This window comes from Alkalihalophilus lindianensis (assembly GCF_032843265.1).
GTDB lineage: Bacteria > Bacillota > Bacilli > Bacillales > Bacillaceae_D > Alkalihalophilus > Alkalihalophilus lindianensis.
In genome coordinates, this window is record NZ_JAWJBA010000002.1 from 288,358 (window position 1) to 346,028 (window position 57,671).

Sequence of the window (57,671 nt, forward strand, 5' to 3'; positions counted from 1 at the left end):
GTTCTACTTGGATGAAACACGGTATCTAAGTAAAGGCTCATTCGACCAATGAACTCTTCGCGGAAATGGTCATTTTCCAATAATGAGCGTAGCTCTAAAGTGGACCAGTCTGGATTAGGCATTGAATCTTGACCAGCTTCCGTTGCCATCGCTAGAGAGTGATGACGGTAAGCATGAGGTCCCCCGAACCGTCCAAATCCAAAGTCTAGATCGTAAATAACCCAACGCCATAACCCGTCCCCACCGCGATCTCTATAAAAAGAGCGGTTGTTACCAGGCCAGTCGGTGTTACGAACAAAAATTTCAATCAGGTTATAATCGATGAAATTATCGATATCAATCCATTTAGAAATCTGTTCATAATGCTCGTCCTCTGACAAGTCATTGTTTCGAATATAATCTTGAACCTCAAGATACTGAGCATTACGCCCTTCATTCACTACCTGACCATTGTTATCAAGAAAATCTAAGTTTCCAGGGTCAATCCCTTTTACATCTTCAAAATAATCAGCATCGTAACGTTCACGTATATTATAGATCCCCCAGTACTCTCCATTAACATAAAGAACAGCTGGTTCATAATTTTGTGTTTCGATATCAATTTGACCCTTTACTAATGTTTGTAAATAGCCATCTCTAAATAATGTGTGGTTGTAGTCATTACCAGAGTTCCGTAGAAGCAAGCGTTTATATTGCGGATGGTCCTCTTCTCCAAAGAATGGATAATTAAAAGTAGATTTTCCATAATCGCTTCTGGCATATAGTCTAAACGATTTTCGATCATAACCTCTCGAGGCCCCACCATGAATTCTTATCCCTGCCTGTTGAGAGAGAGTTAACTCTCCACTTTCATCAAAGTATTCAAGTTTGATGGGTCTCTCCCACTCACGACCCGTCATCGCATAATTCCCAGTACTTGCGGGGTCCCCACTGCGCGGGTTCATGTTTACCCCAGGTACATAAATGCCTATTTCTTCATCAAACAGATTTCTTGGATCTGTGCTCACAGACACAACAGGTAATTGTGACATTGTATTGAACAGATAGGTTTCACGAATTTCATCCCCTTCTACACCTGTCGAGGATATCGCTTTAGCGGTTAGAACAGTGGAATCTTCAATAACAATCGGTTCTTGGTAAATAGAAGAGTTCTCATCAGGTGTTGATCCATCTAATGTATAGTAAATGGCAGCGTCCGACTCAGTTGGTATCGACAATTCTACCGACACCTCCTGCTCTTTCTTTCCTCCTCTAACAGAAGGAACTACTTGATGGGACAAGTCCTCCCAATCACGATTGGCTATTTCTAAATAAAAGCCCTCTAATGAATCTAACGAAACAAAAGGGTTTCCTTCTATATATAGTTCCTCTCTAAGGCTTGCGATTTGTTGTAACGGACTAAAGTCTTGAATGAAATTGTAGCTAGCATCGAGCGCAACCAAATTATCGAGAGTGCTCAATGGACTAATGTCTGTCACATTATTTCCATTGATATTTAACGTTTCTAAAGCAAGAAGTGACGAAATTGGGTCGATATAAGAGATTTGGTTATCAGCTAGATCTAAAGTCAATAATCGTGACAAACGTTTTAATGATTGAGTATCACTCACCCTGTTCTCGGCAGCTGATAAGCTCTCTAGGGCGCCTAATTGTTCAATGCCGTCAATCGACTTCACTTCATTATTAGTAATGTTTAAGTGAACCAACCGTCTCAATCTTAATAAAGGTTCTATATTCTCAATGTGATTATTTGAAACATCGAGCGTGTTTACATAAGCAAATTTCTCAATACCTCTTAGAGATTTAATAGTTGAGTTACTCAAGTCTAGAGAAGTTATTTGTCTTAAATCCTCATCTGTTAGTTCGTTAAGTGAGTCGACCTGAAGTTGATTCATAAGAGCGGTTTCTAAGGCGGGATCATCAATCTGAATCTCTGATGCACGGCTTTCATTCAACATATAAAAGCTTACGATCCAAATTAACACTAAGCTCATAAGCATTAACATGATTTTTGTTTTCATCTTGCATAAACCTCCACATTTCTTTCGTATATGTAAAATTACCTTCAATTCATTCCAATATTTCCATTCAATAATTGTCATTAAAATTTGCCATATTATAAGCATTAAAGCTCAATGACAGGTCTAGACATCAATGTTATACTGTATCATGTTAACATATTGTAAAGTTTATTTGATCAATTTTATTTTTTTGTAAATTTCATGTTAAACTATTCTCTTGGAAAAGGGGGGAAATCCATGGCGTTGGAAATCTTTAGTAGATACGAATTAAAATACTTGATTCCCTATCATGTTTATCAACAAATAGTACCTCATTTACTTGAGCGTATGAGATATGACAAATTTGGCGATCAAGGTCGATATAATATTATCAGTTTATACTTCGATTCTAAAGATAAGAAAATCTATTATGAAACTCGGAACAAATTACGCTTCAGGCAAAAATTACGTTTACGTATTTATGATGACGCAGGCTTAGAAGATGCTGCTTTCCTCGAAGTGAAACAAAAGTACAATAACGTGGTAAACAAAAGACGCACAAAAATTAAGCTGAAAGATGCTTACCACTTCTTAGATACACAATCACTTCAACATAAACACCAATACGATGTATCTAACCCACAAATTTTAAATGAGGTTCATGCATTCCGTAACTTATACGAGCTTGATCCTAAAATCATCGTTAGCTATGACCGCCAAGCATTTCACGGCTTATACGAAGATGATTTGCGCGTTACATTTGACTATAATCTGATGTGCCGAGATGATAACTTAGCCGTCGAGACAGGACCATTGGGTCGAAATTTTGTGGCAAATGATCTTGTTATTATGGAAGTAAAGGTAACACATAGCGTTCCGCTCTGGTTAACTCGCCTTCTTAGTGAATTAGAATGTGAGAAGAAAAGTGTCTCCAAATTTTGTACAAGTATTGATTTAGCAGAAAACAAAAGAAAAGAACCCTTCCATTTAAAAGAAAAAGTATTTATATAACGTTTAGTAGGAGTAGACTATGAATCAATTTATTAATGAATTACAGTATTTTTCAGATTTCACCACTCGCTCAGCAATCATTGAGTCTTTTGCAGCTATTTTACTTAGTTTTGTATTAAGTCTCTTAATCACTTGGGTATATCGCAGAACTTATACTGGCGGACAATATTCCCAATCATTTGTACACACTATCATTATTATGTCCGTTGTTGTTTCCGTTATTATGATTGTAATCGGCAATAACATCGCTGTTGCCTTTGGACTTGTTGGTGCCTTTTCTATTATTCGTTTCCGTAGTGCAATGAGTGATCCAAAAGATATCGCATTTATCTTCTTCGGAATGGCAGCCGGTATTGCTTGTGGCCTCGGTTTCTACACGTTAGCTATTCTATTTGCTATCACGTTATCGCTATTAATCTTCATCTTGCACGGGGTTGATTATGGTAAAAAAGATAGCTTTAAAAAGACGTTAAAAGTAACGATTCCAGAAAACATGCATTACGAGAAATTATTCGATGAGCTTTTTACTCGCTTATTAGATGAATATACTCTTTTGCAAGTTGAAACAACGAACCTAGGAACCATGTATCAACTTACATACACGATTGTTCCTAAAGAAGGTGTCACAGACAAACAAATCATGGACGAGATTCGTGAACACAACGCTAACTTAAAAATCTCCATTGTTATGCCATCTCGTACATTTTAATAAAAAAGTTCGAAGCTCAATTTTCTCTGAGTTTCGAACTTTTTTATTTTTTTTTATAATTTTAGTCAATTACCCTTAATTTTCTAGTAAACTATCCATGGGACTAAATAGATTCGAAGGAGAGAACAATGAAAAAGTTGCATGGAAAGTCTTTATTTTTATTTCTTGGAGTTGTGATGCTCTACATTTTGTTTCTTCCTCAAAATGCTTCTGCATCAATTGTAAATCCTCATCAAGAGTATACATACGCACAAATGGAACGTGATATCCAACGTCTTGCACAAACTTATCCTGATTTAATTCAGTACGAAGTCATTGGAAAGAGCGAATATGGACGTAATATTTATGCTGTCGCTCTAGGTAATGGTCACTCGACGGTTTTTATTAACGGATCGCACCATGCTAGAGAATGGCTATCAACTAACCTTAATATGCATATGATTGAACAATACGCCCAAGGATATCGAAGCAATAGAAGCTACGATAACGGCCGCTATCCTATCCGCTCTATCTTAGACAACACAACCATTTGGTTCGTCCCAATGGTCAATCCTGATGGTGTAGAACTTCAGCAAAAAGGTCTTTCAGCCTTTCCTAGTAGTTCTCATTCAGGTTTAATTACTATGAATAACGGAAGTCTTAATTTCAAAAGATGGAAGGCCAATGCAAAAGGAGTCGATCTCAACCGTCAATATGATGCACATTGGAATAACATTCGAAACGACCCTGGCAGACCTCATTTTGAAAATTATAAAGGAACAGCCCCTCATTCAGCTAGCGAAGCAAAAGCAATGGTTGATTTCACAAGAAGAATCGACCCTGAAATAGCTGTGAACTATCACTCTAGTGGCGAGATTCTTTTCTGGAATTTCCTTCAGACTGGGGCTAGATATGAGCGAGATTTACGTATTGCAAGACAGATTAGCTCTTTAACAAGCTATCCTCTTATCTTTGCAGGATCTAACCCTTCTGGGGGCGGCATGACTGATTGGTTTATTAATGACTTTCACCGCCCGGCCTTTACACCAGAGCTAGGTCGGTATGCCGGACCGACAAATCTACCAATCTCTGAATTTAACAGAATATGGGTTCAAAATCGTTATGTTGGCCTTTATGTTGCACAAGAGTCTCATAAACTCTATCAAGGTCGAGCAAGGGAAGTAGCAGAAAGAGAAGTAAGAAGTGCAGAACAGGAAGCAAATAAACTAGTCGATTATTATGTATTCTCTTCTCCTGATGATGTTGCGCTTACACCTGCTTTCCAAGCTCAATATGACAAGGCAAATGACCAGATTAATCATGCTGTACAGATTGTCAGATCGTTAAATGCCTCTGAGTTAAAACGCAATTTACAAGATCGACTTAATCGAGCAGTAGAGCTCAGAAGACGCGCAACGGTGACCATTCGAGTGATTAACCGTGGTGAACTATTGGATAGACGAGCTGAATTACTTGAAGAAGAATTCGCAAGAGGTACCGTATCAGACCGTGTCCGCATTCGTCGGGACAATGTTCTTATTGAGAGAGATCGAACAGAAGAATCAATCGAACGTGTTATAGGAGTTGGAAACCGTCGACTCTTTACGAATGCTTATGTTACATCGGTTAATGATTTATTACGCGTATCAGAAAATGCTTTTGTCAAAGATACTATTTTACTTCAAATAGAAGAGGAACTTGCAAAAGGAAATCAGGCAAAAGTAGAAGAGTTGCTTAGAAAGCTAGAGGAGCTAACCATCCCGAACGATCCAAGGATTGCTCCATTCGTTGAATCTCTAAATGCTAAAGAAGCTGAATTACGAGCAACAGTGAGTACAACTGAGGCATCTGAAGCTACTGAGGAGGAAGGTTCTGAGGAAGTGACTGAATCTGATGACGCAGAAGAAGTTCAAGAGATTGAGGAAACGGATGAAAAAGAAGATGTAGTTGAAATAGTTGAAGAGGAAACAGATGAAATAGAAGAAGATTTTACACCTGAAGAACTTGAAGAAGAGATGATCGATGAAGATCTAGTTGAAGATGAGAATAACCCTGAATTAGTAGCTACATTCAGTAACGATGTAGAAGAGGAAGATCTTCACTTTGTACTCTCTTTAAATGGTTACAATAAACTCAAGCTTATTGATATTACAATTAACGATATTACAATAGAAGACATCGAAATCTCTGATGAAGATGGCTCCTACTCTTTCTCCTATGAACTAACAGATGAGGAAAGAGAACAACTAGAAAATGGGGAGTTAATGGCTGTTATCACTCTTCAAATTGAAGATAATGAAGACATACACTTCCTTGAGCTTGAAGTTATAGCAGATGTGTCAACGGAATAACTTGAGATTAGGATACGAGCATAATCGCTCGTATCCTTTTTTAATTCTGAAAAATTATCAAACTTTATCTATTAATCTAAAAAATAAATATACATTGTCTAAATGTTCTACTATACTTAATTTGTACTCGCTTTCACACGAATGATAGCGAAAAAAATGTTACTAGGAGGAAAATATGAATCAATTCGTCGTTAAAAGTAAAATTCAAGCGATCTTTCTTACTTTATTAGTTGTCCTTTTTTCAAGTGCTGGACTCTCACTTCAAGGAACAGTCTTAGCTAACGAATCCGACACTGCCACTTTAAACATTGTACATACAAATGATATACACGCAAAAATCAACAATTTTGGTAAGATCGGTGCTTACATTGAAGCACAACGCGAAAACTCCTCTAACTTCTTATATTTAGATGCTGGTGATATCTTTAGTGGTAACCCTGTGGTTGACCTTAAGGATGGGGAACCGATCATTGAATTATTAAATGCTATGCAACTTGATGCATTGACCATTGGTAATCATGAATTTGATTACGGACAAGAAGCATTCGCAGCACGTGTCTTAGATTCTTCATTTTCTTGGCTAAGTGCCAATACAGAAGTAGTAGATGAAACCATCGCGATCGAACAACCAGATCCGTATGAAATTTTTGAGTTTGAAGAAGGACTTACAGTCGGTGTACTTGGTTTAACTCAAGCACCTCCAGCAACAGCTCCTGCAGGAATTGTTGGACTTCAGTTCCATGACCCTGTCGCTACAGCTCTTGAATTCGAATACTTAGCTGATGAGGTTGATATTCTTGTCGCTCTTACTCACATTGGTTACAGTGAAGACCGTAGATTAGCTGAAACCGTTGACTTTATTGATGTTATTATTGGTGGCCACTCTCATACAACTCTTAGTGAGCCACAATTTGTTAATGGCACAGCGATCGCTCAAACAGGTGGAGATGCTAATAACATCGGTAACCTTGAATTAGAGCTTGATTTAGAAACGGGTGAAGTTGAAGTAAAAGGCTTCCTTCAACAAGTATCCCAATTAGAAGCTACAAATGATGACATTCAAGCAATGGTAGATTCATACAACGCAGAAGCTGAAGAATTACTGAATACTGTAATCGGCTACACAAACACTGGGTTGACTCGTGATGGCCGTAATGTTGGAGATGTTCCTCTAGGTAACTTCTGGATGGATGCTGTTCGTGATTCTCTTGATGCTGACATTTCTCTTACAAATGGCGGTGGTATTCGCGCAAGTATTGCCCCTGGTGACATTACAGCAGGTGATATCTTTACCGTCGAACCTTTTGGAAATATTATCACAGAGAAAGAAATGACTGGAGCTGCGCTGAAAGATGTTATTGAGTATTCTTACTCATGGCGCAACCAAATCGACCTACAAACATCAGGTTTACACTACACGATTTACACGGATCAAGAAGGAAATTATGTTGATGCAGACTTATATGTAGATGGTCAGCCAATTGACATGGATCAAACATATACAGTAGCACTAAACAACTTCATCGCTACAGGTGGAGATGGGTATAACTTTGTCGGTGAAACTATCCAAGAAGATGCTGGTTTAGTGACAAATGCTATGATCAATTATGCTGGACTTCTTATGGAAGAAAAGGGTGCGATTGACTATGAAGTTGAAGGTCGCATTCAAGTAAAAGTGGTTGAAGAAGAGGTTGAATCACCTTTCACAGATGTTCGTACGAATCACTGGGCTTTTGACTATATCTATGTCCTAACTCAAGATGGTGTCATTAATGGCTATGAAGATGGAACATTCAAGCCTAGTAACAACATTAGCCGTGCTCATTTCGCTGCGCTTCTTACACGCACACTTGATTTAGAGCCAACAGGCAATACATCTAATCCATTTAAAGATGTGTCTGGTGAGCATACAAATGCGATCATTGCTGCATATGAAGCAGGGATTGTTCAAGGTAAACCAGACGGAACATTCGCTCCAAGAGATAATGTTTCACGCGAACAAATGGTACTTATGTTAATGCGTGCTTACGAATATGAAACTGGCGTAAAGATTGATGTTGAGCCTGCATTAAGCTTTGAAGATAACCATTCTATCAGCGATTATGCAATGGGCCCAATTCAATACTTGATGGACCTTGGAATTATTCAAGGAAAAGAAAATGGAAGAATCTTCGACCCACGTGGAGGCGCAACACGCGCTCAAGCTGCTAAAGTTTTATATTATTTTGGCAAGCTAGATTATTAATAAACAAGTAACACCCCCACACTTATAGCTGTGGGGGTGTTACTATTTAATAGAATTCCGTGAAATAATTAATAATAATGGTCAAAATTCCACTAATTCTCAATCCTACCCTTCCCCTTCCCTATCAGTTTCATTATAATAATAGATAGCATTCATAATTTATAAGGGGGGTTCTAATTATCTTGAAAAAAATCATATTACTGTGCGCCATTATCTTTTCATCTCTTTTCGTTCTTGCCTTTAGTCACCTCACTTATCAAGACAAACTACAAACAATTGCTACAGAAGCGAACCAAGGCAATTCAGGCGAAATTACAAGTAACACAACCGCTCAGAATAATGATAACGGACCTTCAGTTGTATCTACCACTCCTGATAGTTTAATTGATTCATGGAGCGATCAAAAAGAGGAAGACCCTGTTTTAATCACCTTTTTCGGCTCCGAATCTTTAACATATGAGTTAAATACTGAAGCCTCGTGGCCAAATATCGTTACGGAAAACCTGCAACAATATCTCTCTCCCGCTCTATTAGAGACAACGATTATTGACGCTGGAGCAGATTCTTCTTTGGAAGTATTAGAGAGTGATGTTCTAGACGATGTAATAGCTAGCCAACCCGACATTTTAGTATTTGAACCCTTTATGCTTAATAACAATGGGGAACTTCTAATTAACGATTCACTCGAAAGCTTAGAGAATATGCTTTCAATAATAGAAAGTGAATTAGAGAATACCGATATTATTATTATTCCACCTAATCCATTGTACAAAGCTGTTAACTATCCTACGCAGGTTGAAGAGCTCCAACAATATGTCGAGGAGAATGGTTATACATATGTGAACCATTGGGTAGCATGGCCTGAATCAGAGGATGAGGTGCTTCAAGAGTATCTAGAAGATGGTCTCCCTAATGAAGAGGGGCATCAATTATGGGCAACGTATATGACTGATTTTCTTACTAGTGAGCAAGAATAGAATACAGCCTCCTTTTTATGCTTCAGCATGAAAGGGAGGCTGTATTTGGTTATATGAACATATACTTGCCGAGAATTTGAACCCAGCCTACGATTGATAGCCAGAGAGGAATACTACATAAAGTTCCCCAAAACAAGCCTACAAAGAATGTCCCTTCCTTTTCCATATACAACCTCCACCATATAGTAACTATAGCTTATACATATATTTAAAGGTTTAAACAAAGGGAAGAGAATGAAAAAAAGCCCGAGAGCGGCGGTGACCGTCCTCAGGCTTTTTTGGTTACTTAAACTTAAAGCTCATCAAGGAACTCTAAGAAATTATGAAGCATTTTAGACATTTGAGCACGCGTTACAGGTTGACGTGCATTAAAGTTCTGCTCATCATTACCTGTGATAACATTCGCACGTAACACCATTTCTACGTCTTCTAATACTTCCTTATCAAGCTTTTTATAATCTTTGAAGTGATCTAACGTAAGGTCATTTAGCTTGCTTTCATCAAAGCTTTCATGTTGCATTGTGCGGTGAATCATTGAAGCAGCTTGTACACGAGTTACTGGCTCATTTGGAGCAAATGTACCGTCCGGTTTTCCTTTGATAATACCAGCTTCAATAGCAGCAGCTAATGCACCGTTCTCATTAAACCATTCTGTTCCTCTTACATCTTTGAATCTGCCATCGTATTCAACATCAGAAGTAATATCTAATGAACGACTTAACAACATAACGAATTGAGCACGAGTTAAGTGTTGGCTTGGAGCGAATGTTCCATCTTCTTTACCTGTAAAAATTCTTTTAGCAGATAAAACATCAATGTATTCTTTCGCCCAGAAACCATCGCGAACATCCGGGAATACAATTGGATCTGGTTGTGGCTCTACTTCAGGTTCATTTAAATCCATTGCAAACTTTGCAAATCCATTTCCTCCATCACCTACATACTTAATGTGAGAAGTTTGTTCTGCAAATGACTTTGCATCCTGTGAAGAAAGAAATGTTGCTGTAATGTCAGCGTTAATAGGTGCTAGTGACCAGTTATTGTCTGCAGATGGGTTAATCTCTTCTAACTCTTGAATGTACATAATTAAAGCTTGACGGTTCTCATCTGGAGATTGATAAATAACATTATCACCTGCAGCTGACAAGCCTGGGAAGCTTCCGCCACCAAATGCACGGTAATTATTCGTTACTACTACAAATTCTTGGCTTGGGTCAATCGGCTCACCGTTATACGTAAGATTCTTGATACGGCTTGAATCAGCATTTCTTAACGTACCATTTGGAGCGTATTTAGGTAGCTTTGTTACATCAATTTGATATTCAACTCCGTCAATTACATCGAAGTTATATGATCTAAATTCTTCATTAACAAGTGGTTGTTCTTCTGACTTATTAGGGTTGATGGTATTAAATTGACCAGCAGACATTTCTAACCATTCTTTCACTTCTGCTCCAGTTAATTTAACAGCTTTCACCGTGTTGTCATAAAGGTATAGATCACCAACGTTACGGATAGCAATATCACCAGCAGGGATATTCGTGTAATACTCTGCTCCGTTACGTCCACCAGCTTTAAATGGTGCAGCTGCAGATAGAATTGGAAGATCCGCATACTCTGTATCTTTTAACTTATCTTCTACATACCAAACTTGTGCTGCGTTAACAATTTGTACAGATGGGTCATCTTGCACTAAAGCAAAGAAGCTATTAATCGGTGCAGTTGTTGTTCCAACTGGACTACGAACATAATCAAGTGTACCTTCATGCCATTCTTTTACTAGTTCAACCATTTCTTCATCAGGTTGGGACTGTTCAGCAGAAACAATACTAGATTGTGAATCTACTACTTTCCACTCTCCCTCAACTTGTTGAAGTTCTAAGTCAATCATACCAAGATGGCTGCCCCAGTTGTTTGGCATAACTACAGGAACTCCATTAACTAATCCTTTTTCATTATCAATCGTTGCGATGTTATTAAAACGGCTATCTCCAGGGAACATGCCATGTTGATGTCCTGTAACAACTGCATCAATACCGTCTACTTTAGTCAAATCATAGACAGCATTTTCAGCACCAGGAGCTTGTTCAGTTGTTTCAATCCCTGAGTGAGAAATCGCAACAATTAGCTCTGCACCTTCTGCTTGCATTTGTGGAATGATTGTTTTCGCTGTTTCCGTGATGTCTTTAGTCACCACTTTACCAGTTAAATGTCCAGCATCCCAAGTCATGATTTGTGGAGTAACAAAGCCTGTTAATCCAACTTTAATGGTTTGAGTGTTGCCATTCTCGTCTACAAACTCTCTATCAACTACTACATATTGATCGAAATACGGCTCCTCATTTGTTCCCCCATTATCTTTAAATACATTAGCAGTTACAATAGGGAACTCTGCTCCTGCAAGTGTTTGATCTAAGAAATCTAATCCATAGTTAAACTCATGATTCCCTACAGTACCAGCATCATAATCTAATAAATTAAGCGCTGCCATAATAGGTGAAACTTCATTTTCTTTTAAGTTTCTATAAACATATTCTCCGAAAGGATTCCCTTGAATAACGTCTCCATTGTCAACCAAGATCGTATTATGATCCTCACGTAATTCTTTTAATAACGTTGAAATTTTAACTAATCCAAAAGCATTAGTCTCACGATCTGCATAATAATCATAGTTCATAATATGTGCATGAATATCAGTCGTTCCAAGTACACGTACCTTTAACGTGTCGTCATCAGCTGCTTGAACAGATGCTGATAATGGAAACAGTCCAAAAATAAGTGTGAAAATTAAAGCATAACTAATAATCTTGTTAAAAGATTTAGACATGTTTTTCCCCCTATTGGATAAAAGATTTAGTAGACTTTTATAGTCCATCACCATTTTACCAATTAACCCATCAAAAATCAGTAAAAATATGAAATAATATGTCATATTTCGAGTTTATTTTCTATTATTAAGTACAATTTCTATATTAACCACCATTTAGGATACTCTAATAAAAAAACTTGCTCACTTTAATAGTGAACAAGTTTTAGACATTTATTAATTTACGCGTTTAGCTCCAAGGTAACGTGGTGCCCAGTAAGTGTTGCTCATGCTTGAAACTGTTACACCAGTTGAAGATCCACTGTGGATGAACTGGTTGTTCCCAATGTAGATTCCGTTATGAGATGGGCCAGCCTTATAAGTTTCAAAGAATACAAGGTCCCCTACTTGTGGATTAGACACAGTTGTACCTGCACTCCATTGTTGCGCTGCAGTACGAGGAACAGAAACACCTTGATTTCTGAATACGTATTGAATGAAGCCACTGCAGTCAAAGCCTGATGTAGTTGTACCACCAAAGCGATACGGTGTACCTGTTAATGATCTAGCAAATGATACTAGGCTTGATGCATTAACGCTTGAGCTAGAGCTTGCAGATGATGATGAGCTGCTTGAGCTAGTTGATGCTGATGCAACAACTCCACTGCTTAATGCGTTAAATGTTTGTGGACCTGCGATTCCGTCAACTGAAAGTCCCATTGCTGATTGGAAGCTACGTACGCCACGTTGAGTAAGTGGTCCGTATACGCCGTCAATTGAAGAGCTGAAGTGACCTTTGTCACGTAATTGTTGTTGTAATGAAGTTACTGCACTTCCTCTAGAACCTACACGTAGCACTCCAGATGAAGATGCTGTTGATGTATTTGAGCTAGTAGATGCTGGTGCTTGTCCACCTGATGCGCCAAGTGCACGGAATGTTTGTGGGCCAGCAATACCATCTACTGATAAGTTGTTAGAAGCTTGGAATTGACGAACTGCATCACGAGTAATTGTTCCATAATAACCAGTTGCACGATCGAATTTGAAATATCCTTTTGATTTAAGTGCTTGTTGTAATTCAGTTACGTCCCCGTGAGACATCCCCATGCGTAATGTCTGGTCACCTAATGCTGCATCTGAAACACTTGGGTTTGCTAATAATAATCCTGCCGCTACCAATGAAGTTAGTAATACTTTTTTCATAATTAATACTTCCTCCTATTTAATGTCTCTTACTCTTCTATTTGAGTATGTATGTCGTTGCTATTTATGGGCTACGTCTTTAGTTTCATGATCTTTCATAGAATAAAAGATTTTTTGTTTGTTTTTCACTTTCTACATACTAGCAAATTTTATTTTGATTCGACGAATTATTACATAGATGTAATATAAAATAGGTCAAATATCCCAGTTTATTTTCAATGAAATCGGATAGAGATATTAGTTCGCCTATATTAATTAGGTCATTAGACATATTATAAGACTACCCAAGTAAAATTATTACACGTTTAATACAATTAAAAATTTAATCATTTTACCTTTTTATCCACTACAATGGGATGATTAAAATACAATAAAAAAGAAGAGTTATTTTAGTTACTCATTTTGTTACAATTAAGAGGTTAGTTATTAGAGAAAGGATAATTTTTGTGAGGTTCCTAAAAGTAATTTTGATTTCTGTGTTTTTTTCAATTGTTTTTTCTATCTTTTATTCGATAATAGTTTACACTTCTTTGTCCGAAAGAGAACGAAATACGCTTTATTTCTCGTTTGGAGAAGGTGTTTTTTGGGGATTGTATTTCATCACACCATTCTTTTTAGCTTTAGGCACAATTTCTTTTATAATTTATATGTTGCTAGAGAAAATTAAACGCTTTTCTAATATTACTAGATTAGGCTTAAGCATATTAGCAGCAGCAACTATTACAATTCTCGCAATCTATATATTTTTTTAGTATTACAAGCTCCGAAACGAACCAAATTTATTTAATACCTCAAGGATATGAAGGCGATGTTTATGCAATCTATAATATCTCAGGGGCACCAAGAGTTGAAACAGAAGAAGGTTATACTGTTCATGAGATAAATGATGAAGGGTATTTTCTCACTTCCACACCCGATATGGATTATGGAACTATTACGGATAAGTATTATTATGTAGATAAAGAAGGTATTCGAACTCCAATAAGTGAAACGTGTGTTAGTGATATTAGTACAGGTGGATTTGAATTATTTGTTGAAGATAATAAAAATATTAATTTTAACTATACAGGATTTAAATTAACTCAGAATTATTGCAGTGAAGATTTTATGTCGGAAGTGCACGGTAAAGATAGAGGTAATTATCATAAGATAATCGGGAAAATATTAAAGGAGTATTACGGAGTCGATAGTCCTTACTAGAAGGGATTTGTTTTTCCGTAACATTTTTACTATTCCTTAATTTGTACTAACTAGGTGCATCAGTAAGAAGAGGCTAGTAAATATACACCAAAAAACGCTCAGGAATCTGAGCGTTTTTATTTACTATTTATATTGTTAATTTAGTGTTGAAATAAATGCCGATTAGTATGATATTTACACTGTTAATAGCGATTTATTCCCCGTTAACCGAACCCGTTACTAATTGTAGTCCTTCTTGACCCATATACCTAATTATCTATAACGATCTAACTCAGACATGAAGCGATCTTCTAATGTAATAATGATTGTAGGTGACTTCTTTGGATCAATCCATTTTAATAATTCTACTAAATTTGTCTCTGAAACGGCAACGCAGCCTGCTGTCGGACTAGTTGAACCTCTCCACTTATGCAAAAAGATCGCACTACCATGGCCTGGTACAATTGGCTTCGTGTTATATTCAATAACCATTCCGTACTTATACAAGTCAATGTTCATACGCTCAAAGCTATTCCATTTACTACTCGGATTGCCAGTGTACCTTTTCCATTGATTGTAGTCAGGTGAATTCACGTCATCAATCCAATAGTCATCACTTGTCATACGTTGATAGGTTGATCTTGTACCTCTTGGAGGAGCGGCTGTACCAAATGCCATACCCATATCATAGGTACCCATCGGGGTCTGACCATCACCCTCTCTTTTATTTTGACCAATTCCATTATAGCCAACGACCGCCCCCATTGGAGCAAACTTCCGTTCTAACTTTCCATTTACACGTTCATAGGTTCTAAGAGTTGCTCGCTGAGCCGATAGATTGCTAGTAGATACGACAATAATTTGATCAACCGTATCTTCTTGAATCTCAGGTTTGAATGTATCATCTAGCACTCTAGCAAGAAATACTGAGAATTGCGCCCTTGTAGATGAAGCATTTGGCCTAAACGATTGATCTTCTTCATAGCCAGTAGTGATGCGATTATATGCTAAATTTTGAATCGATGTATAGAAAGTAAAATCCCTTCCAATATCAGTGAATTGCTTTTCTTCTTGATAGCGAGGTAGCTTAAAAGCACGATCAATAATCGCTGCCATTTGCCCTCTTGTTAAAGCTTCATTTGGCCTGAAATTACCATTACTTCCATTCATGATCCCTTCATCGGAAACGGCTGCTACATATTCATAAGCATGAAAATCATCTTTAATATCATTAAATTGAACAGCAGGACGATTTTCTGTACTAATGCCTAATGAATTGACAAGCATAATGGCCGCTTGAGTTCTCGTCACAGTGTTATTCGGCTTAAAACTTCCATCGTCATACCCTCTTATAATCGACTGATTAGCCAAGTATGTAATCTCATCCTTTGCCCAAAAGCTATTGTTCACATCATTAAACTGAGTCGCTGCACTTGTTACAGGACCAGAACTAAGCATGAGTAATGCAAAGAATAACAATATAAACGGGTTGTTCAGTTTTCTCATCAAATGCCTCCTCATTGTAAATGCACAAAAATTCATTATTTTTCCTTTTTATTGTACATGAGGGAAAACACTAGAACAATCATCGTTTATAAGATTAAACTGATATAAGATGTCCACTCCGTTTGCATTTCACTAAAAAGTGATAAAAGAAAACCCATCTTTCAAATTAAAAAGATAGGCTTCAGTTACTGCTATGATGTTCACTCTTAATTCTTTTTAATTCTGTTAATATAAAATATGCAATAAGAATACTTTTTACATTCCCCACTTTAAAGATTCGTCTTCAGGCGTTTGACGGAAAAATAGATCTGCTCCATATTCAACAACTAATAACTCATAATCCTTAAGAGCTTTAAATGTATAACTTCTGCTAGCTGACTCTCCAGGAAATAAACGATTGAAGAAGCCGTATTGCGGTTCAGATTTACCATTTGTATAATATATTTTAAAACTTCCTTGATCAATTACTTGATCACTTGTATTATTAGTTTCTTCATACGTAATAGTATATTCATAGAAACTACCATTATCTACAACCGTAAAATCTTGCATTGTAACGGTCATGTTATTATCCTTTGATACATACGGAATATTTAATTTTAACGGTTGGTTATTTTCTACTGGTGTCTCTTCAATTGGTTCTTCTACCACTGGCTCTTCTTCTACCGGAACTTCTTCTATAGGTGTCTCTTCAATCGGTTCTTCTTCTACTGGCTCTTCCTCCACTGGGGTCTCTTCATTGAAGTTATGCAATACCCGATAAAGAAATGCTGAAAATTGGGCTCTAGTAGTAGCATTACCAGATCTAAAAGTATTATCTTCTTGGTAACCTGTAGTAATACCATTAGCAGCTAATGCTTGAATTTCTTTATAGAAAGCATGATTTTTACTAATATCATTAAACTCATTGTTAGAGTGGCCTTTTAGATCAAATGCTCTTTGAAGGATTGCGGCCATTTGTCCTCGTGTTAATGGAGCATTAGGCATAAACCTACCATCCCGACCAGTAATAATGCCTTCATAGGCTACTGCAGCCACCACTTTATATGCATGAAAATCACTTCTAATATCTGAAAAAGATGGTGCAGGTCTATTTTCCAAATCTAATTCGAGTGCTCCAGCAATCATAATAGCAGCCTGAGCCCTTGTTACCGTATTACTCGGTCTGAAAGTATTATCTTCATACCCTTTAATTATTTCTTGTTGATATAGATAAGTTATTTCTTGATGTGCCCAAAAACTTTCTTTTACATCAGAAAAATGAGCACTGGCACTAACAGAGCTTGCGAACATCCCTAAAGTTAACATTGCGATGAAAAATAATTTGATCAACTTCAAACTAAAACCCCCATTTTTTACAATTTTTACACAAGATGATTATACCATCAAATTTACTACTACAATAGACTTATTTAATGTTGGTATGAACCTTTAGAGAAGCTAATCTCTATACTATTTCATTTCACCAATGCTCCATCAAAAAAGCCCTCTGACCAAAACGATCAAAGAGCCTCATCTAAATGATTTACATATCCATATGATACCCATCCATCTTATCTACTATTTCCTGAGATGGTTTTTTACTAAAAGCAGAGACAACATACATCGATACTAAAGACATCGGCAAAGCAATCAAGATCTCCGAATTATACGGCATCGTGAAAAAGAGGAAGCAGATTAAGAAGCTAATTGAGCCTACCAGTAATCCAACAATAGCCCCTACACGAGTCGACCGCTTCCACCAAATCCCCAGCACCATTGGGCTAAATAGACTCGATACCATAAAGCCAACTGCTGCTGTGTAGAGCACGATCAGAAAGGCTGGTGGATTTAACGATAGCACCATCACAACTAAACCTACCACCCACGTAAATCCCATCGACACTTTTACAATTCGTTCCCGACTCGCATTCGGGTTGATCACCCCTTTATATAAATCATAGGAGAAAGCACTACTAACCGCTAAAAGTAACGCATCCGTTGAGGACATGACGGCTGCCATAATTCCTGCTGTAATAATCCCGAGCAGAACGGGACCGAAGAATTGATCAGCAATTAATAGTAGCCACATATCAGGTGCATAGTTTGCTAGCATCACCGCATCCATCGTTGGGATATATGGCACAACCACAAGCCCTACCCCGATCATTAAGATTCCAAAAAGAAGCATACTGATGTTCAGTGATAATTTAGCAGACCGAGCATTGGTAGCTGTGAAGATCCTCATGACAAGATGTGGCGTCACACAAACGGCCGTTGCCCATGTGACAAAGGCACCGATATAGGCTGCTACTGGAAGGGTTGCTCCAACGACACCCAGTGCCGGATTTTCGTTCGTAGCATTCATAAAAAAGCTCGCCCAATCAATTGGTAGATTAACAATACCTGCAATCACGACTGACGAGATTAAAAACACCATCATCGCTCCTTGGAGAATATTTGTCCACGTCACAGCTAACATGCCACCAAGTGATACATAGAAAATAAACACGAGCACGATGATGACAAGTCCCCACTCATACGATAAGCCCGTCACATAAGAGGCGATCAATCCGCCTGCTGTCATTTGCGACATTAAGTACATCGCTGACCCTATGATAATGACCACGGGTACAGCTATTTTGAAAAACAATCCTCCATATCGATCATTGAGAAACTCTGAGACAGTGAATTTCTGTGAGTTTCGAAGTGGCTTTGCAACTAAGACACTGGCTACCGTAAACCCCACAATCGATCCCGCGCACATCCATGCTAAAAATGGAAAACCTAAATTCCAGATCGTCCCGGCCCCTGCCATGAACGACCCTCCACTCCCCAATGCAGCTAACATCGCCAGAGAGTTGACCCCTGTACCAATCTTACGTCCCGCAACATAGTAATCTTCTATCCCCGTTTGAGATTGGGAGATTCGCCGCTGACTATAGATGCCAATGACAACTAGAAAGAGTAAATACACAACCATGATCGAAAGCTCAACCGTCTTCAATACAACTCCCCCTTGGATTCCTTACGTATCTAATGACTGTTTCGTATCAGCAGTTACCTTTGTCTCTTTGCTTCGCATAATTAAAAAAATCGCGATAACCGGTGCAAGTATATGCAAGCCATATGCACCCCACGCTTGTAACGTAATGTTCATGATCATCACGTCGTAGCTCCATGGTAAAAAGAAGATCACTGCATAAATGATAATCGTGACAAGAAAGATGCCCTCACTTTTCGGTAGACGGTACCAGTTTCCCATTACGCCTCACTACCTTCCTTAAGTAAACGTCTTAGTACTTTTCCTGAGCTCGTTGCAGGTAATTGACTACGAAATTCAACAAAACGAGGGTATTTGTAAGCGGCCATTTTCTCTTTTGACCATTTAATAATCGCGTCCTCTGTCACCTCACTCGCTTGTGCTGCTTGGGGAACGACAAAGGCTTTGACACTCTCGCCACGCACTTCATCCGGTACGCCGACTACAGCCACTTGGGCAATCGCTGGATGTTCCATCAACATCGCTTCGACATCTTCAGGAAAGACGCTATACCCCGAGCTTTTAATCATTTCTTTCACTCGGCCACTAAAGAATAAGTAGCCATCTTCACTAAAGTAGCCAATATCTCCTGTATGAACCCAGCCATCTCGTAATGTCTCTCTTGTCGCATCCGGACGATTCCAATATCCTTTGAACACTCCCGGACTTTTGATCACGATCTCACCAGCCTCGCCAACAGGCTGATCCTCTCCGGTTTCCATATTGACTATACGTATATCCGTTTCAAATACAGGAATCCCGCAACTACCAAATTTGACTTTATCAGCCGGCATAAATGTATCGCATGTATGAGTCTCACTCAGTCCATATGCGGCTTCATACATCTCACATCCACCGGTTACTTCCCTCCATTTTTCGGCAAGCTCTTCGGTCACAGGTATGCCAAAGCTAGTAGCTAAATTCCGTCTCAGTGAACCTAACCTTCTCTCTTTCAACCCTGGATACTGCAAAAGGCCAGCATTCATCGGGGCGACACTATACCATAAACTGACCTGATATTTCTCGATTGCCGTTAACACAGCCTCTGGCTCAAATTTTGTTAGCAACACACAGGTTGTGCCTGAATAGACCGGGATATTGACGCCCATAACCATTCCGGCAATATGGCATAACGGCATTACCGCAAGCCAAACATCATCAGGCCTTGCACCATTCGTCTCAATAGCCGCTGCTGTTTTAAATAAAGCGTTTTCATAAGTGAGCATAGCTCCTTTCGGTCGCCCAGTCGTCCCTGAGGTGAACACCAATAACGACACATCTTCACTTACGTCAAACGAACGATTTAAAGCAGTCGTTGGATAATCCTTTAAAATATCGTCTAAATCATAGGTCTCACTGAACACACGCTTGTCAAACAGGAAATCATTCGGAAAGGCGTATGGCCTCTTGCTTGGTAAATAGTCTCCGTAATTCGTGCTCACAACAACTTCAAGAGAAGGTGTATGCCCTCGTATTGCTTCCACTCGGTCATACAATTCATCGGCACTGACGACGACTCGCATACCGGATTCATTGATTAAATACTCGAGCTCGGTTTCTTTGTACATTGGGTTTAGCGGACAGACGATTGCCCCGAGTTTCTGCGCTCCGTAATGCGCGATGATATACTGCGGACAATTTTGCATGAACAACCCAATACGATCGCCACGTTCTAAGCCCTTTTCAACGAGAAAATTGGCAAATTGATTACTTGAATCGTTGAGTTCCTGCCAAGTAATCTCGCAACCATAGTAGAGGTAAGCAATCTGATCAGGTCTATTTTTCGCATGATCTTCTAAGTAATGATGAAGTGGCTTCTTCCCTAAACGATACGTTAACTCTTTTGGTACATCCTCCGGCCAATTTTGCATCCATACATTTTCCATGCTTCGCATCCTCCTCGTTTATTAAAAGCTGGTCGGCCAATTAGCTAATAAGCGTTTGCTTTTTGAACCATTATTGACACAGGCATATTCGAGCATCTGGCATAAGTACTTTCTTGTATCACGCGGGTCGATCACATCATCAATCATAAACTTCCCTGCCGCTTTATATGGCGAACTATCAAAGCCCCATGTCTTCAGCAATTCCTCTCGCGCTTGTTTCGGGTCATCTGCCTCCATCAACTTACGACCGTAGACAACATTCACTCCTACTTCCGGTCCGGTAAAATTAATCTCAGCACTCGGCCACGCTACAACAGAGTCAGCTCCCATTGTTGGTCCACACATATTTCCATATGCTGCCCCAATGCTTTTGCGTATCACAACCGAAAGCTTTGGTACCGTCGCTCTCGCTAATGCTTGATTCCACTGCATAATCTTACTTGGCACCTTCTTTTTCTCAGCCGCGCTGCTTACTCGAAAGCCAGGGATATCGTGCAAGAAAACGAGCGGGATATGGAAGGAATCACATAAGCAAATGAAATCCGTAGCCTTATCGCATTCTTCAGGACCACTCGAGCCAGCGAACATCATCGGCTGATTAGCAATCACTCCGACTACTTGACCATTTAAGTGAGCAAGAGCCGTAATTAAGGATCGTCCAAATAACGGCTTCAGCTCAAAAAAGTCACCGTCATCAACGATCATGCTAATTAGCTTTTTCATGTCATACGCTCTCGTCCTTCTTGTCGGGACAAAATCGATTGCTTCCTCTAAACGCCGATTCGGATCATCCTTCGTTTCCTTCTTCGGTGGCTCTTGGTCGGCATTAAGGGGCATGTAGCGAAAGAATGCCTTCATCGCCTCAATCGCATTTTCCTCCGAGTCAGATACATGATCGGTTTGCCCCGTCGTCTCGGCATGAACCTTCCACCCACCTAGCTCCTCCGGTGTAATCTTCTCGCCAGTTGCCATCTCAAGCATTCTTGGACCGGCTACCGCCATGCAGCTCCCCTTTACTTGAGTGACAAAATCGGATGAGACAGCAAGCCAAGTCGGTCCCCCGTAACTATCACCTAAAATACTCGAAATCATCGGTACCTTACGACCAATCGTCAGGAGATTTTGCGGAAACAACTTGTCACTGATTCCATCTGATCCCATTCCATCCGGCATCCGTAGCCCGCCACCTTCTCCAAGGTTAAAAATAGGAAAGCCGCGCTTAAGAGCGTAATCATGCAACGCCTCTGACTTCTTAATATGAACCGATCCTTCCGTGCCTGCAAATACCGTCTTATCAATTGCCTCGACGACCACAGGGCGTCCATCTATTTTTCCAAGCCCGCAAATAATCCCATCACCGGCGCTTTTTTGTTCAGCACCAGGAAACTCAGAGTGACTAAGGCCACCGATCTCTAGAAAACTTCCTGGATCTAGTAACTTCTCAATCCGCTCTCTTGCCGTATAAAAGCCGGATTGATGATGGCGATCAATCTTCTCTTGTCCACCCATTAACCTCGCTCGTTCTCTTCTTTTCTCCAGGTCTTCTAGTAGTTGATCCATCGTGATTTCCTCTTGCATCGTAATCCCTTCTTTCTTGCAAATTAGTTACATACTCTGCTCCATTTGTATCGATTGATCGCTTGCAATACGAACGCAAATTGAAAGCGAGGGTGCTTGGTGATCTGCCATGGCTTCGTCTGACAGCTGTGATTGAATTGAGTGAGCACCTGCGCTAAGAGTTCCGAATCCTTGTACTTCATCGTTAAAAACGTTACCCCTTCAAAATGCTTACGGCTGCCGACAACTCCTGAAAAGAATCGAGTGAGTGGATCACCTGAAACATAGATTAGTGTAATCACTAACTCGTCGGTCTCTAGTTCAATGCTATTATGCTTTGAATCATACATATAAACAGGGGGCAAGACCTTCTCTTCAAATGACATGTCTGCTTCCCTCAACACATCCTTAAATAGCTGAGCAGCTTCCTTTTGCCCAATTCCCACATACGCTTCCCACTGATTGCGATTAAACGATAACAATCGTCTCCCCTCCTCTATTCAACGGATATCTTTAGCCCTTCAAACTCTCTGATCCGCTCTCTAATTTCCTCTGGAATAGGCTTAGACTTACCTGTTTCAAGATCAAAGCACACTTGAACAGCCTCTGCCTGAATTAAGAGCTCATCCCCTCTTTTGATCGCAAACTCACAATTCATGCTCGATCTGCCCATTTTCACTACACGGCAATGGATATCAAGAAGATCATCTAGTTTTGCTGGAGAAAGATAATCCAGTGTGACCCTCCTTAAGACGAGATCAAATATATTTTTTTCTGCTAACTCGAGCCAGTTGGGACCAATCACCTTGCGATAGTATTCCGTCACCGCAACATCAATATAGGTTAAATAATGCGCATTAAAGACAATTTTTTGCCCATCAATTTCTGAGTAGCGAACTCGAATGGGATGTGAAAAGTTAAAATGAGTGATAAGGACCCTCTCCTCTCTTCGTTATACTAACTAGTTAGTATGTTTTGTTCGCAAAATAACACAAGCTGATACTACTAAGTATTCATCTGGACGATTTGTTATGACGGATGTGTGAAAATCATAGGAGATATTCTTGAGGTAGATTAATGAGGTTTCTACTTTCATCCTAGCATCATGTACTAAGATAAGCAACACAAAGACTGAAAATTCAGTACTTTATGGGAGGACATTGATGATTTCATGCGCCACTACTTCTAATCGCTTCTTTGTATTTTCAAGACCAAGCTGCGGATTTGTGGTACCGTCTCTAGTTAGCTGTTCCGCCACAGAATAAATAGGTTGCCCATGGATGTCTACTTTTATCTGATTAAGGGATCGAAGTCCAAGGTGACGGATGCTGATGACTTTCACTCCATCACGTAGCCGGTTTGTGTTGGCTAGTGCCGAGACTGCGAGGCCTGCTCTTTGCCCAGAGCAAATGATTACCTTCTCTATTTCGTTTAACTCCTGTTCTAGGCGAAAAAGATTTTCTTCTGTTAAGACCTCTTTGATTGTAGCCTCTGTTCGACCGGTGAGCTGGCGGTATTCGACCTTGCTCCATGCATTGGTTATCGTAATCGCCTCTCGCGACCACTCTGTCACTTCTCTAAAATGTGAGTTGAGGATGAATAATAGTTGATGTAAATTCGTTCCTGTTCTGCCTGCAGCAGGTCTATTCGCTGCTTCCTCCGCAGCTCCTGGACATGAGAACACAAATGCTACATCGTTTTTAACTCCTTTTTGAAAATGACACATGTCTATGCTCCACCCTTTCCTTATACCTTCCCTTACTATGCGCAAAGGGTATAAGCAGCTATACCCTTTTTCTCTTTATTGTTTTGGCGAGGAGATATAACCCAATCCCCCCACTTGCACCTGCACTATCAATCAATACATCGGTTACTTCTCCACTTCGCCCTGGAATAAATAACTGGTGAACCTCATCTGATATCGCATAAAGCACACAAATAGAGAGAGCCAATAAAACTCTACGATACCCAGTAAGACGACCACCTCTTAACGCATGGATGACGAGTATTCCTAAGATGAAATAAGCAAAGAAATGCGCCCCTTTTCGGATGATCAAATGGACCGTATCGAGATGCTGATGAATGGTTGGAACGACGATTTCAACAACCGCTACGATCCGCTCCATGATCCCACTGCTTAACTCCGCCGACTCTGTTGCTGGTTGATGTGACAAATAAAAGATCAGTGCCATCCAGAGGAGGACACATACCCATGACCATGTATGTTTAACAAGCATATTGCACAAACTCCTTCAATTCTTCGATCCTACTAAAATACCATCATTTTGCCAAAATGACTATCCTTGGTGGGCTCGTTTTGACAATATCACTAGAGCAAAAACGTCAAAATGCCCACCTAGACGATCTTCATTTTGCCGTTTTGCCAAGATGCGCTTCTCACCTCTCCGCTTTATGCTTACTCTACCGCGGAATACACAGAAGCGCTTCTGACTAAGGAAGATCCACCATGCAAGGTCAATCGTTTGAAGAAGTTCTCACCCAATTTGAACCCCTGATTAAAGGTCAACTGAAAAAACTCAATCTCTACCGTTCTCATGATCACTTCTACCAAATTGGCGTCTGTGCCTTATGGGAAGCTTATCGGAAATATGAAGAACGAAAAGGCTCGTTTCCAGCATTCGCCCTCTATACAGTGCGCGGACATATGTTGATGGAGCTACGAAAAGAGCGCACCTATGACGAGCGCTTCGTCCTGCAAGACCAGCAAGTGAGTACGGACTTTGTGATCCCCGCGCCTATTGGTGATTTGTTCAGAGGGGAAGATCCATTAGCCGAGCTCGAGCCTTACTTGGGGCAGCTCTCGACACGGGAACTTCTCTGGGTCCGGGAGGCGATTGTTTATGAAAAGAAGCTTGGTGAAATTGCAACCGAGCAGAACGTCTCGAAAAATACGGTTGCGACATGGCGGAAGACGGCATTAAAGAAGCTGCGGTGCGTGGTGGGTGCGGCGAGAATTTGAAACAATAGTTAATTTCCATATTATGTATGTACTTGCCTGATTATGAGCCTATTTCGTCGGAATACTATGCAGATTTGACGGATTATTCTGTGATTATGCCGGATTTCGACAAAAATTCGGCGGAATCATCTGCTCACACTCTTAACGAGGCCCTACATTCGCTACGCTTTCTAGGTAAAAACCTTAAATTCGTGGCACTCCTTGCTACTTTGCTAGAAAAAATGACGCCTCTAAGTGAATTAGGCTGTTATTTGTTCAAATTACTCCCCCTAGCCTCCAAAAAAAGCCCACAAAAAAAGCCATCTACAAGACGGCTTACGGGACAATCATATATCCTTTGTCTTCAACGGCTTCTGCCATTTGCTCAGTCGTTACGCGCGATTCATCGTATGCGACTCTGGCTGTCTTGTCCTTTAGGTGAACATCGGCTTGCTCGACTCCATCTAGTCCTTCTAGTGCAGCTTTCACTGTGTCTAAGCAATTACCACAACTCATTTTCTCTACTTGCAAGGTTACAGTTTGCATGAAATCCCTCCGTTATCAGTACTGAAAATTAGTGTTTGATGAACTTGGGGAAAGTATACATTTCACTTACACTTCTTCATGATTAATAAACGGCTTGAATACAGATGCAATCTCTTCGACCAATTGAGCGGATGTGAGTTCTGTATCTTCCGTTCCTTTTGTTTGAAGATGTTGAAGCAAGTCTTTTAAGTGTTGCTCGGTAAAGTTTGTTGCTTCTTTCAAAGTAGACATTTAATGATTCTCCTTCATTTGTTTAGTTAGTGTTACATAACCTTTCCGCTAGAAAAGTAAACATTTAATTTATTTCCACACCTTCGAACTCTCAATATTTTTTACCAAATCATCAACATAAGCATATTTTTTCAAAGGGTAGTAGTTTTTTATCATATCGAAATACAGGCTTGATCCACATGAACTATTTTACATCCAATTTACATAAAAAGACAAGTTATTATTACCTATTTATTGGTATTTTTCATTCTATTATGACAAACATTTTAAAAATTCTAGCATTCTCACCTCTCGCTCTCATATGTTTCAGATTGACTTCAAAAGGCTAAACACAAAAATAGAGACGAATGCTTCATTAAAAATAGGAGGAGATTAAATTGGATTTACGAAACAGACAAACAGATGGACAACCGAAACAAGAGCAAGAACGTCAACCTGGTATTGAAAGTGAGATGAATCCTCTCCCTATTTATGAGGATGATAACTATATAGGTACAGGCAAGTTGAAAGGAAAAGTAGCATTAATTACAGGTGGAGATAGTGGAATCGGACGAGCTGTTGCCGTGGCTTATGCCAAAGAAGGAGCAGATCTTTCCATTGTCTACCTAGATGAGCATGGAGATGCCGAGGATACAAAAGCTCGCGTCGAAAAAGAGGGAGTGAAATGCCTCTTAATCCCGGGGGATGTCGGAGATGAGTCTTTCTGTAACGAGGCCATCGAAAAAACAGTGAATAAGCTCGGAAGCTTAGATGTTCTAGTGAATAACGCAGCTGAGCAGCATCCAAAAGAAAGCATTAAAGACATCACAAGCGAACAACTAGAAAAAACGTTCAGAACGAACTTTTATTCTTACTTTTACTTCACGAAAAAAGCGATCGACTACTTGAAGCCAGGCAGCACGATTATTAATACAACGTCGATTAACCCGTATCGAGGAAACCCGCAGCTAATTGACTATACAGCGACAAAGGGCGCGATTAATGCCTTTACGCGTTCAATGGCTCAAGCTCTTGTAAAAGACGGAATCCGCGTCAACGGCGTTGCTCCGGGTCCGATTTGGACACCACTTATTCCATCAACCTTCCCTGAGGATAAAGTGGCAGAATTCGGAACCGATACACCAATGGGCCGCCCAGGACAACCAGTTGAACATGTCGGCTGCTTTGTTCTACTAGCTAGTAATGACTCATCTTACATGACAGGTCAAACCCTGCATGTTAATGGTGGAGATTTTATATCGACTTAATTATACGAATCAAGCCTCCGTTCGATAACGGAGGCTTTTAAATTTATTTCTCTCTAGGAGATATGACTTCTATCATTCCTATAATGTAATATCCAAAGCCCTCCATTTTCTCCTGAGTTATATCCATTTCCCCATCAGATTCATAAAATTGTTCTGGTGTAAACAGAGCGTCAGCAAATTCTCTATACACTTCATAATCAACAAAATCGGCAAAGTACTCCTCTTTCACCTCAAAAAATTGTTCTTCAGTAAGAACGGCTGACGTATATAAGTACGCCTTATAATTAGCAGCTTGCATAGTAGGTGTAGTACCAGGTCTACTTTTAATTTCTTCAAAAACCTCTTCTGATAAGTTAGATTGCGCTTCCTCAAACTTTCTTTCCTGTTCTGAAGTTAGAATCACCATACTACTTATCTTATTAGTATTGACCTCAGGTATTACTGCTCCTTCAGACAAGTTCTCAGTCATTGCTGATTTGGCACCTGACGTACAACCTACTAGCAAAGCAAAACAACTTAAAACTAATACGATCTTTTTCATAAATCACTACCCTTTTCCATTCATTCACTTCGTTTTATTGCGGTGAAATAAACTTCACATTTCCGATTACATGATAAGCATATGCCTCATTACTTACTGAGTTAGGTTCTTCTAAAAGTTCTTTCATCGATAAGAGTGAATCTGAAAATTCTATATAGGTCTCATAATTTATATCAGAGCTGAAATAGTCTTCTTTCAATTGGTCAAATTGCTCTTCATTGAGTTTTACCGCGGTGTAGAGGTATGTTGTATAATTTGCTTGTTCACTCAAAGCAGGTAAGTCAGGCTGAGTTTTAAAGTAATCAAAATCTGATTCTGATAGATCTTCTTTTGCTACAATGAACCGTTCCATCTGGGAGTCTGTTAGAAGCTGTTCTGGGCTTATAGAAGTGTTCATACTACAAGCATTAATCACTAATAAGGCACAAAAAAGAATCATTAAATAAACGAGTTTACTTTTTTTCATGAGCCACCCCCTAGTACAAAAATACCATATACCGTTCTAAATTTCCATATGTTGTTAATGTTGTTATTTTGATAGTATCAATTACTCGAAAAAAATTTTCTCCATACTTGATCCATCTCACCCACGTCTTGATTCGAGAATTATTATTAATATCAAACTCTCCATTAGTTCTTGGTTAGGTAGTTTACCCACTAATCTAATCGGACTACTTCTATCTTAACTTCTTCTGGGTAGAAAACTTTATATCCGCTAGAAACAACACCTTTTTTTGTTTTAATCTATTAATGTAAATCTAAAATGATTGATGATATTTGAAAATAGGAGGAGATGATATGCAGTTAAAAAAGCATGCAAAAAAACAGAGGCCCAAAACAGGACCTCTGCTCCTTCTTTTTTATCATCCAAATCCTCACAATTACTTTTTTAAGTTTGCCTTCATTAATGAGGAAATCTGTTGCTCATCTGTATTTGGAATTTCTTCTAGTTGATTAATAACTAATTCTTGTCGCTCTGTTGAATGGTTTTGACTTAACTTAGCTTTTCCTTCTATCTTATTGATTCTTATTTTGAAACCTTGAATTCCTTTGCTCATACCAGTGATGAACTCTGCATCTACATCCTGTAACCTGTATGAACTGTTTGGAGTTTCATAGTTCAATACCATCTCATGTAAGGAATCCATTAATTCCTTTTCGTCCTCTACAAGCTCGACTTTTCCATAAACATGAACTGTGACGTAATTCCATGTTGGTACTGCTTTATTTGTCTCATACCAAGACGGGGAGATATAACAATGAGGACCGTGGAAAATAGCTAGAACGGATTGATTTTTTATATCTTTCCACTGAGGATTTGGACGAGCAAAATGTCCATATAAGTATGTATTCTCCTTGTTCAAAATTAACGGTAAATGAGTGGCAAATGGCATCCCATTGTGCTGAGAAAAAAGAGTTGCAAAACTATGTTCTTTCATAATGTCGTAAGCCACTGTTTCATCTGTAACTCTAAAATGTGAAGGAATATACATAATAATCCACCTTTCAAAAAGTTATGTGAGTGTTTTGGTCATTATTAAGTCCACTTGTTCTTCATTACCCATATAGAAAGAGTGTGCTCCTGTTTGGACAAACCCCTTTTTCTTATAAAAAGCAATAGCATTTTCATTTTTTTCCCATACACCTAACCAGACTTTCTTTTTATTACGCTCCATTGCAATTTCCATAGCTCTATTTAACAGATATTTACCAAGCCCATGTTTTTGAAATTTGTTCTTTATATAAATCCTCTCGATTTCAAGTGATTCATCACCCATTTCTTCAGACTGAGCATCATTGGTATTGACCTTTAAATATCCAACGACTTCATTATGAAAAGAAACAAAAAAGAATTCCGAATAAAGAGTGGATAATTCTTTTTCTAATTGTGTTAAGTTAAACGCCATTTCCAAGTAGGCATTCATATTTTCGAGTGAATTCTGATGCTTAAATGTTTCATTAAATGTTTCATAACTAATTTCTTGTAATTTGCGTAAATCTTCAAGGGTACACTTTTTTATATTTTTAGTCATGTAACTATGTCGCTCCTTTACAATTAATAATTTCTCTTGTTTCCCTTTTTCACATATTCCCAGTCTGTTTCTATATTTGATCTTACTCTTTGAAGAAGATGGAAGAGGGTTTCTGCTTCTCTTTCAGAAAATCCCTCTAATGCGACGATATTAGAATAATCATTTTCTCTTTTAATAAAAGGAAAAACATTTTTCCCTTTCTCTGTAGGAAAGAGTTTTTTAATTTTTTTGTTATGGCTATCTTCTTTTTTTTCAATAAAGCCATTAATTTCAAGTTTCTTTATAGCACGAGCTGCTGTTGTTCGGTCTACTTTTATCATCTCAGCTAACTTTTCTTGAATGATTCCCGGATTTTCACAAATTCGTACAAGGTACAAATACTGCCCTTTTGTAAGGTCATATTCTTTAAATTCTATATTACTTATAGAATCTAACGCCCTTGCGACCATTCCAATTTCACGAAGAATTTCTTTCATAATTACCTCCTCAGCACACATTTTGTTGCAAATGCAATAAAAATGACTTGTAATTAATTTAACCTTAATTTGTTGCATTTGCAACAAAAATTAACTTCTGTTAAATGCCCGTTATTGGATTTTTTTTAACTTAGTAAAATTCATCAGCACGAATCCTGCCTAAATCTCCTAATTTAAATGCTTATGTCCATAAAAAACAGAGGCCCAAAACAGGCCCCCCACTCTTCACTTATTCACCATTCTTATCCTCATCATTTCTCGCCTTCTCACCTTCTAGTTCGTTATCTTGTGAAAGAGACTCTTCCTCACGCTCTTCCGCTTTCTCATCTCCCCCAGCTGCCATTTCAGTAATAGCCTTTTCAAAGTTATTTACCTGGCCTCGGGAAACAAAGCTCTCAAGCATTGCTTTTAAATCCATCCCAGTGCTTTCTTTTAAACTTTCTTGTAGACCGACCATCGTTCTTGTGACATTGCCTGTGATTTTTGCGGCGCCCCCGTTGGAATCTGCACCACCCAAATCAATGACCTTCATCTCTTCAATTTGAGCTAGAGGCTGTGCCACTTCACGAGCATATTTAGGGAGCATATCAATGAACATCTCAAGGATCGCAGCTTCTCCGTATTTTTCCATCGCTGCAGCCATTAGTTCTTTCGCCTCGGCCTCCGCACGACCTCTCTCACGGATAACTTCTGCTTCCGCCAGACCTTTTTGTTTTTCGATTAATGCTTTTGTTTCCCCGTCAATTCGTGCTTTTTCAGCTTCTGCTTCTGCATTGGCTTTAATATCATAAGCATCTGCATCTGCCAACGTCTTACGTTTCTTCTGTTCTTCTAGTTCGAGCTCTACTTGCCGCTGACGTTCAATGTACTGGATCTTCATTTCTTCTTCTTTTACTTGTTGAGCAAGCCTTGCCTTTTCAAGCTCGTAGGATTGTTCTGACTTGGCCCTTGCTCGTTCTGTTTCTTCTTTAATTTGAGCCTGCTTGATATCCTTTTCTTTCTTTGATTCAGCAATGGCGCTTAAGCGTTTGTTTTCTTCATCTTGTGCTTCTTGATCATTTCTTGCTTTGTACATTCTTGTTTCTTTTTCTGCATCAGATTCTGCCATGTCAGCCTTTTTGCGAATTTCAGCGATTCTCGGTCGTCCTAGATTTTCTAAGTAGCCGTTCTCTTCATCGGCATCACGCAAATCATCCAAGCCAAAAGAAGTAATTTTAAATCCCATATTATCTAATTCTTGTTGCGCAATATCTTGTACTTGGTGATTAAACGATTCCCGGTCATTATTGATTTGTTCAACCGTCATTTTCGATAAAATAGCACGTAAATTCGTACCCAGAACCTTTGACACTTCGCCTTCAATTTCACCTTGCTTCTTTCCGAGAAATTGTTCAGCATAATTGGCAATTCCAATTAATGAATCAGCAATTTTGACTGAAGTAACGGCATCAGCGATAACCGGAACCCCTTGTGAAGTGTACACTTTAGGCGTCGTTAACTTGATTTGAAAGGAGTTTAAGTCAACTGGCGTACACGTTTGGAACATCTTTAAACGGATACCCCCACCTCGAATGATTTTCAAGCTTCTTCCATTATCATCAAAGAAAATTCTCGCATCTTCTTCTGGATCACCAAGCTTTGGACCAGTAATGATCAACGCTTGGTTGGAGCTAGCCGTTCTATAACGCTTTTTGAAAATAAAGAAGCCAACTCCACCTACAACTAATAAAACGAAAAGTAAAATACCACTAATAATCAACCAAATCATACCCATCATAAAACGCACCACTCCAAACTTTTAGATTGAGCTAAGTATGTATGAAAGCCCATGTACTCTTATATACGGCTAAAAGTTGGAAAAGTTTCACTTTTATGTAAAGTTATTTTTCAGGAGGAGCGAAGTGGTCTCGCTTTAACTTTTTCCATTATATGTATGAACTTGCCCGATTAATTATCTTTTTTGACGGATTATTAGGCTCGTTTGTTGAATTTCGACAAATATTCGTCGAAATGAGCTGCCACTTCGGCGGATTCTCCTCCCTCTGATAAAGGAGCGGAATCCATCTACTAGAATAAGTAAAAACCTCACTAAGCAGCATCGCTTAGTGAGGTTCTCATTCTTACCAACTAGACTTCTTCACTCCTGGTACTTGTCCTTTATGAGCTAGTTCGCGGAATTTAATACGAGATAGCTTGAACTTTCTCAGATAACCACGAGGACGTCCTGTTACTTCACAACGATTGTTCAGTCGAGTTGGTGAAGAATTACGAGGAAGCTTTGAAAGAGCAACATAGTCTCCCTTTTCCTTCAGTTCGCGGCGCTTCTCCGCATATTGAGCAACGAGACGCTCGCGTTTTTTCTGACGTGCTACCATTGATTTTTTAGCCATTTTATCATCATCTCTCCTTACTTTTTCTCACAGATTACTATAACTACTACTTTTCACAAAACGTAATAATTACGATTTAAAACAATCTTAACGAATATTTTCTAAGTTGTCAAACACCAACTCCTTTTTCACACTCCCTTTTCTACTCTTTACAAGGGACACCGTATTATGATTTAATACTTATAAATCGTAATAATTACGTTTTATAAGTTTCATTTTAGGGAGGATAAAATCATGAATCAAGCTCGAGTTCAGTTTGCCAGGAAAATGTATATTCAAAGCCTTCCGGAACGAGATCGCGATCTATTCCTATATGTTGATAAACTTGAAGCAGAACTCGAGGATGAAGCGGATACCGAACAACATTACTTAAAACTGCTCAAGCAACATACTCCAGTTATACAAGCAGCTAAAGCGTTAAATATCAACCCAACCACAGCCTATGAAACCGTCCAACGCATTGAAGGAAATCTTACTGATCAACTTCCACTATTATTAGAGAAAACGAAATTGATTGATTACACCGATATGCTTAAATTAAAAGGTTTGTGCCCACCTGAGGATGAAAAGAAATTTTATTTGCTTAATCCGTTATAAAAATGAGTAATAGTGTCGTTTCAAATTTGTGATTCGTTTACGAGAATTCGCTTTGGAAGGTCTGTTTCCATTTTTTGTATAGAATTGCCTGATTAGTTGGTGATTTCGCCCGATTATGAGCTAGGTTCGCCCGATTTCAGCACTTCTTCGTCGGAATATCCCCTTATCGGCGAATGTCATCCTACTCAAGACAAAAATGATGCCTGTGTTTATCCCCCTAAACACAGGCATCGCACTTTTAAAAGCCTCCCTACCCCAAATACTCCTCCAACTTTGGCATTTAATTCACAACAGCACCATCACTTTTTCGGAGAAATGGTTCTAGTCATTCAAATTGGTAAAAATATAACCAAAGCACTCACCTGCTATAGAACATTCTCCAGCCTCATTCGATATAATTTAAGGAGGGACTGGCACTATGTTCAAGACACGTATATATCACAAAATCCCATCTAATTCATTCGACTCATTTTCCATACTACTTCATACTGTCATGTGAAATTATGGTAGAATAGGATCGCTTACATAATTAGATTCAGGAGGAATTCATTTGCAGAAATTTAAGTTTTTAAGTACATTTACAGCGATTGGTTTGTCTATGACATTACTATTCGGCTGTACGAACGAAGAAGTCAGTGAGCCTGTCGATGCAGCAGCCCCTGCAGAGGAAAATGAAGCTACGGGTGGTAGTGAAGAGGCAACCGCATCAGATACTCCAAAAAACGTCATTGTTATGGTTGGTGATGGAATGGGCCTTGGACAAATGGAAGTTGCTAGACTTCTAGAGTATGGAAAAGAAGGCGAATTACATATGGAGTCTTTAGAGCATACAGCTCTTTTACGTACTTATTCAGCTAATAATTGGGTGACAGATTCAGCTGCAGCAGGTACGGCCATTGCTACATCAACTAAGACTGATAACGGGATGATTGGTGTGAACCCAGATGGCGAGAGTGTTGCGAGCATCTTGGAACTCTTTCGCAATGATGGTAAGCAAGTTGGAATCATTTCGAATAATACCGTAACAGATGCAACCCCAGCTGCCTTTACAGCAAATGTGGAAACGCGCGCGGGTCAAGACGAGATCGCTCGTCAACTCTTTGAAAGAGAGTATGACCTCATGCTTGGTGGTGGTTCAAACTACTTCCAGCCTGACCGCCAAGACGGTGATGATTTAGTCGAGATGTTTGAAGAAAAAGGATACAGCGTCGTCACAGATCGTGATGAATTATTAGCAGCAGATTCACCTGAACGCTTATTAGGGTTATTCCACCCTGCTTTCATGAACTATAAAGTCGACATGGATCTCTATGAGTCAAATGAACCGACATTAAATGAGATGACAGATGTCGCTCTAGATATGCTGTCTCAACATGAAGACGGGTTCTTCTTAATGGTGGAAGGAGCACGAATTGACCACGCATCTCATGCAGCTGATATCACAAGTGTTTGGCAAGAAACCATTGAATTCGATAATACCGTTGCCGATGTATTAAGCTGGATGGAAGAACGTGATGATACGTTACTGATCGTTCTTGCAGACCACGAGACAATGGGTATTGCTGCTTCTGAGGTCATGGATAAAGAAGCATTGCGCAATGTATCGGCTTCTCCAGAATACATGGTAGGTCAGTTTGAGTTTGATGAAGAAAATGGCGTTTACCTAACAGCTAGTGTTCAATCTATTATTGAAGAGTATTCAGGAGTCGTTCTAAGCGACGAAGAGGTAAAAGCGTTCAACGAGTATATTTACGATGATGAAGGCGAATTACGATTCCCACATGAGCAAGCATGGGAAATTGGAAGCTTTATCGCCGACCATTATCAAGCTGGTGTCATGAACCGTGACATTCGCGCGGCAAGTGCAACAGGCGGCCACACTGGTAACATGGTTCCAGTCTTCGCCACTGGTTTAGGTGCGGATCGATTTAATGGTGTGCTTGATAACACAGACATCTCACACATTATTGCAGAAATCTCTCAATTAGAGACTGCGCCGGGTGAAGTGGAGAAATAAATAGCCCAGTCATATAAGAAAAGCAAAGCTTCTAAACGGCCTTTCTTCTGAATGAAACAGAAGAAAGGTAGTTTATTTTGTAGTTGTCACAAGGAAATTGGGGGGTCTACTCGTAGTTTCGCCCGATTAGTTGGTGGATCATTATTTATCATATCTACTAAATGACCAAATAAGGATTCATCCCCTTGATTATTGCCTTATTTGTACTAATTGTCCTTGTTGATTACATAAAAACGTAATTTTGACCGTATCCGAAAGAATTCCTCCCCTCTTAACACCTCCTGCTATCCATAAAATGCTATAATAGGTGTAATTTACAAAGGAGTGATCAAATGCCTCTTGGCTTAATTCTCGTATTCGGCTTTGTCATGATCGTGATCATCATGGTGATTGCAAGCAATATTTCTAGACGGACGCATGTCAGTCATTCGCCCCAACATCAGGTGACTTCCGATGCCCCTATTACCGGCAGCAATGCGAAAAACAATGCTCCTTGTTCAAGCAGCTCTAACTCTAGCTATTACGGTGATTCAGGCAGTTCGTCTGGCGGCGATGGCGGGTGCGTTTAAGATTATTTCATCAAAAAGACCGCGATCATCTAGGTGATAATCGCAGTCTTTTTGATGCGCAATTCTAGAAGTACAAGTGATTGGTACCGAAAGACTTTTCTAAAATTAAATACAACTAATACCCCACACCTATGAAGGGAATGGGATTCTTAAGGTTATGATAGCATCGTTCCCCATTAATCACCATTAATCACCTTTAAGACTTTAAAAACACGATGGTGATCTTAAAAGAAGTTTCGCGGAGTTGAGCGCACGAGACCCATTAGGCTAATCCCAATAAAAGTATTCCCTTTTCATACATAAGACTTTTATTGCTTTTTGACGGTGATCTAATTCATGCTCTTGCCACAAATGGATAAGTAGGTTTTCTAACTTTATACGATTTTTATAAAGATTGGGAGAGTCCTGTTTGAAATAATGCTCAACAACCCCGCTCTTTAGTCAATACTTTTTCACCCATAAAACTCCCCCTCAGTTTAAGGCCCATTATCTTCAATCCCTACTGCCGAATCAACAACCATTAATAATAAATACACAAATACTCCATCCAGATCTACGGTAATTGCAAAGACATGACTTGAGAGACGGCAGTGGTTAACCTAAACTTACTTCTCGAAGTGTGTACTTTGTTTATTGCAAAATAAACGTGCAGAGTCTTGCACTAAAGTTATTGAGATTTGAACATAAGGGGTAGGCTTCAGTATACGAAACAATTTGATGGTGATATTGACATGCATCTACCCTATTTGTTGATATAAGCTATTACTTCTTTCAGAGACATGTCACTCATAGACTGCAACCTGTGTTCAACCATACAAAAATCCATCGTATGAGTCACTTGGTTCGGTACAATTATACATTTCATTTTTGCTTTTTTAGCAGCCATGGCTCCATTAGCAGAGTCTTCAAACACCAAACACTCCTCCACTGCAAGTCCTAATTCTTTAGCAGTTTCTAAGTACAAAGCTGGGTCAGGCTTAACCTTTTTTACATCATCTGAGGTTTTGATACAATCAAAATAATCAATAATATTTAGATTCACTAAATGAGTGGACACCCATTGATAACTTGAACTAGATGCTAAGCCAATCTTCAAATCCATTTCTTTAGCTTCTTGTAAATATTCCTCTACTCCGGCTCTCGCTTTCTCCCCAATTAGTTTATCCTGAAACTTTTCTTTGAACTGTTTTTGTAAAGTATGAGGATCTATTTTTTGTTGAATGTTCTCATTCAAGTATTGAAAAGGAGAAAACCCTGAATGTGTACCAATTTCTTGTTGCCACCGTTCAATAGGTAACTCACTTCCATATTCAGCAAAAAGCTCTTGCAGTAAAAGATATTGGTGTGTTTCGGTATCCAATATTAAACCATCAAAGTCAAAAATGATTCCTTTCACCATTTTGAACCTACCCTTCTGATTTTTTTAACCAGAGTATTCCGACTGCACTTAAATAATTATCTCAAGGTTTACTCCTATGGGGTCTAATCTGTATAATCTGCCTCAATATAAAATTTCACCCTATCTCCTAAAAGATAATATTTAGAAAAGTGGACTGGTGTATGATCCATTCCAAAAATTGTTTTCTTCACTAAGATAACAGGTGATGTCTTACTTATGCCTAAATAATCACAAATTTCAGGAGATGGGAAAACATATTCAATCTCTTTTTTCACTTTCTTAAATTTTACTTTGTATTGCTCTCTTATAAGCTCGAAAGTAGAAATATTATTAGTTAGTAATGGTTCAATGCCAGGGTAAAGCTGTAAAGGTAGGTAAGCGAAGTCAACACTAAATGGTCCATCTGAATCTTTTACAAGACGTACTAACTCTAAAAACTCGTTTTGTTCATGTAAAAAAGCTTTAGAAATTTCATTATCTTCGCGTACGATTCTCTTTAATAAAATTTCTTTTTCTATATGATTTTCTAAATTTGATAATCCTTCTGTATAACCTTTTAAATTTAATAAATGCAAATCTTTTTTAGGTGCCTTAACAAAAGTTCCTTTACCTCTGATCACTTCAATGATGCCTTCATCAACCAATTCTTTAATAGCCCTTCGAATAGTTATCCGACTCACATTAAATAATTCACATAAATTCGATTCAGTTGGAATTTTTTCTCCAGGCTTTAAATTTTTACTTTTGATCAAGTCTTTAATGCCTGCCTTAATTTCTTCATATAATAATATTGGACTATCCAAATTACTAATATCTCGACTCTTCATAATAACTCCCCTATTAACATTATTTGCTTCAACTGTTCTTTTACTTTACACGAGGAGAAATTATAAAACAATTATTTAGAACTCTCTCGGGTAGCCAAATCCTCCATATATCTTACAAGTGTTTTCTGCAGAATGTGTAGCTCTCTCTAGAGAAATCCTCATATTCTCTCCACTTATATAATTCACTAGAAAACCTGCAATTAAGCTATCTCCCGCCCCCATAGTATCAACAACCTTTATTGGTTGTAGGTTCTGTTCATAAATATAATCACCCTTTATAAAAAGAGCCGGTAAACTGCCTCTAGTTAATGCAACCACCTCAAAGTTAAACACTTTAATTGCATCCATAAATTGCTTCAATTTTCCGTCCGTTAACTCCGCAACTGAAAAGAAAGCATGCTTGATATGTTTTGCTACTAGCTCTACATACTCAAGGTCTAAATTATTTGAAAAATCATAGGATATGTCGATTACTTTCGAGAGTTTAGGTAGTTCACTCTCCATAGAAGAGTAGCAGCTAACATGGCATAGATCATAGTCAGAGATAAAGTCTAAATCTTCATCAGTAAGTTGTAATTTCAATAAATGTTGTACAGTATTTTTGGGTCCACCTATAAAAACTCTATCTCCCTCTGTAGTGAGAGATACTTGTGGCTGACCACTTATTCCCTCTGCAGTCCGAGCAGCTTTAAAGTCTATAGATTCTTTATTGAGAGCATACTTTATGTGTTCTGCTTTTTCATCGGTACCAAAGATACCAATATAAGCTACCTTTTCTGCTCCATTTCTTTTAGCGTTTACAGCAACATTGACACAGTTTCCACCTGGATAGTATTTTTCTTGATCTAGATAACAATCTACTACATTATCACCAATAGCTATTAAATTCATTTAATAACCTCCCCATTTAAAATATGTCTTTCTATCATTCTATCTTTATATGCACATAAGTCGTCTTATTATCCTTTCACAGACCCTTCTGCTAGGCCTCTGACTAAATATTTTTGTAGAAGGATTAGCAAAATAATCATAGGAATTGACGCGATCACCATCCCTGCCAGTAAAACTCCCCAGTCCGTTCTTAGTGCGTCTCTGAAATTCATTAACCCAGATGGAATCGTTTTTAATACGTCTGAATCAATAAAAACTGTAGCAAATAAAAACTCATTCCAAGCGAAGAAAGCAGTCAAAACAAACGTAGTAACAAGTATAGGTATAGACATCGGCAAGTAGATTTTAGTGTAGATTCCAAATTCAGTACATCCATCTATAATTGCTGATTCTTCTAGCTCTCTTGGAATACTTAAAAAGAATGCACGCAACAAAATAATAGCTAAAGGCAATCTAAAAGCCACGTATGTTAAAATTAGTGCCCATCGTGTATTAATCAAATCCAGCCAAGTTAATAATTCAAATAATGGAATTAAGGCTACTTGTGGATTCATCATTAATCCCCCGATAATAAAGATTAACGCAGCATCAATCCACTTGGATTTATACCTTGATAAAGTAAATGCGGCCATAGATCCAATGATTACTACTAATAAAATGGTCACTGCAGTAACAAAAAGACTATTGAAAAAGTAACTAGAGATACCCATAGACCAAGCAGTAAGATAATTCTCAACATGCCATACTGATGGAAGCCCCCACACATTATTATATATTTCATCGTAACTTTTCATGGAAGAAATAAACATCCAATAAAGGGGATAAATAATAAGAAAGGCAAATAACAATAACCCAAGAAGAACTGTATATTTTGAAACTCTACCACTTAACTTTCTACTAATCATAGGTTTTTTTTCAGGGTCTACTTGCAAATATTCTTCTTTTGTATTTGTTTTAATCATTCTAATCATCCCTCCCTGTCCCAGAAACCCTAATCTGAATTAATGCAAAAATAGCTGTCAGGATAAAAATTAATGTAGCTATAACCGAAGCATATCCCATATTATCCTTAACAAAGCCTTGCTGGTACATATAAACTGATAAGGTTGTAGAACTAAAGCCCGGTCCCCCATTTGTCAATATATAAGGTTCGTTAAAAACTAACATAGCCCCAGTTATCGTAATAAGAGTATTTACAAACATCGTTTCTTTCACTTGTGGAACAGTAATGCTAATGAACTTTCTAATTTTTCCTGCACCATCAATGTCCGCTGCCTCATATAAATCTTTAGGGATCTTTTGAATAGCTACAATAAACAACATAGTGATAAAGCCAATACTTTGCCATTGAGACATTGCAATAACTGCGTAGATAGAAGTTGTAGCATTTCCTAACCAAGGCATCGCTAAATTATCTAAGCCCACTAGTTCTAAAAAGCTGTTTAAAAGTCCCATTTGTGGGTTATAGATAAAACCAAACAATAACGCAATGACAGAAATGGAAATCATCACAGGTATGAAATAAATTACTCGTAAGAAAGGAGCTATATTTCTAAACAGTTTGTCCTCTAAAATAGTGGCAAGGATTAAAGCAAATATAACTTGGAAAGCTACAGAGATAACCGCATATTTAATATTATTTACTAATGCAGGCATTACTACATTATCTTGAAACAACTGAGTATAAGCTGAAAATCCAATAAATTCTTTCTTTTGAGAGAACACACTAAAATCAAAAAAACTATTATAGAAATTTTGGAAGAGCGGAAAATAAATAAAGGTCCCTAAAAATAAGATAGTAGGTAAAATGAAAATAATTGGAATAATCGGAATTTTCTTAGCGATCATATCTACACCTCTTTTCAATTTAATAAGTCCTAATATTCAACGAACATTAGGACTTATATAATCTAAAACCAGAGCTACTTAAGACTTTCTGCTTTGCTTTGAACTTGTTTCAGAATTTCTTCTGGGGTAGATTGTCCAGTCGCCAACTCTTGTCCACCTCGCATAAAGATATCTGCAATGTTTATATTGACAGCATTATCAAACCAAGGTGTAGTAGATGAAGCATTCACAATAATATCATAAGCTTCTAAACTTGTATCATTTACATTTTCTGTAGTCACAGCACCTTTGATAGCATTTAATTGACCGTCTGTTTGTGTAAACTCAAACGCCGTTTCCTCAGATGTTAAGAATTTCAAAAAGTCTACAGCTTCCTCTGGAGCATTTTTACTCAACATCCACCCTTCAGGAGCACCAGTTAATGCAGTCTGATCTCCTTTTCCGTCTGTAACAGTAGGAAAGTCAAAAAATCCAAAGTCAACATTTCCAATCTCTTCTACCATTTTAATTTCTGCAAATTGCATATACAGGATTGGTACTTCACCATTTCCAAACATATTACGGGCTGCCTCATGATCAATTGCTGTAGATACATCCCCCATATAGGTAGTTAACTCTTGAAAGATTTCTAACCCTCTTATATATCCTTCATCTTCAAAATTAGTACCCTCTAAATTATAATCTTTTTCCAAGACAGAAGGTTCTACCACTCTTTGGAAGATTGTTCCCAGGTAATGGGATATAGCCCAGGTATTCGTTAATCCCTCTACCAAAGGTTCATCATAACCTGCTCCCTGCAATTGGTCTAACACCTCAATAAACTCATCATAAGTTTGTGGAACATTGATATTATTCTCTTCAAAAATCGTCTTATTATAGAAAAATGCTTTTCCATCCACCGTAAATGGTATGCCATATGTTACATCGTCAAAGGTGAACCCATTATACTGAGATTCGATTACTTTTGATGACCATTCCTCATCAGCATTAATTACCTCATTTAGCGGCATCATTCGCTCAGAAGAAACTAAATTTTGTGCGAACGAGTCTGACCATGCTGTGAATACATCTGGTAAATTGTCATTAGATACTAAAACTCTGATTTTTTCTTTATATGAATCATTTAGAACTGCGTCCACATTAATATGGACATTGGGATTTGCCTCCATGTACTCCTTAATTTTTTGATCATAAAATGACTTTCTAGGTTCATTCGGCCATCTATGAAAAAAGTCAATGACAACTTCCTCTTCAACACTGGCACTGCTACTATTCGCGCCTCCTTTGTCAGAACTACACGCGACAACAACAGAAGATAAAAGAAGTAATAGAATCGCTAAGCCGAGTAATTTTTTCATTAATAATCTCCTTTCTATCATTTATTAAACCTTGGACATTTTAAGATCATTAGGGTCGGAGGGTATAATTTCTTAATACTCCATTTTCCACATATATCTTCTGACTGATAACGGATGACCTGTATGCTCAGCTAAACCATCAGCATATAATCTTGTAACTGCCCCTGCTAAAGCTGGACCAAAGTACTCTTTTAAATCATCATCGATCCCCTCGAAGACTAAATCCGCAATATCTATAACTTCTACTTTATTGCTATATTTCTTTACAAAATCTAGCGCTCTTTCATCTAGAGGACGACTCGCTCCTTCACCTTTAATAACTAGAAAAGGAACATCAAAATCTGTAATTTCAAAAGGTCCGTGGAAAAACTCTCCGGAATGAATGGCATTTGAGTGAATCCATAACATTTCCATTAACAAGCAACTTGTAAATGAGTATGCATGATGAATATACGCTCCACTGGCCATTGTGTAAATAATTTTTTCTCGTTTGTATTTTTTACCAAAATCATCTGCAACCTTAGAAAAAAGATCAACATTCTTATTAATTAACTTTTCTAGGTTTGGTAATTGGTTGACCACACGTGAATACTTTTCATCTGGTGCAAACACATTCAAAAGTTCAAAAATTAACGTATAGAAAATTCCCACTTCACCGTCTAATGCGTCCGAACCATCTTTATAGTTATAATGCACAGTATACTCTGCCTCTTGACAAAGTGGCGATTCTGTATCCATTGATATAGCAACAGTCAATGCTCCTTTTTCTCTAGCAAAACTTGCTGCACTCACTGTCTCTGGAGTAGTGCCTGAATGAGATCTTAAAATGACTAAACTGTTTTCTCCTAATACTTTTGGATCACGGTGGATAAATTCATTTGACGTATACACAAAACTTGGCACTAAAGATTCTTTACTAATAAAGTACTCACCTAATGATAATGAAGCCATCGAGCCTCCGCATGCTACAAAATATACGTTTTGGATATTTTTAGCTTTTACCGCGTTAACTACCTCTTTTATCTGTTTTGTGTGTTCTACCTTCATTTGCACTTGCCCCTCTTTAACTGATAAACCCTGTTCTTGTTTCATATCTACACCTCCATTTTTTATAACGTCATATAACGTTATATTACGTCATATTATATATTATAGTTTTTTAATAAGTCAATATAATTTTTATTTTCTAAAAATTAAGTTATGGACCTTGTACTAAGGTGCATGAAAATATTGAAATTAATCATCTGGTCATAGTTGGCTATGCTAGTGAGATTCATCTCTCTTTTTGAGGAAGTTACTCGCTATAGGGAGGGATAGATAGGATATGATAACTTCAATTTATTAAATTTAAATGATATTGACGGGACATAAACTACTTGAAGTAAAAGATGGTTTTTCCTTCACCCCGTCCCACAAAAAAAGAGCGAATGGATTCTCCCATTCACCCTTATTTTTCACTTATTCTATTTTCTCTAAAGCTTCCACGATATGTTCTTCTAGTGCGGGTGCTAGTGTCTGTATATACAACGTACTGAGATGATGTTCGTCACGATACACTAAAACATTTCCAATTACAGGGTAACATGTTTCATCATCACAGAAATATTCCGATAGATCAGCAAAGGTCACATTGTCAGGGATTCCCTCTGTGTTCTCCCATGGTGGAATATCTGATAGAGCATCCGCTCGAGGTACTGAGCATTCCTCAAGATCATCTGCTCCTTCTACACATGAAGGTATATCTTCCGCCATCCTTGGATTATCTCTGATAGCAAAGATTTCTGTCATTCCTTCAAGCTTTTCCCACTGTTTGAGGTAGCCTTCTGGAACGGTATCACCGCTGCTGACGTTTGCCGTAGTAAATACAAGATCTGGCGGCTCCTCCATTAATACATCTAGTAATTCCTCATTCCATTCCATGCATGATTCATTTAATAGACCGTCAAAATCGTCATTGGAAAAACGACAACCATCTTTATTGTAGATATCAATCTGTAAATTCAAACGTTCTGACATCTCTTCTAAAGCTGGATACCAGTGACCTGAATGAGAGCCCCCGACCAGTGCAATCGTATAGTCTGGGTTTTCTGTTTCTCCCATCGAACACGTTTTTAATCTAGGATTATCTATAGAAGAATAACATTCCTCATCATCATAAAAGGTTGGCAAGTCTTCTTTAACCTGAAGAGATGGAGGAGCAGGTTCTTTATCTGGAGCTGGTTCAACATTGTCAAAAATAGCTCGTGCCCCTGGATAGTCTTCAATTGAGTATTCCTTGTCTTGCACCTGATCAATATATACTCCCCAAGCCGTGTTAGCGAGGAGTACTGGCACCATAAACGTTACCAAAATCGATGCAAGCTTAGTTTTCGATTGCTTAAGGTTCAATTTCCTAATCGGTGCTTCAATCAACTTAACTGATACAACAGATAGAATAAACGTAACGATAAGAATAGAGATTCCACCTAGAAGTGATACGGTATCAGTTCCAAAATGCGCATAATAAAAAATCAATATAGGCCAGTGCCACAAATAAAATCCGTAAGAAACACTACCGAATGCCAAGAATGGCTTTGAGGACAAGAGCTTCTCCACTCCGAATCGATTGCCATTCTCTGCTGCTATGATGACTAACATAACCCCCGTCGTTGGCAATAATGCTGCATATCCAGGAAAAACATTGGACACAGGTAAAAGAATCCCTGTAAATGCGATAATCCCTAATCCAATCCAACCTAAGATAAGCGTCGCTTGCTTTTTAAATACGAGATACGGAAGCGATAATGCTAGAATCCCACCTAAGCTAAACTCCCAAACACGGGCGAACGTATTAAAGTAGGCCCATGGTTGATTAACGGCTGTAATATAGACCGAGTAAGCTAAGGACATCGTAAAAATACTACTTAGCACAATCAATAGAGTCTTTCTAACCGGTGTTTTTAGTAGCTTCCTAGCTAGTACATAGGCTAAGAATATAATCAAAGGCCATGTTAGATAAAATTGACCTTGAATCGAAAGCGCCCAGAAATGTTGCAAAGGACTCGCTTCATTATTTTGATTGAGATAATCTACTGAGTTAAATGCCAACTGCCAATTCTGGAAGTACAGAGCAGAAGCGAATATTTCAGAAATGATTTGTTTCCACTGCACCTGTGGCATAAGTAAAAACGAACCTATAATCGTAAATAAAAGCACAATAAAAGCAAGTGGAAAAAGCCTTCTCGCAAGCCCTAACACATACTCACTCATATTGATGGTTCCATACCTCTCCATTCTTGCTAATAGGGAGGTGGTAATTAAATAACCTGAAACGATAAAAAATACATCTACTCCACCTGAAACAGAGCCTAGCCAAATATGATAAATGGCGACCAAAAATGCCGCCACAGCTCGTACCCCTTCTATTTCAGGGCGATATCTTTTTTCTGGTATTCTTAAATCAGACACTATATCCATCTCCAATGCAGTAAGATCACTTATTCTTGAACTTACTCCGCCTAAATTTATTAAAATAAAAAACAGTTATACTAAGATAGAAAGAGACGTCACCCCTCTCAGGGACATTGTCATTTTATAATGGCTCCCTACCTATATCAACAGGTTATAAATTACAGTTCTTTCATCATTTAACGTATTAAATATTCAAGACAATAGAAAAGCAACCACCAAGCCATTTGGGCCTGATGGTTGCTTTTTCATTTGAAGGGATTGGGATTATTGAGCCTTTAAAATCCAGATTACGAGCTTACAAAACGGCGAATGGCTTTTAGCTATGGTACATTATTTGGACTTTATATCACTGTATAATCCGGTCAGTGACGGACATCAGAGTCACCTTCTCCATATAAAGCATCCCCCTCACAACGTTATGAAGGGGATGCTTTTTTGTTTATATCATTAATGGATAGGGGATACCTTCCATGCTGTTACACTCTTCAAAAAGCAACACGTCACATCCATCACTCTTTGGATTTTGTCTCATATACATAGTAATTAAGTTCATGTTCCCTCTTAAAGCCTGCTGCTAGATAGAGGTTAATAGCTTTCATATTGGTCTTTCCTACACAGAGTGTAATCTCCTCAATCTCTTTATACTGATAAAGCGTTTGAAGGGCGACTTGTATCAATTTTGTGGCATTCCCTTTGTTTCTAGCCTTTTCCGACACAGCTATAAACTCGATGTTTCCTTCGGCGTGTTCGGGATTCGCTTCAAAATACACATACCCGTCTATTTCCGTATCATTCCTTTTTAAAATAAACAAATGTTGATCGTTCTCCTTAAGCTTCTCTATTATGTCTTGTCCACTATAATAGGTATCTGGAAATAGTTGATCGTGCAACTGCTTGAATGAATCAACATATTGTGGCTCAATCCTCACGATATTATTATCTTCTATACTAGAAAAATGGTCGCGATGAGCCTTTAAGATCAAATGACTTCCTTTATTCTCTGCGTGAAGCCCTTCTACAAATGTAGTTGCTCGCTCATTATTTTTATTGATGAAAAACATAAAGGTCTGAACCTCAGACTCTAAGGAAGTCATTAAAGTATTCCACATCTCGCCTTCCACATCTTCATTGGTGCTTGTAAAAGGCCCCCAAACCTCTGCACTCCCCTCGTCCTTATCGACATCTACACCGAGGGCACCAATAACCGTTTGGCCCTCCGTTGCTACGATAAAAGACTTTTCTAAAGGAAGGTCTGAGAATTCGTCCTTTAATGTATCACGTATTTCACTTACCTTCTCACCGCAAAAACCTATATGGCTCTCAGGTTTATTGTTCATCTCTTCTAAATAAATGGCAAGCTTATCGAGATTTGCTGAAGTGATAAATGATAGTTGCATAATTGAACTCCTTAATAGTGACCAAAAAGTCCTTTTTGTTTAGCCACTTGCTCGCATTTTTTGAATATAATAATTCCGATCAAAAAGTAAAGCAATGAATTAATAAGTAAAAATAGAAGATCAGTAAGAGGGATGTTAATGATTGACGCATCTGAAATAGCGACATCTCTCACTAACTGTAATCCATACATGAATGGTGCATATTTCAATAGAGGAAACACAGTAATCGGGATAAAAGTCATCGCCATGATCACGAATTGAAACAATTGTAAAATGTAGTCTACTTGTTTTAAGACGATTGTGATGCCCGCTAGAGCGTACCCAATTCCGAAGACCCCTAATAACGTTAATGCCATAATCGGGATAATGGAGATCAAATCGATATTTAGCCACTGACCCGATGTGGCCATTGCAGCTACCAACAAAATCGTGATCGTGACAACATTAATAAGAATTGTACTAGTCATTCTAGCAAATATGATAAACCATAAACTGTAGGGAGTTAGAGAAAGCTGCTCAAGTGTCCCTTGTGAGGCTTCATTAGAGATCTCCCAACCTAACCCTTGAGTAACCGTTAACACTAGAAACCAAAATACATAATTCATAATAACCATTTGAATCGTATAGTCCATCTGAGCCGGATCGCCTATAAAGGTGATACCAAGAAAGAAGCCCAAAAAGATGATATAGAAAATGACAAGTTCACTAATGGTGTTAGGTATATAACGCTTCATATAGATGTATTCTCTTCGTAAATTGGCCGTAAATATATTATATGATAGCATGTTTTGTACCCCTTACGATCTTTAAGAATACTTGTTCAAAGTTCACTTGTTCTTTTTCAATCGAAGCAATTTCTATATGTAACTGTTTTAATAGATCCATAATGTTGTAAATGTCCTGGTTGTGACTCATGGTAACCTTCATAAACTCTCTTTGATCAGATGACTGTAATTCAATCATGTCGGAGTAGGCAAGCAGCGCCACTTTCTGACGTTCTTCTAAAGCGTGCTCAAAGTAAAAGTGATACGATACGACTTTAAATAGATCTAACAGTTCATCCACGGAGGAGTCTGTAATCAATTTCCCATCACTAATAATGAATACACGATCACATAGCTTCTCGATCAAATTCATATCATGTGAGCTAATGATGATCGTTTTGTCCTTCTCCTTGACGATTTCTAATAGGAACTCGAGGATAATTTGATTGGAAACAACATCTAACCCTAATGTAGGCTCATCTAAAATAACCACTTCCGTGTCAGCCATTAAGGCAATAACTATGGCTACTTTTTGCTGCATTCCTCTAGATAAATTCTTAACGAGCTTATCTCTCTTCTCATATAATTCAAATTTCATGAGGATATGGTTGAGCCTTTCAGCTATTTCTTTTTTGGAAAAGCCTCTAATCCCAAGAAAATACTCTACATTTTCTTTGATCGTTAACCGCCAATAAATATTGCGGTTGCCTTCTAATACAGAGCTAACATATCTCAGCGCTTTCTTATTTTTATGGTTCACCGATTGTTGATTGATCGATATCGACCCTGTATCCGATTCAATAAGGTTGCATAGGATCTTTATAAGTGTTGTCTTACCAGCCCCATTTGACCCTAATAGACCTACTATCTCTCCTTTAGGGACAGAAAAGGTTATATCTTTTAATACATGAGTCGTTTCTTTTTTTGAGTGATAGCTTTTACTCACATTTTGAACTTCTATCATAGGCTTACTCCTTTATAGATTGGTTAAGTCCACTGGTTCAACATGAGGATAATCCTCTAGCAAACTTTTCACATCCGGATAAGTAGAAAGCTTTTGAAATAATTGAAGAATGAAGTCCATAGTCGGTCCCCTTCTTCTCCCCATGGCTACTTTAAATAATCCCTTGCCAGTTGAGGTGTTGGGAATAATCACTTCATATCGATGATGCCTGAACCCAAAACTAGAACCATAAATAAAGGTGGCTTTGTGCTTTTTAACTTCTTCATTTACAACCGCTAATACTATCCCGTGATTGATTAATGTATCTTCTCTCAAATGAAAAACGACAAATGGAGCTTTTGCCCAAGGTTGATCTGATGTTAAGGAAGGATGTTCAACTTGTTTAAAGATCCTATCAGTATGAATACCCGCGGCAAGCAAGGCGTTATTCTCAAAAATAGACTCACAATACTGATGTAGCTCATTTTTGTGAAAGAGAAGCTGATTATCTAGTAAGGAGATCTCTTGATAACTCAATCCAGTCCCAAGCACCGTTCGTATCTTCCTAATATAATCAGCCAGATTCACAGCGTTAGGCAGTGCAGGATTAGTAGAGTCTGTATAAAAACTGACTAGACCGCCATTAGAGAACTCTAACCCTTGTTGGTCGAGCTTTAAAATGGAATGAATTTGAACTACAATGACATTTGCTACTGTATGAAGCTGGTCTAACACATAGTCCATATCAAGTGTATCTCCGTTTAAAGTTGTGTCTAGAACGATCATTTTTAAACCTTGATGGCCATTTATAGCCAACTCTTGTAAAAAGACATCTAGACTAAACACTTCTAAATGCCAATTGTAGCGAACCGGCTCAATATAAAATAAGTCAATTTCCCCGATCTGTGCCATGAAGTCTTCTTGCTTAGCAAAGCTCGTTATTTCAACTGCTTCACTTCTATAGAGATCTGTTAACATCCTTGTCTCGAAATAGTCACTCCAGCTTGCCATGCGGAGTTTTTTCTCTGACGTTGGCTTAAACATGCCAAAGTAACTTTGGAGGAATGTTGAAATAGCTGCCATTCCACTAGAAAGGAGAACATGATCCTCTACCCAGTTTTCACCTATCGCTCGGTAGCCTTTGATCTCTTTCTCCAGAATGAGAGGTTGAATATTACGCTCATAGCTAAAATCAATTCTTCTGGTAGATGGAAGAAACTTTCTTGACGCGAGGGGAGGTGATTTTAAGTGTTGATTGGTCACACGTTGAACCTGTTCAAACCACATGCTTCTCAACTCAAGAGTTAAATTTTCAATGAGCTGTTCATCTTCCAATGTCTCTAAACGATTATCTAAATCTGAGATAAGTGTATCCACTTTCGATAACCATTGTTCATGGTTCTCTTCTTGATTTCCGTCAAACAATGAATAATAGATTCGTTTTACTTCTTCCAACTCATCACATAGAGAGGACCTCTTCGCTATTTTTTCCATGTTGATCACCTGCTTTGATAAAGGTATCATCTTTAAATATCCACTCATCAGGCACTGGGTACCCATGTAATGTTCTTGCCATACTTGACACATAAGCACCAACAGGAGTTAAAAGAACCGCATCACCAACGTCCAGTCTATTATTCATAGAAGAACGAATAAAGACATCGTTCTCATAACAAGTGTTTCCGTATAGGTTATGTCGTTCTTTATCCGTATTTGCTGTGTAACAAGCGATGACCTCAGGATAGGCCCACTCAGTGAGGTTCCATGCTGAGCTATTAAGTGTAATAGTACGGACATCCCCGTCCAGATCAGAGGAGCACACAGTCGAGTACAAGTAACCAGACAAGGCTAGCATTAGCATACCAGGCTCTATAACAACCTTTATTTCTCTATTCATTTGACGATTTATTCTCTTCATGACCTGACTAACGATCTGCCACGTTTTTTTTACTTCTTTTTCATTTGAATATAAATAAGTCAATCCCCCGCCTAAATTCACGGTGTTCACTGCAGGAAAATGGTGAATGATCTCCTCAATGTACCTCATGATCACTTCCATAGAAGATGCATTTTTTATTTCTCCTACATGCAGATGGAGCTGTTTTACAACGACATCTCTACCTGACACTTCGGCCCAGTCCATATATTCGTTCACGCGAATGCCGAAGCGACTGTTTTCACCAAATACAATATCGTCTTCAAATAAATGAGGGATTTTGATTCTAAGGCCGATAGCCTGCCTATCATCTATGGTTTGTTCAAAATAAGAGGTAAGTTGAGAGATTGAGTTGAAGTCAAAGATGATGTTATGACTGATCATTTCATCTAGTTCTTCTAACGTAAGTGCCGGGGAGGTGCTGTAGATCGGAGACATCTGTGCTTTATGAGCAGCACGAAGCTCATACACAGATGCAACATCAGCCCCAACCCCTAAGCTCGCTAATTGGGCTAATAGATAGTCATTTCGATTTGCTTTCACAGAGAAACATAGGATAGCATTAGGGATCCCCTCAATATCCTGCTTCAATTGTTTAACAGTACGTATGATGGTATCGTAATCATAAATAATGGCTGGAGACGGAATACTCGGCTTATGAGTTAGTAAATGCGTTGGTGCTTTCGGTAAAATGCTCATTTTCCCACTCCATTACATTAGAAATAACGTTCAATATCATCTCAGAAACGATCACTCCATCAATTTCTTTTTCTTGTGGCAAAAACTCTACTATGTCTAACCCAATAATATGTGTTCGCTTTGTTATGAGCTCTAAAAGGTCTCTAAGCTCTCTATACAACAGACCTCCCGGCAGCGGGGTACCTGTTGCGGGCATAACACTAGGATCTAAGACATCTACATCAATGGTTACATAATAAGGAATGTCATCTCGCAAAGCTGTCAGTAATTCCTCTTTTTTATTACATGCATGATTACCTGGAAATTGAGTCACTTTATCGTGGGTTAATGGTTGATTCGTCAACTGTCTAATGCCAATTTGCACCACATGCTCCACTTGATCAAGGTCCATAACAGCATCCATGAAATTACCATGGTGAACAGCTTCTCTCCATTTCTCCATCTTATTTAATCCAAAGTCTGAATGAGCATCGAATTGAATAACACCAAAGGCAGAGTGATTCATACTAAGACCTTGAATACATGGAAGGCTGATAGAATGATCGCCCCCTATGGTAACCGGAAATATATTCTTTTTTGAGAAAGCTTGTATGATTTCTTTAAGGGCATCGAACTGCTTTCCGTTTTTTTCAAAGGCAACTGCATTCACATCTCCGCAATCGACCATTCTAATTCCTTCTAACACCTGTTGATTAGTAATCGGGTCATACATTCCTTGTAAGCTAGTTCCGTTATATTGAAAGAGTGAACCACTAACTCTTCTTAGGTAGCCAGGAGCAAATCTCGTTCCAGGTTTGTAGGTGACATTAAGATCATAAGGCATTCCAATAAAGGCAAGATCACACCAATCCCCATCTAAGCATTGATCCATCGGTACAATAGACGTTTGAAACATCCCGTTCTTATTGGTTGTTTCTTTAGATGCTTCTGCTTGATACACCTGAACAAGCCCCTGCTCTATTAGATACGCATGTACATCTTCAAAGAATTCTTCTGTGACTCCATACTTATCATGAAGCTGTTGGAACACCGCTGCTTTTGTAGTTGCAATGGCATACGCTTGAATGATAGCAAGCAGCTGCTTCGTCACTTCAATCTTCCAGCCTTCTTTACTATCCCATGCTAGATAATGGTCCTGCTCATCACTAATCACCAACGAGTCATTTATTTTGTAATAGAGATCATTTTTCACATCCATGGCCCCTTACGATTTGAGATAGCGAATCGTTCTCATATACATACTCTTGTGGCAGTGGAATACGGTTGAATTGGCGTGAGTTTGTCATGGTGTAAGCCCCTGAGGCAGTAAATAAAAGTGGAGTACCCAATTCAAGATTGGTTGGCAAGTGAAACTCCATCATGCTTCCATTTGTGTCTTTCCCGAAAAAATCTCCTTCATATAACGTATTTCCTGCAATAAAGTATGGTTCAACTTCCTCACTTGCTGTTTGCAAGGCGAACACTTGCGGCTTATGCCAAGGGGCAAGATTCCAGGCAGATAGATTCAGCGTTAGGATACGTTTTTTGAAATGCTCATGATACTCATTCGCTAAAACTGTCGCAACTAAATAACCACACCCTGCTAAGAGTGCACCACCAGGCTCAAACCTAAAGTGCATCTCACGACGATGTTTATTGGTCCACTCTTCAACTATATTATTTAAACGTCTTAGATGGCTGCGCGCCTCTGCTCGATCCACATAAAAATGAAAAAGCCCCCCACCAAAATCAATCGTATCTACCTTCTTAAACCTTTCTGCAAGTGCCAATAAATAGTCAGCTTTATACAGAAGCGATTCTGGTGTCATCTGTCCACTATGAACATGAATACGTTTAACGGTAAGAGCATATTTCTCTATAACCTCATCTAGTAGAGGGTCTGTACTGTTTATCCCAAAACGACTATCGTTTCCAAACGTTGCGTTGCTCTCCAAATGAGTCGGTAAAGGCATTCTAATTCGTAAACCTATTTCTGTTTTCGGAAAACTCTCTCCGTACAATGTAAGCTGTGAAATCGAGTCTAAATCGATTAGACAATTCTCCTCCATCAACTCATTCATCTCTTGAACGGTGTAAGCAGGCGCAGTCGTCGTGATCTCTGAAAAACCTGCTTCTTTTGCGAGCTTGTACTCTCCAATACTTGCAACGTCACACCCCAAGCCCCAGCTAGCATATTGTGCTAGTATTTCCGGAGTATGGGTCGCCTTAACTGCTAGGTTTAACTTTGTATTTTGAACAAGAGAGAGATCCTCTTGAATCCGTCTCACCACATCTTTCATTCCTTTTAGGTCGTATACTAAGGCGGGTGTCTTCACCTCAGTTATTAAATCAAACAAACTTGCCTCCGGTTGAGAATATAGCGGTTCTAAATACTCCTTAGTAGACATGTCCATCCAAAATTCCCCCTTATTTCTGAATATCTCATAGATCCCGTGAAGATGATGTACTTAATTAATTACTAATTATGTTAGGAAACTTAATAGATACGAGGGCGTGAGCCTCCTAAAATGGTTAAATCCAAATTAACAACCGGAACGCTCGTCTTTTCTGCTTTGTTAACCATACCTTCTTCAATTGAACCTTCTTTAATATTGATATTGTTTAAGTTAGCTTCTAAATTTTTCATTACTATCATCTCCTCTTTATCATTTTTTTGTCTTCAACGGGATCTATCAGAAATCCAAATGAGACATACAGTTATACCACCTTTGTATGTTTCAAGTAGACTTCTTATTTGTTCATCATTCCACTTTAGTGTTCATAAGGGAGGTCATTCAATGGCTCTATCATCAAAGCTACAACCTCAACTTGATTGAATGCAAGAGCTACCCCAAAGAATGCAACCGTCAATAGTACCTTTTTCATGTATGTGCACCTCCTAAATTCATTACAATTACTATACAATATTTTTAAAAAGTACCATTTTTCTGAATATTAGTATACTATATTAATTAGTCTACCTTTCCAGTTTCTTACTTGTCTTTCCGTTTGTTTATATGAAAATGTGCATATTTGCAGAGGAGGAAAAAATGACTGACTTTAATGTGGGCATTGCTATCAGAGAAATTAGATTGCGGTATGGGTTAACTCAAGGTGAACTAGCAAATGGTATTTGTGATCAAACCCTGATTAGTAGAATTGAAAAAGGGGCGGTGATTCCTTCTTCCTTCCTACTAATGAAATTAGCCAAACGTATCGGAGTAGACGTAAATTATTTACTTAACCTTGCTCACTACAGCAATGCTGATTACGTACGTGAAGTGACTGAACAAGTTGATAGGATGTTAAAGGAAAAGTCCTTTGAAGAATTGAAGGAATTCGTAAAGTGTGAGCGGGAGAACCCATTATTCAAATCGACCGAAGGAGAACAGTACTTCCTCTGGTTGGAAGGAGTCTGCGCTTATTATGTAGATAAGACGCCTAATATTGCTATTCAATCTTTAGAACAAGCACTATCAAAAAGAGAAACCACCTCCAAGTCTAAATCTGATATAGACATTACGATCTTGAATAGCTTATGTGTTATTTTAAGTGAAGAGCAAAAATATGAACAAGCAGCTACATTATATGAAGTGTTAATAGAAGAGGTCGACATTCACCCATCCCTTCCATTCAAGTTAAAAGCGAAGATTTTGTATAACTACTCAAAAGTGCTTATTAATTTATATATCTATGACCTAGCCATTGCGATTTGTCAAAAAGGCATTAAATGCTGCCAACAGCATGACTCTCTTTTTTTACTTGGAAACTTTCACTACCAACTAGGATTTCTTTTATCTCTTGATGAACGTTATCAAGAAGCGATGGTTGAAGTAGCTAGGGCAAGCATGATCTTCAGTATTGAGAACAGAGAAGACTTAGTGGCAATAGCCGAGCAACGAAAGACTGAGTACACCCAGAAATTAATCAGTATACAGTAGCATCTAATGACCATAGCTTGATATGAGAGCTATGGTTTTTTGTGCATTGGAAGTAGCATGCACCTCAGGCTCTAACGCCTCAATGGCCGTTTTCATTTGCGGAAATACACAGAAGTAAAAGATAAATGAAAACAAGCCCACTAAACAAAATGTTTAGCAGGCAAATACATTAACTTCTATTCGATAAAATTCGAGGAGTGCCAGTGGTTGACCCCTTATAATAATACCCATAACAAAATTGGTAATGTAACCAAACTAAGAAGCGTACTAATCAATGTACTACTAGACACGAGATCAGGCTCTGTACCGAATTGAAGAGAATACATCGTTGTATTCGCAGCTGTAGGCATAGCAGCCATTAAGATCATAATTTTTGCTAGCATCTCATCTACAGGTAACATAATGACTAGTAAAAGAGCAATGACCGGTGAAACGACGAGTCTTATTACTAGCGCTACCGTTACTTTTCCTACTGGGATCCTCTTTAACGAGATCGACGCCAACTGCATACCTAAAATGATCATAATTGTGGGTACTGTAGCATCAGCCACAAAATCCACAGCTATAAAAATGTACTCAGGAATCGTGAGGGACACCAATTGTATTAATAGACCACCAAAGGCTCCATAAATAATTGGCATTCTTATAACTGAAGCTAAAGATGCTTTAATGGTTACTTGGCCCCTTCCGCCTAGTGCTGCAATAAATAAGCCAAATGTACTCATGAGCAACGATTGAAATACCATAAGAACAACCGCATAATCTAATCCAGCAGCACCAAATGCAAATAGAACCACCGGTGTTCCATAGTTACCATTATTCATAAAAGCTGCAGCTAGCATAACTCCGCATTGTTCTGACCTTGTATAACCAAGAAGCTTACCAATAATAAAGATAATGAAGAGTAATAGAACACACAGTAAAACAGAATACACGAGCATGTGTATATATCTAATGTCCAACGGAGTCTGGTAAAATGTCCGGAACGCTAAGATAGGAGACATGAGATATAAAGCCATTACTGATAAGTTTTTGACATCAAATCCAATTTTCTTTTGACCAATATAACCAAGCGCAAAAATAATAAATACCGGCAATAGTATCTGAATAAAAACCATTTAATTCACCACTATCTTTATCATTAGTTCCTTTTAATACTTTTAAAATCATATCAGCCCTACCACTCATTACAACATCATTACCTATTAGGTTATGACGTAGAAATAAAAGTAATGCCCATTAATAGAGCATTACTAATTTAAGTTGTGTACTAACGATTTAAATCTACATTGTACTGATAGCGGTCTGAACGGTACTTTGTTTGAGTAAATTCAACCGGTTCACCGTTTATCCCATAGCTAAGTCTTGTCATTTGAAGGAGAGCTGTACCTGCACTAACTCCTAAAAGATCGGCTTCATACTGAGTCGCATTGACAGCTGATATTGTTTCATTTGCTTTCTTTAAATAGATCTCATTATCTTCAAGCACTTGATAAAATTTCGCTCCTGCTAAATCATGCTCCATTAAAACATTTCCAATATGTTCTGGCCAACTCGACTTTTCGAGTGCAATCGGCTCATCATTGGCGAAACGAATTCGTTGTATAAGCAAGATAGATCCATCATCTTCCACATTCAATTTCTTCTTTTCAATAAATAGATCGTCTCGAAGCTCTGCTCTAAGAAGTTTAGATGTGGGTAAATACCCTCTTTCCATAATTTCTTCAGCAAAACCAGTTAGCCTTCCTAAAGTTCCCGTAAACTTTAGCGATTTTACGATTGTACCCTTTCCTTGCTTCTTCTCAAGCAAGCCATCATTCACTAAAGTCGTTATAGCTTGCCTTAATGTCGTACGGCTCACATTGAATTCGTCCATCAACTCTGTTTCAGTAGGGATCAAGTCTCCTTCTTTCCAGACCTTATCTGATATACGTTGCAACAAGATATCTTTAATCTGATGGTAAAGTGGCACTGGACTATTATGATTTAATTGTAAATGAACCATTCATAACCCCCCTCCTTCCAATTTCTCTTACTCATTTTCTACATTGAGGTTTCTACCCTTATTATACTCTGGGGAGCTTGATCTTTCATAGAAATTAAAACAATTTCATATGTATCAGTCTGGATTTATTAAAGAAGGGACCCGGCGCAGCGGATCCCTTTACCCTTACAAGTTAAAAACGACAATTTTTTCCTCAG

The 57,671-nt window shown here is 38.4% G+C and carries 53 protein-coding genes (2 of these 53 only partly in view); 12 read left to right on the top strand and 41 right to left on the bottom strand.

Annotated features, from left to right (window positions below):
* Positions 1 to 2,021: the 5' portion of a CotH kinase family protein gene (locus RYX56_RS08125; protein ID WP_317121572.1), read on the bottom strand. It extends 679 nt beyond the left edge of the window; only the first 2,021 of its 2,700 coding nucleotides appear in the window; its start codon is at positions 2,019 to 2,021; its stop codon lies off the left edge, out of view.
* 237 nt (positions 2,022 to 2,258) lie between these two features.
* Here RYX56_RS08125 and RYX56_RS08130 point away from each other — a divergent pair, with 237 nt between their 5' ends.
* The 5 genes from RYX56_RS08130 (at position 2,259) to RYX56_RS08150 (ending at position 9,272) form a co-directional block, all read left to right on the top strand.
* On the top strand, positions 2,259 to 3,011 hold the full coding sequence (locus tag RYX56_RS08130; protein WP_317121573.1) for a polyphosphate polymerase domain-containing protein: 753 nt from the start codon (positions 2,259 to 2,261) through the stop codon (positions 3,009 to 3,011).
* A 19-nt stretch (positions 3,012 to 3,030) separates the two neighbouring features.
* Positions 3,031 to 3,720, top strand: a complete 690-nt coding sequence (locus RYX56_RS08135; protein ID WP_317121574.1) for a DUF4956 domain-containing protein — start codon at positions 3,031 to 3,033, stop codon at positions 3,718 to 3,720.
* A gap of 128 nt (positions 3,721 to 3,848) precedes the next feature.
* Complete coding sequence (locus RYX56_RS08140; RefSeq protein WP_317121575.1) at positions 3,849 to 6,050, top strand: M14 family zinc carboxypeptidase; 2,202 nt, start codon at positions 3,849 to 3,851, stop codon at positions 6,048 to 6,050.
* Positions 6,051 to 6,225: 175 nt separating this feature from the next.
* Entirely contained in the window at positions 6,226 to 8,295 is a 2,070-nt protein-coding gene (locus RYX56_RS08145) for a 5'-nucleotidase C-terminal domain-containing protein (RefSeq protein ID WP_317121576.1), read from the top strand.
* A gap of 182 nt (positions 8,296 to 8,477) precedes the next feature.
* The gene (locus RYX56_RS08150; protein ID WP_317121577.1) at positions 8,478 to 9,272 is read left to right on the top strand and encodes an SGNH/GDSL hydrolase family protein; all 795 of its coding nucleotides are present in this window, start codon (positions 8,478 to 8,480) and stop codon (positions 9,270 to 9,272) included.
* Positions 9,273 to 9,564: 292 nt separating this feature from the next.
* Here the strand turns inward: RYX56_RS08150 and RYX56_RS08155 are convergent, their stop codons facing one another.
* Complete coding sequence (locus tag RYX56_RS08155; RefSeq protein WP_317121578.1) at positions 9,565 to 12,099, bottom strand: bifunctional 2',3'-cyclic-nucleotide 2'-phosphodiesterase/3'-nucleotidase; 2,535 nt, start codon at positions 12,097 to 12,099, stop codon at positions 9,565 to 9,567.
* 216 nt (positions 12,100 to 12,315) lie between these two features.
* Positions 12,316 to 13,281 (bottom strand): C40 family peptidase, encoded by a 966-nt coding sequence (locus RYX56_RS08160; protein ID WP_317121579.1) that lies wholly within the window; start codon positions 13,279 to 13,281, stop codon positions 12,316 to 12,318.
* A 777-nt stretch (positions 13,282 to 14,058) separates the two neighbouring features.
* Between RYX56_RS08160 and RYX56_RS25820 the strand changes: the two genes are divergently transcribed.
* Positions 14,059 to 14,481 carry a DUF6843 domain-containing protein gene (locus RYX56_RS25820; protein WP_369293545.1) on the top strand — a complete coding sequence of 141 codons (423 nt, stop codon included), beginning with the start codon at positions 14,059 to 14,061 and terminating at the stop codon, positions 14,479 to 14,481.
* A gap of 252 nt (positions 14,482 to 14,733) precedes the next feature.
* Here the strand turns inward: RYX56_RS25820 and RYX56_RS08165 are convergent, their stop codons facing one another.
* The 10 genes from RYX56_RS08165 to RYX56_RS08210 form a co-directional block, all read right to left on the bottom strand.
* Positions 14,734 to 15,966 carry an S-layer homology domain-containing protein gene (locus RYX56_RS08165; protein ID WP_317121580.1) on the bottom strand — a complete coding sequence of 411 codons (1,233 nt, stop codon included), beginning with the start codon at positions 15,964 to 15,966 and terminating at the stop codon, positions 14,734 to 14,736.
* 255 nt (positions 15,967 to 16,221) lie between these two features.
* Positions 16,222 to 17,304, bottom strand: coding sequence for an S-layer homology domain-containing protein (locus tag RYX56_RS08170; protein WP_317121581.1), 1,083 nt, complete (start codon positions 17,302 to 17,304; stop codon positions 16,222 to 16,224).
* A gap of 187 nt (positions 17,305 to 17,491) precedes the next feature.
* Positions 17,492 to 18,952 carry a sodium:solute symporter family protein gene (locus RYX56_RS08175; protein WP_317121582.1) on the bottom strand — a complete coding sequence of 487 codons (1,461 nt, stop codon included), beginning with the start codon at positions 18,950 to 18,952 and terminating at the stop codon, positions 17,492 to 17,494.
* Positions 18,953 to 18,973: 21 nt separating this feature from the next.
* A complete protein-coding gene (locus tag RYX56_RS08180; RefSeq protein WP_317121583.1) occupies positions 18,974 to 19,210 on the bottom strand; it encodes a hypothetical protein in 237 nt (78 codons plus the stop codon).
* Positions 19,210 to 20,874 carry a class I adenylate-forming enzyme family protein gene (locus tag RYX56_RS08185; protein ID WP_317121584.1) on the bottom strand — a complete coding sequence of 555 codons (1,665 nt, stop codon included), beginning with the start codon at positions 20,872 to 20,874 and terminating at the stop codon, positions 19,210 to 19,212. The genes RYX56_RS08180 and RYX56_RS08185 overlap by 1 nt, the downstream gene beginning before the upstream one ends.
* Before the next feature lie 21 nt (positions 20,875 to 20,895).
* Positions 20,896 to 22,452, bottom strand: a complete 1,557-nt coding sequence (locus tag RYX56_RS08190) for an acyl-CoA carboxylase subunit beta (RefSeq protein WP_317121585.1) — start codon at positions 22,450 to 22,452, stop codon at positions 20,896 to 20,898.
* Between the two features lie 23 nt (positions 22,453 to 22,475).
* Positions 22,476 to 22,913, bottom strand: coding sequence for a hypothetical protein (locus tag RYX56_RS08195; RefSeq protein ID WP_317121586.1), 438 nt, complete (start codon positions 22,911 to 22,913; stop codon positions 22,476 to 22,478).
* Positions 22,914 to 22,927: 14 nt separating this feature from the next.
* On the bottom strand, positions 22,928 to 23,362 hold the full coding sequence (locus tag RYX56_RS08200) for an acyl-CoA thioesterase (RefSeq protein ID WP_317121933.1): 435 nt from the start codon (positions 23,360 to 23,362) through the stop codon (positions 22,928 to 22,930).
* Between the two features lie 216 nt (positions 23,363 to 23,578).
* Entirely contained in the window at positions 23,579 to 24,157 is a 579-nt protein-coding gene (locus tag RYX56_RS08205; protein WP_317121587.1) for a hypothetical protein, read from the bottom strand.
* A gap of 58 nt (positions 24,158 to 24,215) precedes the next feature.
* A complete protein-coding gene (locus tag RYX56_RS08210) occupies positions 24,216 to 24,668 on the bottom strand; it encodes a VanZ family protein (protein ID WP_317121588.1) in 453 nt (150 codons plus the stop codon).
* A gap of 230 nt (positions 24,669 to 24,898) precedes the next feature.
* Here RYX56_RS08210 and RYX56_RS08215 point away from each other — a divergent pair, with 230 nt between their 5' ends.
* Positions 24,899 to 25,411, top strand: coding sequence for a sigma-70 family RNA polymerase sigma factor (locus tag RYX56_RS08215; protein WP_317121589.1), 513 nt, complete (start codon positions 24,899 to 24,901; stop codon positions 25,409 to 25,411).
* A 315-nt stretch (positions 25,412 to 25,726) separates the two neighbouring features.
* On the opposite strand, the gene RYX56_RS08220 is transcribed toward RYX56_RS08215, so the two are convergent.
* On the bottom strand, positions 25,727 to 25,936 hold the full coding sequence (locus RYX56_RS08220; RefSeq protein ID WP_317121590.1) for a cation transporter: 210 nt from the start codon (positions 25,934 to 25,936) through the stop codon (positions 25,727 to 25,729).
* 66 nt (positions 25,937 to 26,002) lie between these two features.
* A complete protein-coding gene (locus tag RYX56_RS08225) occupies positions 26,003 to 26,167 on the bottom strand; it encodes a YwzD family small protein (protein WP_317121591.1) in 165 nt (54 codons plus the stop codon).
* 377 nt (positions 26,168 to 26,544) lie between these two features.
* Between RYX56_RS08225 and RYX56_RS08230 the strand changes: the two genes are divergently transcribed.
* The gene (locus RYX56_RS08230) at positions 26,545 to 27,414 is read left to right on the top strand and encodes an SDR family oxidoreductase (protein ID WP_317121592.1); all 870 of its coding nucleotides are present in this window, start codon (positions 26,545 to 26,547) and stop codon (positions 27,412 to 27,414) included.
* A 43-nt stretch (positions 27,415 to 27,457) separates the two neighbouring features.
* On the opposite strand, the gene RYX56_RS08235 is transcribed toward RYX56_RS08230, so the two are convergent.
* The 7 genes from RYX56_RS08235 to rpsN all read right to left on the bottom strand — a co-directional run bounded on the left by RYX56_RS08235 (position 27,458) and on the right by rpsN (position 32,854).
* The gene (locus RYX56_RS08235; RefSeq protein ID WP_317121593.1) at positions 27,458 to 27,955 is read right to left on the bottom strand and encodes a hypothetical protein; all 498 of its coding nucleotides are present in this window, start codon (positions 27,953 to 27,955) and stop codon (positions 27,458 to 27,460) included.
* A gap of 34 nt (positions 27,956 to 27,989) precedes the next feature.
* Positions 27,990 to 28,421 (bottom strand): hypothetical protein, encoded by a 432-nt coding sequence (locus RYX56_RS08240; RefSeq protein ID WP_317121594.1) that lies wholly within the window; start codon positions 28,419 to 28,421, stop codon positions 27,990 to 27,992.
* Between the two features lie 415 nt (positions 28,422 to 28,836).
* The gene (locus RYX56_RS08245) at positions 28,837 to 29,448 is read right to left on the bottom strand and encodes an FMN-binding negative transcriptional regulator (RefSeq protein WP_317121595.1); all 612 of its coding nucleotides are present in this window, start codon (positions 29,446 to 29,448) and stop codon (positions 28,837 to 28,839) included.
* A 21-nt stretch (positions 29,449 to 29,469) separates the two neighbouring features.
* Positions 29,470 to 29,988: a spermidine/spermine N(1)-acetyltransferase gene (gene paiA / locus RYX56_RS08250; RefSeq protein WP_317121596.1), complete on the bottom strand. Its 519-nt coding sequence runs from the start codon at positions 29,986 to 29,988 to the stop codon at positions 29,470 to 29,472.
* A 23-nt stretch (positions 29,989 to 30,011) separates the two neighbouring features.
* Positions 30,012 to 30,464, bottom strand: a complete 453-nt coding sequence (locus tag RYX56_RS08255; protein WP_317121597.1) for a MarR family winged helix-turn-helix transcriptional regulator — start codon at positions 30,462 to 30,464, stop codon at positions 30,012 to 30,014.
* A gap of 229 nt (positions 30,465 to 30,693) precedes the next feature.
* Complete coding sequence (locus tag RYX56_RS08260) at positions 30,694 to 32,241, bottom strand: flotillin family protein (RefSeq protein WP_439108471.1); 1,548 nt, start codon at positions 32,239 to 32,241, stop codon at positions 30,694 to 30,696.
* A 343-nt stretch (positions 32,242 to 32,584) separates the two neighbouring features.
* Positions 32,585 to 32,854 carry a 30S ribosomal protein S14 gene (gene rpsN / locus RYX56_RS08265; protein ID WP_317121598.1) on the bottom strand — a complete coding sequence of 90 codons (270 nt, stop codon included), beginning with the start codon at positions 32,852 to 32,854 and terminating at the stop codon, positions 32,585 to 32,587.
* A 234-nt stretch (positions 32,855 to 33,088) separates the two neighbouring features.
* Between rpsN and RYX56_RS08270 the strand changes: the two genes are divergently transcribed.
* The 3 genes from RYX56_RS08270 (at position 33,089) to RYX56_RS08280 (ending at position 36,074) form a co-directional block, all read left to right on the top strand.
* Positions 33,089 to 33,451 carry a hypothetical protein gene (locus RYX56_RS08270; RefSeq protein WP_317121599.1) on the top strand — a complete coding sequence of 121 codons (363 nt, stop codon included), beginning with the start codon at positions 33,089 to 33,091 and terminating at the stop codon, positions 33,449 to 33,451.
* 550 nt (positions 33,452 to 34,001) lie between these two features.
* Positions 34,002 to 35,468: an alkaline phosphatase gene (locus RYX56_RS08275; protein ID WP_317121600.1), complete on the top strand. Its 1,467-nt coding sequence runs from the start codon at positions 34,002 to 34,004 to the stop codon at positions 35,466 to 35,468.
* Positions 35,469 to 35,921: 453 nt separating this feature from the next.
* On the top strand, positions 35,922 to 36,074 hold the full coding sequence (locus tag RYX56_RS08280) for a hypothetical protein (protein ID WP_317121601.1): 153 nt from the start codon (positions 35,922 to 35,924) through the stop codon (positions 36,072 to 36,074).
* Positions 36,075 to 36,779: 705 nt separating this feature from the next.
* On the opposite strand, the gene RYX56_RS08285 is transcribed toward RYX56_RS08280, so the two are convergent.
* From RYX56_RS08285 to RYX56_RS08360, 16 genes are all read right to left on the bottom strand, one after another.
* A complete protein-coding gene (locus RYX56_RS08285) occupies positions 36,780 to 37,436 on the bottom strand; it encodes an HAD-IA family hydrolase (RefSeq protein ID WP_317121602.1) in 657 nt (218 codons plus the stop codon).
* Between the two features lie 83 nt (positions 37,437 to 37,519).
* Positions 37,520 to 38,263, bottom strand: a complete 744-nt coding sequence (locus RYX56_RS08290) for a GntR family transcriptional regulator (protein ID WP_317121603.1) — start codon at positions 38,261 to 38,263, stop codon at positions 37,520 to 37,522.
* Between the two features lie 75 nt (positions 38,264 to 38,338).
* Positions 38,339 to 39,154, bottom strand: coding sequence for a PfkB family carbohydrate kinase (locus RYX56_RS08295; protein WP_317121604.1), 816 nt, complete (start codon positions 39,152 to 39,154; stop codon positions 38,339 to 38,341).
* Between the two features lie 68 nt (positions 39,155 to 39,222).
* Positions 39,223 to 40,113: a carbohydrate ABC transporter permease gene (locus RYX56_RS08300; protein WP_439108478.1), complete on the bottom strand. Its 891-nt coding sequence runs from the start codon at positions 40,111 to 40,113 to the stop codon at positions 39,223 to 39,225.
* 4 nt (positions 40,114 to 40,117) lie between these two features.
* Positions 40,118 to 40,999, bottom strand: a complete 882-nt coding sequence (locus tag RYX56_RS08305) for a carbohydrate ABC transporter permease (RefSeq protein WP_439108479.1) — start codon at positions 40,997 to 40,999, stop codon at positions 40,118 to 40,120.
* A 77-nt stretch (positions 41,000 to 41,076) separates the two neighbouring features.
* Positions 41,077 to 42,360: an ABC transporter substrate-binding protein gene (locus RYX56_RS08310; protein WP_317121607.1), complete on the bottom strand. Its 1,284-nt coding sequence runs from the start codon at positions 42,358 to 42,360 to the stop codon at positions 41,077 to 41,079.
* Positions 42,361 to 42,432: 72 nt separating this feature from the next.
* Positions 42,433 to 43,452, bottom strand: coding sequence for an SIS domain-containing protein (locus RYX56_RS08315; RefSeq protein WP_317121608.1), 1,020 nt, complete (start codon positions 43,450 to 43,452; stop codon positions 42,433 to 42,435).
* Between the two features lie 366 nt (positions 43,453 to 43,818).
* The gene (locus tag RYX56_RS08320; protein ID WP_317121935.1) at positions 43,819 to 45,816 is read right to left on the bottom strand and encodes an acyltransferase family protein; all 1,998 of its coding nucleotides are present in this window, start codon (positions 45,814 to 45,816) and stop codon (positions 43,819 to 43,821) included.
* A 503-nt stretch (positions 45,817 to 46,319) separates the two neighbouring features.
* Positions 46,320 to 47,207 carry a GNAT family N-acetyltransferase gene (locus RYX56_RS08325; RefSeq protein ID WP_317121609.1) on the bottom strand — a complete coding sequence of 296 codons (888 nt, stop codon included), beginning with the start codon at positions 47,205 to 47,207 and terminating at the stop codon, positions 46,320 to 46,322.
* Positions 47,208 to 47,218: 11 nt separating this feature from the next.
* The gene (locus tag RYX56_RS08330) at positions 47,219 to 47,992 is read right to left on the bottom strand and encodes an ABC transporter (protein WP_047973132.1); all 774 of its coding nucleotides are present in this window, start codon (positions 47,990 to 47,992) and stop codon (positions 47,219 to 47,221) included.
* A complete protein-coding gene (locus RYX56_RS08335) occupies positions 47,979 to 48,935 on the bottom strand; it encodes an ABC transporter ATP-binding protein (RefSeq protein ID WP_317121610.1) in 957 nt (318 codons plus the stop codon). The genes RYX56_RS08330 and RYX56_RS08335 overlap by 14 nt, the downstream gene beginning before the upstream one ends.
* A 12-nt stretch (positions 48,936 to 48,947) precedes the next feature.
* Positions 48,948 to 50,408: a hypothetical protein gene (locus RYX56_RS08340; RefSeq protein ID WP_317121611.1), complete on the bottom strand. Its 1,461-nt coding sequence runs from the start codon at positions 50,406 to 50,408 to the stop codon at positions 48,948 to 48,950.
* Positions 50,374 to 51,549 (bottom strand): hypothetical protein, encoded by a 1,176-nt coding sequence (locus tag RYX56_RS08345; RefSeq protein WP_317121612.1) that lies wholly within the window; start codon positions 51,547 to 51,549, stop codon positions 50,374 to 50,376. Before RYX56_RS08345 ends, RYX56_RS08340 begins: the two co-directional genes overlap by 35 nt.
* Positions 51,506 to 52,741, bottom strand: a complete 1,236-nt coding sequence (locus tag RYX56_RS08350; protein ID WP_317121613.1) for an arginase family protein — start codon at positions 52,739 to 52,741, stop codon at positions 51,506 to 51,508. The genes RYX56_RS08345 and RYX56_RS08350 overlap by 44 nt, the downstream gene beginning before the upstream one ends.
* Positions 52,731 to 53,942 (bottom strand): diaminopimelate decarboxylase family protein, encoded by a 1,212-nt coding sequence (locus tag RYX56_RS08355; protein ID WP_317121614.1) that lies wholly within the window; start codon positions 53,940 to 53,942, stop codon positions 52,731 to 52,733. Before RYX56_RS08355 ends, RYX56_RS08350 begins: the two co-directional genes overlap by 11 nt.
* A gap of 83 nt (positions 53,943 to 54,025) precedes the next feature.
* Positions 54,026 to 54,175 carry a hypothetical protein gene (locus RYX56_RS08360; RefSeq protein WP_157860775.1) on the bottom strand — a complete coding sequence of 50 codons (150 nt, stop codon included), beginning with the start codon at positions 54,173 to 54,175 and terminating at the stop codon, positions 54,026 to 54,028.
* Between the two features lie 403 nt (positions 54,176 to 54,578).
* Between RYX56_RS08360 and RYX56_RS08365 the strand changes: the two genes are divergently transcribed.
* Positions 54,579 to 55,469: a helix-turn-helix domain-containing protein gene (locus tag RYX56_RS08365; RefSeq protein ID WP_317121615.1), complete on the top strand. Its 891-nt coding sequence runs from the start codon at positions 54,579 to 54,581 to the stop codon at positions 55,467 to 55,469.
* Between the two features lie 215 nt (positions 55,470 to 55,684).
* Here the strand turns inward: RYX56_RS08365 and RYX56_RS08370 are convergent, their stop codons facing one another.
* The 3 genes from RYX56_RS08370 to RYX56_RS08380 all read right to left on the bottom strand — a co-directional run.
* Entirely contained in the window at positions 55,685 to 56,587 is a 903-nt protein-coding gene (locus RYX56_RS08370) for an AEC family transporter (protein ID WP_317121616.1), read from the bottom strand.
* 152 nt (positions 56,588 to 56,739) lie between these two features.
* Complete coding sequence (locus RYX56_RS08375) at positions 56,740 to 57,474, bottom strand: GntR family transcriptional regulator (protein WP_317121617.1); 735 nt, start codon at positions 57,472 to 57,474, stop codon at positions 56,740 to 56,742.
* Between the two features lie 165 nt (positions 57,475 to 57,639).
* A protein-coding gene (locus RYX56_RS08380; RefSeq protein WP_317121618.1) for an aldehyde dehydrogenase family protein crosses the window boundary here: on the bottom strand, positions 57,640 to 57,671 show its final stretch. It continues 1,402 nt past the right edge of the window; the window shows 32 of its 1,434 coding nt (coding positions 1,403-1,434); the start codon falls outside the window, past its right edge — the gene reads right to left on this strand; its stop codon occupies positions 57,640 to 57,642.

Coding starts and splice junctions, on each gene's coding strand:
- RYX56_RS08130 (WP_317121573.1), top strand. CDS start 2,259: ATGGCGTTGGAAATCTTTAGTAGATACGAATTAAAATACTTGATTCCC.
- RYX56_RS08135 (WP_317121574.1), top strand. CDS start 3,031: ATGAATCAATTTATTAATGAATTACAGTATTTTTCAGATTTCACCACT.
- RYX56_RS08140 (WP_317121575.1), top strand. CDS start 3,849: ATGAAAAAGTTGCATGGAAAGTCTTTATTTTTATTTCTTGGAGTTGTG.
- RYX56_RS08145 (WP_317121576.1), top strand. CDS start 6,226: ATGAATCAATTCGTCGTTAAAAGTAAAATTCAAGCGATCTTTCTTACT.
- RYX56_RS08155 (WP_317121578.1), bottom strand. CDS start 12,099: ATGTCTAAATCTTTTAACAAGATTATTAGTTATGCTTTAATTTTCACA.
- RYX56_RS08160 (WP_317121579.1), bottom strand. CDS start 13,281: ATGAAAAAAGTATTACTAACTTCATTGGTAGCGGCAGGATTATTATTA.
- RYX56_RS08165 (WP_317121580.1), bottom strand. CDS start 15,966: ATGAGAAAACTGAACAACCCGTTTATATTGTTATTCTTTGCATTACTC.
- RYX56_RS08180 (WP_317121583.1), bottom strand. CDS start 19,210: ATGGGAAACTGGTACCGTCTACCGAAAAGTGAGGGCATCTTTCTTGTC.
- RYX56_RS08185 (WP_317121584.1), bottom strand. CDS start 20,874: ATGGAAAATGTATGGATGCAAAATTGGCCGGAGGATGTACCAAAAGAG.
- RYX56_RS08190 (WP_317121585.1), bottom strand. CDS start 22,452: ATGCAAGAGGAAATCACGATGGATCAACTACTAGAAGACCTGGAGAAA.
- RYX56_RS08205 (WP_317121587.1), bottom strand. CDS start 24,157: ATGTGTCATTTTCAAAAAGGAGTTAAAAACGATGTAGCATTTGTGTTC.
- RYX56_RS08210 (WP_317121588.1), bottom strand. CDS start 24,668: ATGCTTGTTAAACATACATGGTCATGGGTATGTGTCCTCCTCTGGATG.
- RYX56_RS08215 (WP_317121589.1), top strand. CDS start 24,899: ATGCAAGGTCAATCGTTTGAAGAAGTTCTCACCCAATTTGAACCCCTG.
- RYX56_RS08220 (WP_317121590.1), bottom strand. CDS start 25,936: ATGCAAACTGTAACCTTGCAAGTAGAGAAAATGAGTTGTGGTAATTGC.
- RYX56_RS08225 (WP_317121591.1), bottom strand. CDS start 26,167: ATGTCTACTTTGAAAGAAGCAACAAACTTTACCGAGCAACACTTAAAA.
- RYX56_RS08235 (WP_317121593.1), bottom strand. CDS start 27,955: ATGAAAAAGATCGTATTAGTTTTAAGTTGTTTTGCTTTGCTAGTAGGT.
- RYX56_RS08240 (WP_317121594.1), bottom strand. CDS start 28,421: ATGAAAAAAAGTAAACTCGTTTATTTAATGATTCTTTTTTGTGCCTTA.
- RYX56_RS08245 (WP_317121595.1), bottom strand. CDS start 29,448: ATGTATATTCCTTCACATTTTAGAGTTACAGATGAAACAGTGGCTTAC.
- paiA (WP_317121596.1), bottom strand. CDS start 29,988: ATGACTAAAAATATAAAAAAGTGTACCCTTGAAGATTTACGCAAATTA.
- RYX56_RS08255 (WP_317121597.1), bottom strand. CDS start 30,464: ATGAAAGAAATTCTTCGTGAAATTGGAATGGTCGCAAGGGCGTTAGAT.
- RYX56_RS08260 (WP_439108471.1), bottom strand. CDS start 32,241: ATGATGGGTATGATTTGGTTGATTATTAGTGGTATTTTACTTTTCGTT.
- rpsN (WP_317121598.1), bottom strand. CDS start 32,854: ATGGCTAAAAAATCAATGGTAGCACGTCAGAAAAAACGCGAGCGTCTC.
- RYX56_RS08270 (WP_317121599.1), top strand. CDS start 33,089: ATGAATCAAGCTCGAGTTCAGTTTGCCAGGAAAATGTATATTCAAAGC.
- RYX56_RS08280 (WP_317121601.1), top strand. CDS start 35,922: ATGCCCCTATTACCGGCAGCAATGCGAAAAACAATGCTCCTTGTTCAA.
- RYX56_RS08285 (WP_317121602.1), bottom strand. CDS start 37,436: ATGGTGAAAGGAATCATTTTTGACTTTGATGGTTTAATATTGGATACC.
- RYX56_RS08290 (WP_317121603.1), bottom strand. CDS start 38,263: ATGAAGAGTCGAGATATTAGTAATTTGGATAGTCCAATATTATTATAT.
- RYX56_RS08295 (WP_317121604.1), bottom strand. CDS start 39,154: ATGAATTTAATAGCTATTGGTGATAATGTAGTAGATTGTTATCTAGAT.
- RYX56_RS08310 (WP_317121607.1), bottom strand. CDS start 42,360: ATGAAAAAATTACTCGGCTTAGCGATTCTATTACTTCTTTTATCTTCT.
- RYX56_RS08315 (WP_317121608.1), bottom strand. CDS start 43,452: ATGAAACAAGAACAGGGTTTATCAGTTAAAGAGGGGCAAGTGCAAATG.
- RYX56_RS08320 (WP_317121935.1), bottom strand. CDS start 45,816: ATGGATATAGTGTCTGATTTAAGAATACCAGAAAAAAGATATCGCCCT.
- RYX56_RS08325 (WP_317121609.1), bottom strand. CDS start 47,207: ATGCAACTATCATTTATCACTTCAGCAAATCTCGATAAGCTTGCCATT.
- RYX56_RS08330 (WP_047973132.1), bottom strand. CDS start 47,992: ATGCTATCATATAATATATTTACGGCCAATTTACGAAGAGAATACATC.
- RYX56_RS08335 (WP_317121610.1), bottom strand. CDS start 48,935: ATGATAGAAGTTCAAAATGTGAGTAAAAGCTATCACTCAAAAAAAGAA.
- RYX56_RS08340 (WP_317121611.1), bottom strand. CDS start 50,408: ATGGAAAAAATAGCGAAGAGGTCCTCTCTATGTGATGAGTTGGAAGAA.
- RYX56_RS08345 (WP_317121612.1), bottom strand. CDS start 51,549: ATGAGCATTTTACCGAAAGCACCAACGCATTTACTAACTCATAAGCCG.
- RYX56_RS08355 (WP_317121614.1), bottom strand. CDS start 53,942: ATGGACATGTCTACTAAGGAGTATTTAGAACCGCTATATTCTCAACCG.
- RYX56_RS08360 (WP_157860775.1), bottom strand. CDS start 54,175: ATGAAAAATTTAGAAGCTAACTTAAACAATATCAATATTAAAGAAGGT.
- RYX56_RS08365 (WP_317121615.1), top strand. CDS start 54,579: ATGACTGACTTTAATGTGGGCATTGCTATCAGAGAAATTAGATTGCGG.
- RYX56_RS08370 (WP_317121616.1), bottom strand. CDS start 56,587: ATGGTTTTTATTCAGATACTATTGCCGGTATTTATTATTTTTGCGCTT.
- RYX56_RS08375 (WP_317121617.1), bottom strand. CDS start 57,474: ATGGTTCATTTACAATTAAATCATAATAGTCCAGTGCCACTTTACCAT.